The sequence below is a fragment of the Bacteroidota bacterium genome (genome assembly GCA_023957335.1).
In the GTDB taxonomy this organism is placed as follows: domain Bacteria; phylum Bacteroidota; class Bacteroidia; order NS11-12g; family UBA955; genus JALOAG01.
This window is the reverse complement of record JAMLHC010000004.1, coordinates 1-57,671: the sequence shown is the minus strand read 5'-3', so window position 1 is coordinate 57,671 and position 57,671 is coordinate 1. Positions and strand designations below refer to the sequence as shown.

The window sequence follows — 57,671 nt, the reverse complement described above, 5'->3', positions numbered from 1 at the left end:
GGAAGTAAGGATTTGGGCGATTTGGCGTTGGGTGGGTAGGTCGGGGGTGGTGATTTCCAATTGTTCCAAAGCTGACTTTTCAACTCTTTGCCGACCCGAAGTACCTGTCATCATCTGGACAGCATTATTCTTTACAAATTCAGACCTTGACAAGTAGTAAACAAAATCGTTATCAGACACATTTTCTTTGCCCCTGAAAACCAAAAATTCAGTTGACCCAAATCCTACATTATTTTCAAGTTTTTTTACTTGACAGATTTTCCCATTTTCCAAACAAGGTGTAATTCGTGCAAAAAGGGTATCTCCATTCTGAAATTTTGAACCGCCTTTGAGTTCTCTTTTTGCGGATGGCGAAACATATTTGAAAGTGGCATTCAAATCTTTCATTTCAATAAATGAATATTCATTACCCTGTTTCAAAGTAACTCGTGGGTTTATGTCTGTAAACTCCCCCAACCTATATGTTTTCCAATCAGTCATTTTCAATTCTTCCTTCTTTGTAATACACTAATTCACATTCGTCCAAAGTCCGTCCAAGGCGAATGAATAAACCTAATCCGTATTGATAGTTATTTCGTGTTGGGTGTGTAAAGCCAATTAGTTTTTCTTCATCTCTACCATTTGCTGTCCAATGGCCTTTAAACTCTAATGCTACAACATTCTTATTATTAAAGCTCCTACGGTGTAAAATTATATCAGGATAAACACCGTGACTTAAAGAAAAGCCTTTCATATCCTTTACGCCTTCGCCATTGCGGTTGTAATCAAAATCAATAGTCAGTTCTTCATCATCTCCAAAAGAAGTAAATGAAATGATTTCTGAAAAATAAAGTCCAAACCTGAAAGCGATTGACCTTTCGTGTGCTTCTCTTTGAATCAATGAAAAGTCCTGACTGTAAACTCGCTCTAATGAAGATGCGATTGCTCCTTTTATTTCAGCTGTTTGGTTATTGGTAAGTATCATATTACTTGCGTTGCTTTAAATTGCTGAGCGAAAAGCTCAGACAGAAAAAAGTAGGATGTTAAATCCTTGGGCTTCTCTGTTTTTGGTTTGGATATAAATCGAATCCTATCTTCTCCAACTGAGATTAAACCGATATTGTGTTCTTTAAGCAAGTCTAAATCTACTCGATGGATATTTTTTTCAGGATAGGCTAAATAGGATTGATGCGAAAAAAACTTGTACCGCAAGGCTTGATAAAATCCCGATTTCCAATCATTCAGTTTAGCTTCAACCGACAACAAATTACGGGTGTGAGCCTTATACTTTCTATTCCTTTTTATCACTTCACCATCATACTCAATAAAATCATTCACTTCAAGTTGGATAAGCAACTTCTTAAGCTTGTTTTTATCTAGGTTGCTTTTCTGTAATTTCTTTGTTGTTATATGCTTATTTTGTTGAAACAGGCTGACAAAAAGAGACATTAACGAATAGTCATTTAAAAATAAATCTTCATCATTCATTTCAGTTGTAAAAACCAAATCGGCAACACCATTTCCTGTGCTGAATTCAGTGGCAATGTATTCTGTTTTGAAAACCTTGGAAAGGTTGTCAATCAATACTGGTATCATTTCACTTTCGTATCTAAACATAGTACTATCTAATATTTTCAAAAACTTCTTTCCAAACTAAAAGGTGTTTGTAGTCATCACGCTTATAAACGGCTGTCAAGCGTTGATAATTTCTTATAGCTGCATCAATTCTATCTAAAAAATATTCTCGCTTGTCCGTAGTGTTTTTAATTGTCTCTACTTCTTGGGTTACCGAATGAATGTAATGCAGTTTATTGTTCTGTGCTTGTATTACATCTTCTGCTGCTTTACCAAGGCAGTATAAACACTGACAAGCACCCAAAACACTTGAAATTTGATTTAATCTGGTCGGTCTTTTCTTTTCAATGGAAACAGTACCCAACAACTCAGGGAAATAATACCTTTCGTAAAGATTAAATCCTTGAGTTCTATCTTTGTGTAATTCTTCGCTAAAACTTTCAAACCTTGCTGCACCTGCGGAAAAACCTGCCAAGCCTAATGAAATAAGCCCCAATCCCAAGCTATTCAAACGTCCTGCAATTACTGGTCTCCCTGTAAATCTTTGAAGTTTCAATAGTGCATCAATGTAATGATAAAGAGTAACTTGTGTAGTATTCTTATCAATACCATCAGCATACACAATATATCCATCACATTCGTGGGCAGAATAATAGTTTAGAAGGTCATTTTTGTATTGATTGTCGGTTAGACTACCGCTATTTATACATATACCTGCATAAAGTTTTTTGTCAGCATACTCAGGTATTGAATTTTTATAATCAATGGCTTCTTTGAGTAATTTAATATCTAAATCAAACCATTGTTCTACTGGATTTTGCTTGTAGGTAGGTAACACATTCGTGTTATGCGTATAATGATACGGTGAAACAAAAATGTCAGCACCTAATTTGGCTTCTTCATCAATGACGAGTTTTACGTATTCCTGCTGCTTTCGGTATGAATTCAAATAGGCAGGTGTAATCACTTCAAAATTTTCTGGACAGTATGGAAGTTTTTTCAGCCCAACTGTGTCCGTATATGTGTCGTAAGCGAAACGAACAGTTTCAGGGTCGATAATAGTGCAGAACTCAGGTCCTTGAATACGTTCTAATAATTTTTTCTGCTGAAATTGGTGGATTGCAGGAAAATCCACATTCAACGTTTCATTGTGGTCTTTTAAATAAACTTCTAAAGCTGAACCATCATTCCATAAACGCAAAACAAATCTCGGACTCAAATCATATTCACGCTTTGGAATTGCTTCATCTGATTCAAAGACAGAAATCAATTCGTCTATATTCAAATAACGTTGATAGGGATTCTTCTCAAGAAGTTTAAAAATTATGTTTTCATATTTGTTTTTGATATCAGCAAAGTATTTTCTTGGGGGTATAGGGTTTTCGTTCTTTATCTTATCAATTAACTCGGGAAGATTGTTAAATTCATAAGGAACTTTTGAAGTTAACATTTCATATAGAATTACTCCTAAGGTGTATAAATCGCTTCTCTTGTCAATATTTTTACTGTCTGTTATTTGTTCAGGTGATGAGTAAAGCGGAGAGCCTAAAAAATTACCTGTACTTGTCAGGGTTGTATAGTCAATTACTTTAGAAATTCCGTAATCTAGAATTTTAACTTTATCTCCATTCACAATTATATTTTCAGGCTTCAAATCCCTGTGAATAATTCCTTTGCCATCATCATTGCCCCTGATTTGGTGTAATGCTTTGATACCTTGTAGTATATTTTTAAAAATGGAAATGATTTGTCCTTCGCTTTGAAGGGCATTCCTTTTAATTAGCTTCTGTAGTGTCTCTCCTTCGGCAAATTCCATTACCAAAAAGTAAGATGGCACACTTAAATCACTGCCTTTGAAATCATCCACATATTTTATCAAGTAAGGATGATTAACGGTTTTCATTATATCAATTTCTCGCTGAATACGGTTGTTTTGCCCGCTTTGCTTGTATTCTTGAAGTATGTAATCTTCTCGGAAAACCTTAATCGCATATAGGCTGCCATCTTTTGTAGCCTTATATACTGAACCAAATCCACCTGCACCAATAAATTCGGTGAAGGTATATCCATTCAGTGTTTGATTTATTAGAGCCATATTTTCAAATTAAAAATCCAATTTTCTCTAAGTTAACTTTTATCGCTTCGTCCAATTCATTCGCTTTCTGCATTTGTTCTGAAAGGGTAGAAGTGAGCATTTGCATTTTCTCGTCAAATGCTTGTCCATCTTCTTCCACTTCCTTAAAGTCAATATATCGCCCCGGGGTCAGGATATAGTTGTTTTTGCGGATGTGCTGAATGTTGGCAGACTTACAAAAACCTGCAATGTCTTTGTATTCGGCAAATTGCTCTTTGCTTCGCCACTTGTGGTAAGTATCGGCAATGTTGACAATGTCGTTGTCTGTTAGTTCACGCTGTTTGCGGCTTATCATTGTGCCAAATTCCCGTGCATCAATAAAAAGCACTTCATTGGTTCGGTTTCTGAATTTGGTGGTTTCGGTTTTGTTGCGAGCCAAAAACCACAAGCAAGCGGGTATTTGAGTATTGTAAAACAACTGCGAAGGCAAAGAAACCATACAATCCACCAAGTCGGCTTCAATCATTGCTTTTCTGATTTCACCTTCGGTGGCTATTTCAGAACTCATACTGCCGTTTGCCAAAACAATTCCTGCTGTGCCAAAAGGGGCAAGTTTGCTCACAAAGTGTTGCAACCAAGCGTAGTTGGCATTGCCTGTTGGCGGTATGCCAAATTTCCATTTGTGGGTTTCGGCTTTGTTGATGTTATAGTCGCTGATGTTGAAAGGTGGATTGGCTATGATGTAATCCACTTTCAATTCAGGGAATTTGTCATTCATCAAGGTATCACCCAATTCAATTTTGGCATCAATCCCACGAATAGCCAAATTCATTTTTGCCAACTTGTAAGTGGTTGGGTTGCTTTCCTGTCCGAAAATGGAAATTTTACCTTTTCGGTGTTCGTGCATTTCAATAAATTTTTCACTTTGCACAAACATTCCACCGCTTCCGCAACAGCCGTCATACACTCGTTTTTCAGCTTCGGGGGCAAGCATTTCAACCAAGAGTTTTACAATGCTGGCAGGCGTATAAAACTGTCCGCCTTTTTTGCCTTCGGCATCTGCAAACTGTCCTAAGAAATATTCAAACACAAAGCCCAAAACGTCTTTGCCTTTTCCGTTTCCGCCTTTGCTCAAGGTGATTGACCCAATCAGGTCGATGAGTTCACCAAGTCTTTGTTTGTCGAGTGCAGGTCGGGCATAGTCTTTTGGCAAAACGCCTTTCAGAACAGCATTATCTCTTTCAATGCTGTCCATTGCTTCATCAATGTCTTTCCCGATTGTCGGCAATTTGGCCCTGCCTTGTAGCCATTTCCAACGTGCTTGCGGTGGCACATAAAAAACTCTCTCGGCTGTGTATTCGTCCTTGTCTTCGGGGTCGGCTCCTGTTTCGTGTTTGGTCGCTTCTAATTGGTTATAGAGTTCATCAAAAGCATCTGAAATATATTTTAAGAATATCAAACCCAAAACAACGTGTTTGTATTCAGCCGCATCCATATTGTTGCGAAGTTTGTCGGCTGCTTGCCAAAGGGTTTTTTCTAATTCTAAATTCTCGCTCATTTGTTGTCTGTTATTCTAAATTTTTAATCGTCAAAGTTAATTTTTAAATGCCCTGTTATTGTTGTGAAACCATGTCTAATGTCGGACGGTGCGTTGGGGCAAAAGCAAATGTGCTGCATTGCATTGGCTTTGAGCGTGGGGATGCAGCTCTTTTGATTTTGCTGAAGCGTTGGCATTCTCATCTTTCATTTTTCTGTTCGTTTATTGTCGGTCGTGTCGGTTTTTAGGGTGAGTGCTAACGGTTGGCAGATTTGCGATGGGCGGGATTTTTACCACTAATGCTTATTCGGAGCACAAAACTTTCGGCTACCACTAAACTGTCTGCGGAGCACGAAACCCCGCCTATTGCAAATGTGCTGTTATGGGTAGTGCTTTGTTTCATTTTCTGTTTGAGTCTAACCATTCTGCTCCATTCCACATTACAGGAGTCGCACCAACCTGGTCAATTTGATAATTTGGATTGTCAACCTGAGCTAAAACTATAAGCCGTTTGCCGAATAGCATTTGCAGTCTTGAATTGCGTGCAAAAATGTCAAGCAACGTATGAACGCTCTTGGTGTCCAAGTTGTCCAAGTGCCGGAATACTACAATTTGTCCAGCCTTAGTTATTTCTAAGTCCGATAAACAGTCATTGAGTGCGTCCCAATTTTCTCCGTAATAGTCAGGGAACATCAATTTATCCTTTAGCCGCTTATGCATTTCGTTCTCGCCTGTCCACGTTTTGCAGTCAAATTCTACGATTGAATAGTTTTCGCTTTTAAACCAAATCAAATCAGTTTCTAAAATTTCCTTTTTCCAATACAAACTTGTCCAGCCATTTTGCAAAATTGACCAGTCAAGTCGTTGCCATTCGTCAGGATTATTTTGAAATGTTGCCATTGTCTATTTGTCGTCTGTTAGTATTACCCATAACTCATAAATATCCGCAATACTAAATCAAACCTTCCATTCATGCAAGTGAATTTATTTTTTGACAGAAGTCTGCATTCTGCTTTATTGTTATTGATTATATTTGCAGATATTTTTAAAGCGAATAAAATTAGATATTTAGTAGAGGAAAGAATATGGATATTCAGAATTCGAAGTTTGGTTTGATAAACTCAAATAGAATTGGATCTGTTTTTTTAGGCTGAGAAAATCCTTCACAAAAATTGTTGGCTTAGATACTTCCTGCTGAAGCTGGAAACTCAGCCGTACAATTTTTTGCACCTGGTGACAACATCAACCATAGCTGAATTATATTGGACAGCAGTGAGGTTGGATACACTATTCTCAAGTTAATCGCTAAAAAACGGTTTAGACTTGTGCATACATTAATGCCATGTATATTCAACTCATCTAACTTGGAAACTGCTTAAAAAAGGTTTCTATGAAACAATCGTGGGTTCATCCAACACATCTATCGCAATAAATGCCATCAAACCCGCACCGGTTCTGATAGCTTGTTCATCAATGTCAAATTGAGGATTGTGTACGTTGTTCACAATTCCTTTCGCCTGATTGCGGATACCAAGTCTATAGAAACAAGCAGGAACTTGATGCGAATACCATGCAAAATCCTCAGCAGCCATCCAGATTCCTAATTCTTCGACCTTTTCTTCGCCCATATATTTGAGGGCAGAAGCTCTGCATTTGCGTGTGAGTTCAGGATTGTTTTTCAGAAAAGGATATCCATGTTCAATATTCAAGTCAAAACTCGCACCTCTGGCTTCTACCGTATTTTTAACAAAATCATGGATAAGATTATGCGCTTTGGCTCTCCATTCCTCATCGAGGGTTCTGAAAGTCCCTTCTAAATAAACTTCATCGGGGATAACATTAGTGGCTCCGTTGGCTTGTACTTTTCCAAACGTTAACACACAGGGTATATGCGGAGGACAAAATCTGCTTACTATCTGTTGCAATTCCACAATCAGTGTTGCGGCAATCGTAACAGGGTCTATGCCCAAATGAGGCATAGCACCATGCCCACCTTTGCCTTTGATGGTCAGGTATATTTCATCGGTACTCGCCATGTACAAACCTTCTCTAAAACCCACGCTTCCCACATCTATCAAAGGCATTACATGTTGTCCCACTATCATATCGACTTTGGGATTTCCTAAAACACCTTCCTTAATCAATAAACTTGCGCCTCCGGGTAGTTTTTCTTCTCCCGGCTGAAAAATCAATTTGATTTTGCCTTTGATTTTATCTTTGTTTTGGTTCAAAATGTAAGCAGCACCCAGCAGACAAGTTGTATGCACATCATGACCACAAGCGTGCATTACCCCTTCGTTTTGAGATTTATAAGGAACATCATTTTTTTCGATTATGGGCAACGCATCTAAATCTGCTCTGAGAGCAATGGTTTTGCCACTTTGAGCCCCTTCAATTAACCCAATAACACCTGTGCCTGCCATTCTTTGGTTGGGAATACCCCATTCATTTAGCATAGATTCAACATATTTTGCTGTATTGTGCTCTTCAAATGAGAGTTCAGGGTTGGAATGTATGTGTCGTCTGATGCTGACCAAACGCTCAAAAAGAGCATCTGATTGAGATTTAAAGAGTTCTGTAATCATAAAAAAGTGGTCAATATATTTGTCTTTATATTTGCAACAAAATAACGACTTTTGCCAAACCAAAACACGCATGAGTTTTTCAAAATTTTTTTTAATAGGTATTCTATTTGGTGTTATTATATCTGCGGGTTGCAAAGACAGCAAAGATGAACCTGCTTTATTAATCCAGCGTACCAATCAATATTTCAACTTTGCTGAAAACACACAATGGGTATATAATGTGATTTCGGATTCTTCTATTTCTCAAACCGCTACTTTTACATTGAAAAACAAAATCAGGAGTATTCGCAATGAAAACAATTCGGAGATTATATCCTATGACCTTGTGCGCGATGATCATTACAAAATCAATATCAGATGCGAAGTTGGTCCTACTGATTATGCAGATAGAATAGCTTTTCTGGTTGAGGATGGAGGTCAAAAAATCCTATCCGCTTTTGTTTGGTCTCAACCTCATCACTTTTACGCTGAAATTGGAGATGATTTGAAAGAAATTGGAGCGGATACACTCGGTGGTATATCCTATCAAGGTGTTTGGAAACTTAAGACCAAACGCAAGGGTGCATTCAAAGAAATCAAATTTGCACAAGGATATGGATTGATATACCTCTGTTTGCAAGATGGTACTATGTACGAATTGAAAGAATTGAAAAAATAGCGTAGAACCTGCTCAGGTTGAATGCTGAACACCTTACTTTTCCAAATCCTTATATTCCCCAAAATCTTCCAGTCTTACCCATTTACCTTTGCGTAAGGGCTTGTAGGCACTATAAGTACCATCCGGAATAAGAAATTCGTCAACACCCGAGACAAAACCGGCTGCGGGAACAAGTTTATCAAAAACAATCATCTTGTCTTTGTCATCATAACGCAAGGTCATTGTCGCCTGATCGGAATATGTAAATAATACCCTATAATCGGGATCTTGGTCGTCTTCATAACGTTTGAAGACAGGTAGTCCGAACGTGATTCCTTCTTTGTCAATGGTCATAACATCGATTGATTTGCGGTTTACCTTAGTGTCTAACCCATGAAAAGTCATTATCATGTAGCGTTTTTTGCGCTTGTATTTGAACTCATATATTTGATAAATCAACCCTCCGGGCCACTCGGCTTGTGTGAAATCGTTGTTTTCAAGTTCTTTTTTTTCTCTGCCTAATTTTTCATTAAGCCAAAAATTTTCAATGTTATGTTTTTGCTTGTACTGCACCACACCATAACTTTTGTAGTTGCCGTCATTATCTGCCATCAGCCATGTGATTGCCCGAACTTTTCGGTCTTCACTGCGTTTGAACATGACTGTATTGATTGAATCTGCATCTACATCAAAGGAGCCTTCGGTTTCTACAAACTTTCGAAGAATGGTTTTAAAGGAATCATTGTACACAAATCTTTTTTGTTGATTGTAAGAATTGCGTAAAGTGTCAGAATAGTGCTTCATCTGCCGGAGCATGGGGTTAAAAACCGTAGTATCATAGCCCGAAGCAAAAGACAGTACAGAGGAAAATAGTAGTAAAAGAAGAATAAAAAACTTTTGGAACATATTGTATCTAACGTTATTTATTGTCAGAGTATTCAAAAACAATTCCAAAAGTTTTTTAAATCAATTTTCCAATCATTATAATTTCTCGATTACCATTGCGCTAGCACCACCACCGCCATTGCAAATACCTGCAGCACCGTATTTGGCGTGATTTTGAGCTAAAATATTGATTAAAGTAACCAATATTCTGGCTCCTGAATCGCCTAAGGGGTGTCCAAGAGAAACCGCACCACCGTTTACGTTTACTTTTTCAGGGTCAAGGTTTAGTATCTTAGTGTTTACCAAACCTACGACAGAAAATGCTTCATTCAATTCATAATAGGAAATGTCAGAAGCTTGAAGTCCTGCGTTTTTAATAGCTTTGGGTAGAGCTTTGGCCGGTGCTGTGGTAAACCATTCCGGTTCTTGTTCTGCATCTGCAAAACCGGCAATTTTTGCCAAAGGTTTTAATCCTAACTCTTCCATTTTTTCTTTGCTCATCAGCACCAAAGCAGCAGCTCCGTCATTAATGGTGGATGCATTTGCAGCTGTAACGGTTCCGTCTTTTTGGAAAACAGGGTTGAGGGAAGGGATTTTGTCAAATTTGACGTTGGTATATTCTTCGTCTTTGTCAACGATTGTGATATTTCCTTTTCTGTCTTTGATTTCAACAGGAACAATTTCGTCTTTAAATCTGTTTTCGTCCCATGCTTTGGCAGAGCGCTTGTATGAATTAATTGCAAAATTATCTTGATCCTCTCTGGAGAAATGGTACTCTCTGGCGCAAAGCTCTGCCGCATTCCCCATGTGATAATGGTTGTACACATCTGTCAAACCGTCAAACACAAGACCGTCAATGAGTTTCATGTCGCCAAGTTTGGTTCCGGTTCTGCCGTTCTTGAGATAATGAGGAGCCTGTGACATGTTTTCCATACCTCCTGCAACTACACAGTCTTCCAATCCTAACATAATGGATTGTGCTGCTAACGCAACTGATTTCATGCCTGATGCACATACTTTGTTTACAGTTGTGCATTGAACACTGGGAGGCAATCCTGCAAAAATAGCAGCCTGTCTTGCGGGAGCTTGTCCCAAGCCTGCTTGTAATACACATCCCATATAAACCTCTTTGACATGTTTGGGGTCAAGGTTAATTTTTGACAAAGCGCCCTTAATGGCTGTGGCACCTAATTCTGTTGCGGATACTCCAGATAGAGAACCATTGAAACTGCCAATAGCTGTTCTGACAGCGGAAACAATAAATACTTCTTTCATTTTTCTCAAATTTTGACGCGAAAATAAACCTTTATGACTGTGTTTTTGCTATTTAATAAATAGAAATTCGTTGATTCCTTTTGTTATCAGACACTTTCATTCCGAATGAATTTATTTTCGTGTTGCGACAAAGGTGTCGTTTGCTTTTATCAAATTTATTTTAACGCTGATTGCTTAACTTTTAAATGCACATCAATAGTGTTAAATTTGCCGTTTCTATGAAGCCTATATACATTAGTATGCGTCATTATATTCTTCTACTTGGCACATTTCTTTTAATTTCAAAATCTGTTATTTCGCAAGACACCACAAGTAAATTACAAGCGTTTAACAAAGTAGATGTAGCTTCTAATCTAATCCAAGTAAAGAAAGCCGGTCTTGCCGGTATTTATCCTTTTGACCCTCAATATGTATCCATCAAGAGAGTGAACCCAAGCCCTGCTAAACAGCCTCCGGATTGGGAACATATTGCTCTAAAAGATAGTATTTCACAGGCTATTGCATCAAGAAACAGCAGACGCAGCAATTTTCTTACTGACAGTTTGAAGGTTGAGTTTGGATATGAATCCAACCCTTTCTCAGGACTCACTCCAATGGATAACCACATAGCAATATCCAATGATGGCATTATTGTAAGTGTGATTAACACAAATATTGTGATTTCAGACACTTTGGGCACAACTCTTCTATATCGAGTGATGAATAAAACTTTTTTTGGTGATAACACACTTACCGGAACCATATATGACCCACGTGTACTATATGACCCTGATAATGACAGATTTATTTTGGTTGTTTTGCACGGCTCAACTTCTGCCACTTCCAAAGTTTTAGTTTGTTTTTCTAAGAGTAATAGACCGGATGTTGACGGGTGGCATTATTATACATTCAATGGAAACCCTTTTGGCAATGGGCTGTGGTTTGATTATCCCAATATAGGCACTAACAAAAATGAATTGTTTATTACCGGTAATCTTTTTACGGATTCTCGTAGTTATGCCAATCAAGTCATATTTCAGATTGATAAAATGGGTGGCTATGCCGGAACGAACAACATAAGTTCAAGGACTTGGGGTGGGATTACATTGGGTGGAGGGAGGTTGCAAAACAGTGACGGAGACCTCCCATTTACAATGGTTCCTGCATATTATGGGTTTGCCGGAGACAATGCGAGTGATATGTGGTTTGTCAGTACCAACTCGGGTTCAGGTAACAAGATTTATGTTTATAGAATTACAGAAGGTCTTAATAACAACCCTTCTATGGAGATCAGTGCAGCCCAGATACCCTATTATACTCAAGAAAATTTATCTTCTCAGTTTTCCGGTGGTGTCGGTGCTTCTCCGGTAAGGTTGATTTCGGGTGATTCAAGGATGAAGAATGCATATATTCAGCATGGTGTTATCCATTGTGTGTGGAATGCTCGTCCTGCCGGATATAGTTTTTCAACTATTATATATGCCAGAATTGACGCAAAGACGAAAGAAGTAAAGACAAAGAGTTTTTCTGAAAATGGTACCGATTATGCTTTTTCGGCAATAGCACCTTTTTCGACCCAAAATGACGTATTAACGACCCTTATCGTTTATACATCTTCAAGTGCAGTCAAATATCCGGACATTGGAGTGCTTACCTGCGACAACGAAATGAATTTTAGTACACCTGTTACTGTCAAAGAAGGCGAGAGCTTTGTCAGTATTTACCCCCAAAATAACCAGACACGTTGGGGTGATTATTCAGGGATTGCCAAAAAATACAATGCTTCTCGACCCGAAGTATGGGTGATGGGCTCCTATGGTTTTTTTACATCAGGATCTGCAATACCCAGACATTGGAAAAACTGGAATGGAAAAATCGTGAGCCGGGATAATATTGAACAGAATGTCGGAACGCAAAGACTATATCCTAACCCGGTGGACGATCCTTCGCAAACAGTTACGTTTAATTTTATTGCAGCAAAATCGGGTGAGTATAAGGTTAAGATTTTTGATATGAATGGAAAATTAGTATCAGATTTGTTTTCAGATATATTGTTTCCGGGCGAATACAGGATGACTTTCTCCACGTCAGGATTTGCAATTGGCAGTTATATTGTCAGATATTTTTTGGACGGAAAACAACTTGGCTTCGAGAAGTTACTTGTGATATCTAAATAACCGATAATTTGCACTCGAATAAATGAACTATTGAAAAAGAGCCGATTTTATACTCTATTAGCCATTTTAACCTTTGTTGCATTTGAGGCACAGTCTCAACAAGTAACATGGGGAGAAGATCCGCGCAGTAATTCTGTTAATAGCTATTTTATGACAGTTGGTGAAAACCAAAGTGGAATCTATATGCTCAGCCATTCAAGCCGCAAAGAAGACATAGCTAGATTTGCGATTGAACGTTACAACCATGATTTATTTTTTCAAAACAGTAAATCTATCAAACAACGCGGGCAGAAATTGCTGAGAATTCAAATATTGAAAGAAAATGTATTTTTTGCCTTAGGTCCCATTTCCAAAAAGGCTGGTACGCAAACGGTTACAGGATATTTATTAGATGAAAAATTGGATGGTTTTGCGAGGCAGATACCTCTTATGACACTCAATGTGAAATCACGCTCTCAGGATTATTTTTTTAAGGTAAGAAATACTCCCGACTTCAACCAAATTGGTGTTTTTGGATTTATTGATAGTCCGCAAGAAACAGGTAAGGTGCTTTATTATAACCTTTTTAATGAAGATTTAGATACAGTCCTGACCCATACTTTTTTTATTAATTATAAATTTGAAGAGAGTGATGTGTCAGATGTATATATTGATAATAAGGGAAATTTTTATATGACTATCGAACATAGCAATAACAGCAAGAAGATAGGTGAAGGGAGATATGTAACAGATTTGGTTTATTGCAATCTGAGTCAGGATAAGTTTGTTCATATTCCTATTGCTGAAAACGGCTTTATGATTAAAGGCGTAGGCTTTACAAGTGACGATAGTATGAATGTTGTTTTTGCAAACGGTTTTTTTGGGGCTGAAATCAATGGCTATCAAAAAGGTGTCTTTCAGATTGGAGTTGACCAATTATCAGGCGAAATCAGAGTGAATACATTTACAGATATCCCAATTTCCTTTGTGGGGGAAGTGCTTGGAGAAAAGAACTTAAATCAAGGCTCTTTGTTGAGTCAGTATTACATAAAGAAAATAGTCAGAACAACTGAAAACAAAAGTATTCTGATTGCGGAGCGATATTATTCGGACATTTATTCAGATCAAGTTTGGATGAATGGGGCACCTATAACGGTATCACATAGGCTCTATCATTATGATGAAGTTATATTGATTTGTTTGGATACACTTGGAAAAATCACTTGGAATCAGGTAATCCAAAAACAGCAGACATCACAGGATGATTATGGATATTTCAGTTCAATTCTGGTGGCAGTTACCCCTGACTTAATTACCATCTTGTATAATGACCGGATGAATAAATCCAAAGATGTGCTTCAATATACCATAACAAAAGAAGGAGAAATCAAGTCTGAAATTCTGTTTCCGGCAGAACAAGTATATACTTACATTATCCCTGTAGAAGGCAGGCAGACCGGATATAACAGATTGGTTGTGCCCATATTAAGAGAACGTGATTATTCCATCATTAAACTAACCTATAACAAAAAATCAAACCCTTGATTAAGTTTTTCTCTGATATAAAGGCTGTAAACCCTCTGGCACTGTTGTTTTTTCTACTGTGCGTAAGGGTTTTCTTTGTGATTGGATATGCAGGTCAGTTTGATTGGAAACCCGAAAATCATAATTATACCGAGTATGTATTTTCAATACTCAACCAAAACCTATATATAGCATTCATACTGAGTACGGCTATTGTTTATGTGTCTGCATTGTTGTTCAATAACATGATAATTCAGCATGATATTCTATTCAAACGCAATTATCTGGGTGCCTATTTTTACTGTCTCATTGCCTCTATTTTACCCGAATATTACCTTTTAGGCTCCGCCATTTTTATCAATCTGTTGATGATCATAGCCATGCAAAGGATGTTTGATTTGTATAAAGTTCCCTATCCTTATGATAATATTTTTCTTATTGGTATTTTATCGGGAGTAAGTGTGTTGTTCAGCATATCTTATATTTTAATTTTCTTGTATATGATTGTCGGTATCATGTTTTTCAGGGCAATCAAAATTACCGAAATTGTTGCCTCACTTCTGGGTTTTGTGTTACCTGTTTTTATGGCATTTGCATTGAATTATCTCATCAATGGAGTTGCTGTGCCCGATTATCTTCAGTTTAATTCATTTGATACAAAAACAATCCAAGACCAAATCCTATTTACACCTCTTCTCATCATTGCATTGATTGCTATTCCTGCTTCTATTAGGATTGCCAACAATTATTGGCGTAACACCATAAAAATTCGCAGGATTATTATTTTGTTGTATATCTATCTGGGGCTCAGCATACTACTTACCTTTACAGGGAATGAAAATTCTGTACAAGAGAGTTTGCTCTGTGCAATCCCTTTCGGTTTGATTCTGGCTCATTACTATACAGTTGACAACAAACTCAAGTGGATTCGCAAAATTCTGCACATTATACTGCTCTTGGCAGTGGTGGTTTTTCAGTATAAATTCTTGTGGCTTCGGTACTTTTAATGACCGACCCAATGCTTTTCTCAATGATGGTCGTCAGTTCCCTTATTTTTCATGGACATCAATAATGTGTAAGCGCCATGGTGGACAATCGTTGCAGCTCTCAAATCTTCTGCATTAAGAATTTCCGTAAAACCATTTCCGACTGTTCCTACTTTTACCTCCACCATTTGAAAACTGTTTTGAGACAAGACTTTAAACACATAGTTTTTTCCTTCAAAAGACACTATACACTCATTAGGCATTGACCAAACTTTGTTGCCCAAAATCTCTATTTCCGCAGTCATATACATTCCCGGAATCAATGAGGGGTCATATTGTTCAAAATGTGCATGAACTTCTACCGCTCTGTCTTCCGATATATTTTTGCCTATTAACAAGAGTTTGCCTTTGTGCTTTTTGTTTGGATTACTGTTAGTGTACGCGGTCAGTGGATCGCCAATTCGAATTTTATCTATGTCTTTTTCAAATACCTTTAAGTCTAAGTGCAAATCTCGCGGGTCCACAAGTTCGAACAACACATCCGAAGGGGCAACATATTTGCCCACGTTAACCAAAACTTGGGTTACATAACCATCAAAGGGAGCAAAGATGGAAATGGTGGGACTGATATTGTTAATATTCAACTTGTTGTAATTGATATTGATTAAACTCAATTTTTGTTCTAACGCGGCTTTATTGATTTGTAGCATTTCGTATTCTGCTTTGGCTATTTGCAATGCCTTGTCGCTGCCAGCCTTGCTTTGGTTCAATTCAGTCTGACGCTTGTACTCTGCTTCTGCATTTTGCAGTTGTGCTTTTACAGACAGATAATCTTGTTGCAGTTGAATGTATTGATTGTCTTCCATAACCGCAATGGCTTCGCCCTTGTTGAAATGAGAACCCGGTAGCATTTTGGTGGATTTGAGATAGCCGCCTAACGCCACACTGACCGATACTAAGTTCTGTGGTGGAACATCAATCTTGCCATTGAGAATCAGTGTTTGAGAAATGACATCTTCCTTTATTTGAGTTGTTGAGATTGATATATTTTGCATCTGTGCATCAGTGAGATGCACTTCCATTTCATGTTCATGGTCTTGGGCATCGGATTGACTTTTTGGTTTGTTTGAACATCCCCAGAGAATGAGCAAACTATAAGTTAGGATGAATATTTTTTTCATTGATTTTTATTTTGTTGTTAAGTATTGAAGCTGAATAGCAGTCTGATTGAGTTGCATCATTGCTTCATAATAATTTAATTGAATTTGGAGTGCTTGATTGTTGATTAACACCATTTCCAGATAGTTAATTTCGCCTTTGTCATATTGTTGTCTTGCGGTTTGCAAAATCAAGTCTGCCTTTGGCAATTGTTTGTCTATATAGTTTTGAACTATCTGAAGTCGGGTTTGATACTGTTGAAGCGCGGATTTATATTCTGCAATCCATTGCTGTTTTTTGATTGCCAGTTGATTTTCTGCAAGTGATATCATTTTCTTTTGTGAGCGAATATTGCTTTTTTGGTAACCAAAGAATATCGGAATACCTACGCTGACTGCATAACTACCATATCTGTTATTGCCTATGTCATGGAAACTTTGGTTATAGTAACCCAGCGAAAAATTGGGTAATAACTTTGAATTTTCTACGCCCATACGAGTTTGAGCTATGTTTATTTCTTGCTGTGCCGCCAAAATAATAGGATGAGAATCCGGTGTAGAATCTTTTACTAATCCACTGATATCAAAGAATATGTCGGAGGATTCAGGCTCATATCGGATATCGGAATTCAGCAGTAACTGCATGTGGATTTGAGCTAATTCTATGTCGTTGTGAATTGATTTCAGTTTGTTGCTGATATTTTCTTTTTCTATTTCTGCCGAACTAAGTTCCAGAATGTTGTTTGCGCCTTTGTCAAATCTCAGTTTGGCTTTCTGAACATAAAGAGCATACTGACTATCCAACTGTAACAATTTAGTTTCTTGTTCTTTGAGTACAAGTATTTGATAAAAAACCAAACTGAGCTCTTTTCTGATTTCGGCTTTGCTGAGGTTTTGGATAAATAGTGATTGTTGCCATTCTTGTTGCATTATTTTCTTTTGCCCGCTGTAAACAGTAGGAAAATCAAATACCTGCGATACGCCCAGCTTGTTGTCACTGACATTAGAATTAATTTGACCGAATTCACCTGAAATATTGGTGTGCGATACATTAAAATAACCTGCTTTTCTTTTGGCATAATATTCTGACATGAGTTTGGAATTTTGTACTGTAAGATTGTTCTGTTCTGCCAATGAAATTGCATCTTGATAGGAGATACGCTGCGCAAAGACAGGCAGTTGAATCAGAAGTAACACACAGATAGTCAGTAATTTTTTTCCGATTTTCATTTTAGGTAATTTTATTTTTTCTATGATGATAAAAAGTGTAGGCAAGACAAAGAGCGTAAGGAAAGTAGCAAAAAGTAAACCTCCGATTACCACGGTAGCCAAAGGTCTTTGGACTTCTGCTCCCGAACCGTGACTCAGTGCCATAGGCAAGAAACCAAGAGATGCGACTAAGGCGGTCATTAATACAGGTCTCAGACGGGTGTGAGTGCCTTGTAACACTATTTGAACAAGGTCTGATTCACCTGCTTTTTTGAGGCGATTATATTCTGCTATCAACACAATTCCGTTGAGAACCGCCACTCCAAACAAAGCTATGAACCCAACTCCGGCACTGATACTGAAAGGCATTCCGCGCAATGCCAAAAGAAATACTCCGCCAATAGTTGAAAGGGGAATGGCGGTATAAATCAACAGACTTTCTTTGAGTGAATTGAATGCAAAAAAGAGTAAAATAAAAATTAAAATGAGTGCTACCGGAACAGCAATCATCAGCCTGTCTTTGGCTTTCTGAAGATTTTCAAAGGCACCTCCATAGGTTGTATAATATCCGGGGGCGAACCTAAGCTGCTTGCCCACTTTACTTTGCAACTCTTCCACAATACTTTGGACATCGCGTCCGTGTATATTAAACCCAACCACTACTCTTCTTTTTGCATCCTCGCGTTGAATCTGCGCAGGACCATTCTCAATGCTCACCTTTGCCAACTGCGACAAAGGAATTTGTGTTCCTTGCGGTGTGGATACAAGCAGATTTTGAATATCTTCAAGATGGGTACGCTGTTTTTCATCCAATCGCAATACTAAGTGAAAGCGTTTTTCTCCTTCATACACATATCCGGCACTCTGACCTGCAAAGGCTGTATTGACCACATTATTTACATCAAAAATGTCCAACCCATATTGTGCAATCTGAGCACGATCATATTGAATCAGAATCTGAGGCAAACCGGTAATGGGCTCTATATAAAGAGCTTCTGCCCCTTCGACTGTTTTAATTATTTCTCCCATTTGTTGAGCATAAACAGCGAGACTGTCGAGGTTTTCGCCAAAAATTTTGCAAACCACATCTTGCTTTGCTCCTGTCATCAATTCATTAAACCGCATTTGAACCGGATACATGACCCCAATGCTAACCCCGGGTATTGCTTCCAGAGCTTTGCTCATTTTCTCTGCAAGTTCCGGAAATGTTTTGGCAGATGTCCATTCTTTTTTGTTCTTGAGTAAGACTATCATATCTCCGGCTTCTATTGGCATTGGGTCTGTTGGAACTTCTCCACTCCCGATTTTGGTTACTGCTGTTATAACCTCCGGAAATTCTTTTTTCAGAATATGAGCTACTTTCTGTGCATTTTCAACGGTGGTATTCAAATTACTGCCGGTTAATACCCGCAACTCGATAGCAAAATCCCCCTCTTCCAAAGTGGGAATAAACTCTCCACCCATTCTCGCAAACACAATAATAGCAACGATGAACAATGATACAACTGTCCCAATCACTAATTTTGGGTATTGCAAAATTTTCTTCAAATATTTCGTATGCCAATTTCCAAAACGAGCCATCAATTTGTCAGACCAATTTTCAGCATGAATCTTTTGTTTGCTGATAACTAAAGCACTCATCATGGGTATATAGGTAAGTGAAAGGATAAATGCCCCCAACAATGCAAAAGTGACTGTCTGTGCCATCGGCTTAAACATTTTGCCTTCAATCCCTTGTAATGAGAATATGGGCAAATAGACAATAAGGATGATGATTTGACCAAAAACGGCACTGTTAACCATTTTGGTTGCCGAAGAACTTACTTCTGCATCCATTTCTTTTTGTGTAATTTTGTTAAATGCAGCAAATTTTTTTCCGCTGTGCAACTGGTGCATTACCGCTTCTACAATGATAACCGCTCCGTCCACAATAAGCCCAAAGTCGAGTGCGCCCAAACTCATCAGATTGCCGCTCACCCCAAAAATATTCATCATGATGATGGCAAAAAGCATGGATAAGGGAATCACGGAAGCTACAAGAAAGCCCGCTCTGAAATTGCCCAAAAACAAAACCAGCACAAAGACTACAATCAAAGCCCCTTCGCTTAGGTTTTTTGAAATTGTGTGAATGGCATTGTTGACCATTTTGGTTCTATCCAGAAAAGGCTCAATCGTAACTCCCTCCGGTAAGGTATTTTTAATAGACTCTATTCTTTTCTTAACATTTTTGACCACCTCACTACTATTCTCATCTTTTAGCATCATCACAATAGCACCGGCTGCCTCACCTTCATCGTTGTATGTCAAAGCACCATATCGGGTTGCAAAACCAATTTTGACCGTTGCAATGTCTTTTACAAAAACAGGAATACCTTCAGATGTAGATTTGACCGCAATTTTTTCAATATCGCTTATACTTTGAATCAAACCTTCACTACGTATATAAAGCACTGTGGGACCTTTTTCTATATAGGCTCCTCCGGTGTTTTGGTTATTTTTTTTCAAAGCTTCAAACAAGTCAGTTAATGACAAACCAAAAGATTGCAATTTGTGGGCATCCACCGCTATCTCGTACTGTTTGAGTTTGCCGCCAAAACTGCTGACTTCGGCTACACCGCTTACTCCCAACAACTGTCTGCGAACAATCCAGTCTTGAATGGTGCGTAGTTGGGTAATATCGTAACGGTCTTCATAGCCTTTTTTTGCCCTGACCACATATTGATAAATTTCTCCTAAACCGGTTGTGATAGGACCCAATTCCGGTGAACCGATTTCAGCAGGAATATCTTTTTGAATCAGTTGCAGTCGCTCAGCTATTTGCTGCCTTGCCCAATATATATCAATATTGTCTGCAAAGACGATAGTAACAACGGATAATCCAAATCGCGAAAAACTCCGGATTTCTTCTATCCCTTTGATATTGCTGTTTTCTAACTCAATCGGGAAAGTAACTAAACGCTCTATTTCTGTTGCACCGAGCGAGGGCGCAGAGGTTATTATCTGAACCTGATTGTTGGTAATATCAGGAACGGCATCTATGGGCAATCGGGTGGTTTCATACACACCAAAAAGCACAAGGGCAGCCGTTAACAACCCTATGATGAGTTTGTTCTTTATGGAAAACTCAATGATTTTATGAAGCATTTTTTTCTCTTTTAATTTAATTTCTTTTGGGTAAATAATTACAACAGGCAAGCCATGCAGGATTTGCCATTGTCATAAGTCTGAATTAAATAAAAAGAGTCCTGGGCGGTTGCCAGATTTGAGTGAGAAAATCGTTTGAATATTGTGACTGTTCAAAAACAAGACTTTCGGATTTTTCAAATGCACAAGGCAAATCTAACATAAGTGATGTGTCGTCAGGCGAAGTCGTAATAAGAGTGCTTGTAGAACTGTCAATAGACCTGAAAGGTAGTTTTTCGTGGTCGTGGTCGTCTGCATCGGTGTGATTAATATGAGCTGCATAGTGTTCGCTCATAAAATCTATAAAATCAATTTTGCCAATGGTTTTCAGGTGTTCAAAATAATGATGTACCAATACGGGCAACTTAAGCATTTCACCCAGACCTGCATTAGTGTTCAAAAAACACAGTAAAAATAAGATGGCAATCAGCCTCTTCATTGAGCTTGCAAATTTAAATGATTTTTAGGATTCATTGTTCCGTGCAATCTGTTTGGTTTTTTTGTGTAATTCTAAAATTTACTGAATACTCTGAGCAAATAAATACCTTGCATACCTTTGTGCGCCCATCACACAAATGAAAAAAGTATTGATTCTTTCGGATTCACACGGCTTGCTTGAGGCAGATGTTATCAAACACGTTGTGCAAGCAGATGAGATTTGGCATGCCGGTGATTGGGGCAATATGGAAGTGCTTGAGCAGTTAGAAAAGTTAGGAAAACGCATACAAGGTGTGTATGGAAATATTGACGGGGGTAAACTCAGGGTTGTACTACCCAATGAAAATATTTTTGAGTCAGAGGGGGTCAAAGTTTTTATGACACATATTGGCGGTTATCCCGGTAGATATTCAGCAGGTATTAAAGATAAACTTCGTATTCATCGCCCCACTCTTTTTGTATGTGGACATTCACATATTCTTAAAATCATGCAGGATAAGGAATTAAGCGTATTACACATCAATCCCGGTGCTTGTGGCAGGCATGGCTTTCACATTTTCAGAACGATGGTGAGGATTGAAATTAATGCCGGCAAAATAACCAAAGCGGATGTGATTGAATTGGGTCGCAGAACTACTGAGATTTAAATATATCAGCTTTGTCTGACACCTCTACTGCCATACCGTTTTTGAGGATATTGGACAATATTCCATAGGGACCTGAAACTATATTGTCTCCTTCCGAAATCCCTTCTGTTATTTGAATATAATTTCTATCTTGAATACCGCTCTTTACCCTATGTGCAGACACTTTTCCGGCTTTTTCTACAAAAACCACTTCCACTCTATTGCTCTGGTGGGTCAATGGGTCAGTATTTGCGCTGTCTTCACCTATTTGTTCCGAATTGCGCATGGTAACGGCAGAGACCGGAATTGCCAATATGCTTTTTTCTACTTTGGTAACAATGTCAACCGAAGCAGTCATGCCGGGCAAAAAAGGCAGTGTGTTGCCTTTGTTTATCAGATCTTGATACGATGAAGGAATAATGCGTACCCTGACTTCATAATTTACCGCCTGCTGATTGTCGGTAGTACTAAGTGCTGATTTAACGGAGCGTGCTACTTGACTTACCACCCCTTTGAATTTTTGACCTTTATAGGCATCTACCTCAACATTGGCTGTATCTCCTTTATGAATTCTGATAATGTCATTTTCGTTTACATCTACCCTGACTTCCACAAAAGCAAATTGAGAGATGCGCATCATTTCTGTACCGGCCATTTGGCTTGTACCCACAACGCGTTCACCCTTTTCGACAGACAGTGAGGTTACAATACCGCTGATGGGTGAATAAATACTTGTTCTGCCATAGTTTCGCTGGGATTCTTCAAGTCTGGCGGCAGTACTTTCTACTGTAAATTTTGCAGCAAGCACATTCTTTTCCGCAGTTTCACTATCAGCTTTTGCCATATTGTAGGCTGCTTCTGCGGATTCAAATTCTGACAAAGAAATAACTTTGTCTGCAAACAACTTTTGTTGTCTTTTATAATTTGCTTCTTGTTGTTTGAGGTTGGCTTTGGCTCTGGAAACCTGAGCTTCATAGGTGGCTAATCCTGCTTTTGCATTGTTTAGTGTAGCTTTCATTTCTGTCATTGCAGATTCATATAATTCCGGGTTGATTCTGCACAATAATTGTCCTTGTTTTACGGTGTCGCCCTCAGATACGAGCAATTCAATGATTTCGCCCGAAACATCCGAACTTATTTTTACTTCAACTTCGGGATATATTCTACCGGAAGCGGCAACACTTTCGACAATGTCGCGCTTGGCTGCTTTTTCGGTCATCACTTTGACTGCAGTGCTCTTGCGATTGCCGGCTACCAGCCACAATACAACAATAATTACAATAGCAACAGCAATAATGAGTTTGGTTTTCATGTAAGTTTGAATGGCAGGATTGACAAGGGCAAAAGTAGAAAACTATTGTTAATTACGCACTTCCATTTATGATTTAGCTTTGTCCTAACTATCGACTTATTTCAATAACACTGCCGTTATAAAACTCAACTATCATCCGGTTAAACAATAATTCGTATCGTGCTTGCAAGGCCGATATTTCGGCTTTGAGCAACTGATTTTTGGCATTGTTATAATCAAAGATGTCGAGCAAACCGTTTTCAAAGCGTTTTTGGGCAAAATCCATTTGTAATTGTGCGGCTTCTAAGGCTTTTTCACTTGCTATTTGTTTGGATACAGAAGCATTATAGTCTGTGATTGCTTTGGCAATATTGGCTTTGAGAGTGTTTTGAGTTTGTTGAAGATTGTTGCGTTGAATTTCTTTGTTAAGTGTACTCTTACGGATGTTATTGTGTACATACATTCCATTGAAAATGTTCCAACTAAGGCTCACCCCAACGGTTTGTCCAAAGTTGTTGTTCAGTTGTTCATTCATTGGAACCACTTTGGTTTCTGTTCTGAATGTAGGTTGATAAACGATTTCGTTTGACCCGTCAACATAACCTATAGGTTGTGTTCCAATCTGTGTCATACCGGTGATTTGCACCGCATTTTGAGAAAAAACCGTACTCATGTTGGCATACATTGACAACACGGGGGCTTGTAATCCTCTGTTTATCTTTTCGTTTATTTCGGAACTTTGAACTTTGAGTGTACTGCTTTCAATTTCCGGAAGATGTTTGAGGGCGTTGTTATAAACCTGCTCAGTTTCATAGATAGGGGTACTTTGTTGCAATATCAATTTAGGCTCTTCTATATCCCAGTTGGTATCAGGCGGAATCAGAATCAGGTTGAGCAGGTTTACCTTTGCGAGCTCTCTCTGATTTTGTGCTTCTACCAAAGAAAGATTTTCATTGGCAAGTTGTGCTTCCAGACTGAGCTCCGCACTTTTGTCTGTTGAACCGGATTGAACTAATTTACGGGTTCGTTCTAACTGTTGTTTGGTTATATTCACTTGGCTTTCCATACTTTTTACAAGTTCTTTTGCCATTAATAGTGATAGATATGCTGTTGCAACATTGAGGGCAATTTGATTTTTAAAGGCTTCCAAATCTTTGAGGCTTGCTTGATAGTTAAATTTTTGTAGTCGGATTGTGTTTTGTTTCTGTAAGCCATTATAAATCACCCAGTCAGCATTCAAAGAAAAATAATCAGTGAGTATTCTTTTGGTTGCAAATTGATTGCTGAAACGGTCAATAGAACGTCCAAAATTATATCCGTGATTCATGCCAAAAGATACAGAAGGCAGCATTGCATATTGCGACCCCGTCATATCTAATTTGGCAATTTTTGCTTGCCATTCTGCGGACTTGATTTGAGGGTTATATTGATAAGCAAGAGCAATACAATCCTTTAGGGTAAGAATAGTTTGTCCATAAGATTGGTTTGTTGTGGCAACAAGCAATATACTTACAATTGCCAAGGACTTAATTTTCATGAAAGCAAAAGTAAGAAACTATACTTTGTGTTTTTGGGTTGCGCAAAAATAACGCTCACCAAATGTGTCTTATGTCTAAATATTTTACTGTAGAGTATTTTCAATCATCAAGCCAAGACACAATCAGTTCTCAGAATGAATTACGAAAATTTGTCTTTAAAACGATTTCTGATTTCGTTGACAATGAGTTTGACCTCTTGTTCGCGGTTGAGGTTACATATCAGTAGCGCATCTTCGGTATTTATTACCATCATGTCATTGAGTCCATTTACTACCACCACTTTTTCTTTTTCTTGGTTGAGCACCAATGAATTTCTGGTGTCTAAAACCATTATTTTATCACCGTGAATAACGTTGTTTTCCGATGTTTTTTCTCTCACTTCAAACAATGATTTCCAAGTTCCAAGGTCGCTCCAGCCAAGGTCTGCAGGGATGACACAGACATTATCTGCCTTTACCATAATGGCATAATCAACAGAAATATTTTTGGTCTGAGGATAAATTTTTTTGATGTATTCTTCTTCTTCGGGAGTGTTGTAAAATTTGTTGCCGTCTTTGAACAATTTATACATATCAGGTTGCATTCTTTCAAAGGCATCCAATATAGTTTTGGAAGTCCAGATAAAAATTCCTGCATTCCAAAGGAAGTCGCCACTGTCAATAAAAGTTTGGGCAATTTCAAGGTCTGGTTTTTCGGTAAAGGTCTTGACTTTGTGTGCTAACTTATCTTTGGGATTATCAATAAACTGAATATAACCATATCCTGTATCCGGACGATTTGGGGTAATGCCGAGTGTAACCAAAGAGTTCTCTTTGCTTGCAAAATTAAGCCCTTCAAATACGATGTCTATGAAGGTCTTTTCTTTGAGAATCAGGTGGTCGCTGGGTGCAAATACACAAACAGCATTTTTGTTCAAAGCATGAATTTTGGAAGTAGCATACGCAACACAAGGTGCCGTGTTCATTGCTTGAGGCTCTTTAATAATGTTGTCAGAGCTTATTTCGGTTATCTGCTCTTTAATGAGTGGAGTATAAATATCGTTTGAGATGATATAAATATTTTCTGGGGGAACAATGTTTTTAAACCTGCTGTATGTGAGTTGCAACAAAGTTTGACCTGTTCCCATAATATCCAAAAATTGTTTTGGGTAAGCCTTTTTACTCCATGGCCAAAAACGGCTTCCTATTCCTCCGGCCATAATAATGGCGTAGTGATTTTTATTCAATTTCTGCATAGCTTAGACTAATCCTTCCTTATATAAATCGTGAATGTGTATCATCCCTGCGTATTTTCCTTTTTCGTCAGTAATTATTAACTGCGAAATTTTAAATTGTTTTAAAAGCTCAAGTGCTTCTGCAGCAAGGTTCATAGAAGAAAATGTTTTTGGTTTTAAGCTCATAATGTCTTTTGCTGTAAGGTCTTGCAAATTAACATCCTTTTCGAGCATTCGTCTAATATCGCCATCAGTAATTATTCCCACAAGTTTATTTTTTTCCAAAACTGCTGTTGCACCCAATCTTCTTTCGGAAATTTCGACAATTACTTTTGGGATAGTGTCTGTGGTTTGCACAGCCGGTTTGTCGTTTTGTGCTGCAATTTCACCACAGGTCAGATAGATTTTTTTGCCCAGACTACCGCCCGGATGGTATTTGGAAAAATCATTGGCGGTAAATTTTCGGCTGCTCAACAGTGCGATTGCTAACGCATCGCCCAGAGCCAGTTGCAAGGTAGTGCTGGTGGTAGGGGCTAAGTTCAATGGACAAGCTTCTTTAGTTATGTGATAAGCCAACACCCATTTAGATGTCTTAGCCAAAGCAGAGTTGCTGTTTCCGCAGATACAGGCAAGCGGATTTCCCATTTTGCTAATTAACCCGGCTAAGTACTTGATTTCGGGTGTATTACCGCTGTGTGAGAGTGCAATGATAAGGTCGTTTTTTTGCACCATCCCCAAATCACCGTGTATAGCTTCAGCAGCATGCATAAAAATAGAGGGTGTGCCCGTTGAGTTTAGGGTGGCTGTTATCTTATTTGCAATGATGGCGCTTTTGCCGATTCCGGTGAGGATGATTCTGCCTTTGGTATTTAGAATAGCATTCACAAGCGGTGCAAAATCCAAGGGGAATGATTTTTCTAATTCTTGCAAACCTGCAATTTCATCAGACAATGCTTTTTTTCCGAGTTTAATTATTTCTTTTTCAGGTGTCAAAACTTCCGCAAATTAAAATTAAAGGCAAATATCTTTTTTTAAATTCTTTTTATGTTAATTTAGTGCACCCAAAGAAAAAAAATAGTTATTAAAGTATATAAGTGAATATGAGCGTATTAGATAAAAGATTGACTCCCAAAGAAGCCCTGAAACAATTCTTCGGTTTCGATTCTTTCAAAGGCGAACAAGAAAAAGTGATACAGTGCTTGTTGGATGGTAACGATTGTTTTGTGATTATGCCAACAGGTGCAGGCAAGAGTTTGTGTTATCAGCTTCCGGCTTTGATGCAGGATGGGACTGCCATTATCATTTCTCCGCTGATTGCACTGATGAAAAATCAGGTTGATTCCATTCGGGGATTTTCAAGTACCGAAAAAATTGCACACTTCCTCAATTCTTCTCTCTCCAAGACAGATATTTCAATTGTCAAAGAAGATATTTCCGCAACCAATACAAAACTTCTTTATGTAGCGCCAGAAACGCTCAAAAAAGAAGAAACACTTGAGTTCCTTAGAACCATCAAGGTATCCTTTGTGGCAGTTGATGAAGCCCATTGTATTTCAGAGTGGGGACACGATTTCAGACCTGAGTACAGAAGAATTAAGGCTATGGTACACCAGCTGGATTCGTCTGTCCCGATTATGGCTTTGACTGCCACCGCCACACCAAAAGTTCAATATGATATTCAGAAAAACCTTGACATGCTTGATGCAGAGGTTTTCAAATCTTCGTTTAACCGAGAAAATCTGTATTATGATATCAGACCAAAACGCAGTAAGGAGAAGGTGTATAAAAACATGGTGAGCTATATCAAGCAACACCACGGACAATCGGGTATAATCTATTGTTTGAGTAGAAAAAAAGTAGAGGAAATTGCCGAGATGCTTGCCATCAATGGCATTAAAGCGCTGCCGTACCATGCCGGACTGGATGCTAAAACAAGGGTAAGAAACCAAGATGCCTTTTTGATGGAAGATGCGGATGTGATTGTGGCTACCATTGCTTTTGGAATGGGGATAGACAAGCCAGATGTGCGTTTTGTGATGCACTATGATGTGCCCAAAAGTTTGGAAGGATATTACCAAGAGACGGGTCGTTCGGGGCGAGATGGTATTGTAAGTGATTGTATCATGTATTACAACCCCAATGACATTGAAAAACTCGAAAAGTTTTTAAAGGATAAACCTGTTGCAGAGCAAGAGATTGGGACTTTATTGATTGATGAAACTTCCGCTTTTTCGGAGTCCAGCCAGTGCAGACGCAAATTCTTGTTACACTATTTTGGTGAAGAGTTTGACGAAACCAACTGCAATGAAATGTGTGATAACTGCCGCCATCCTAAGCCAAAACATGAAGTACAGGACGAAATGGAGGCATTTTTGAAAGTGATGGATGGAACGCTCAAAGGCGAATACAATGTGCACCACCTTGTCAATTTTGCTGTGGGCAAAAAATCCGATTCCATTAAAGATTACGGACATAACAAAGCAAAAGATTTCGGATATGGAAAAGACAAAGACAATTTGTTTTGGAAAAGTATCAGTCGTCTGGCTTATCTGAATGATTTTCTTATAAAAAACATTGAAAAATATGGGCTTTACAGTTTGTCTGAAAAGGGTAGAGAGTTTATTAAGAAGCCCTATTCATTGAAAATGGCAATTGATGTTGAATATGAAAGTGTTGATGAAGAAGACTTTGAATCAGCAAAGGTGGAAGGCTCTACCGATACCGTTCTTTTTAACATGCTCAAAGACCTGCGTAAAACCGTAGCCAAAAAATATAAACTTCCTCCGTATGTTATTTTCCAAGACCCATCTTTGGAAGATATGGCAATGAAATACCCCATTACGATTGAAGACCTTGGGAGTGTGCATGGAGTAGGTAAAAATAAAGCTGAAAAATACGGTGAAGAATTTGTCAAGCTGATTGCCACGTATGTGGAAGAGAATGATATAGACCGTCCGGATGATTTTGTGGTTAAAACTTCAGGCGAAAAATCGCGCAAGAAAATTGCCATTATTCAAAATATTGACAAGAAAGTGGATATCGAAGATATTGCCAAGTCATTGGGGGTAGGGATTAGTGAGTTTATTGAAGAACTTGAGCAAATGGTTTCTGCCGGAACCAAGCTCGACCTGATGTATTACCTTACAGAATTGATGGATGAGGAGTATCTGGATGAAATATTTGATTTCTTAAAGCAACAGGAAGAGGACAATATAGAAGCTGCTCTCAAAGCCTTTGACGGTGATTTTTCTTTAGAAGAATTGAGACTTTGCAGATTGCAATTTATTTCTGATATGTCTTTGTAGGTTTGCTTTTAAACACTCATTGAAGTTTGGGAGTGTTGTTTGGTATATTTCTGCATTATTGATAATGAGTATAACAAAACGCTTCTTGACTATTTTTGCAGAATATCTGATGAAACCTAAGAAGGCATTTCTATATCTGTTTGTATTGTTGATTCCTGCATTGTTCGGCAGTTTTGTCTTGTCCCCTCAAATAAAATTAGCAAAACTCAAGTACAGAGGAGGTGGAGATTGGTATGCAGACAGAACCGCTTTGCCCAATCTGGCTAAGTTTTGCAATAAAAATATTGGTACTTCTTTCGCTGAGACGGATGATATTGTGGATGTTGCAAGCCAAGATTTATTTAACTATCCATATATCTATATGACCGGGCACGGTAATTTTGTTTTCAATAGTGATGAAGCAGAGAATTTAAGAAAGTATCTTATTTCCGGTGGTTTTTTACATATTGATGACAATTACGGATTAGACCCTTTTGTGCGTCCGCAAATGAAAAAAGTATTTCCTGAGTTGGAAATGGTTGAACTACCTTTTTCACACCCTATTTTTAATCAAAAGTATAGTTTCCCCAAGGGTTTGCCCAAAGTGCATGAACATGATGGCAAACCACCACAAGCTTTTGGATTAATTTATAAAGGTAGGTTGGTGTGTCTATACACGTATGAATGTGATTTGGGTAATGGTTGGGAAGATCAAAGTGTTTATAATGATCCTGAAGAGAAACGCCAGCAGGCACTCAAGATGGGTGCTAATATTATTCAGTTTGTTTTTACAGATAACCGGTGAAACAAAAGGTCATCATCATATACAACCCTATTTCAGGAGCCAAACGTGGCATTGATTTACCGTCATTAGTGAATAGTTTTTTGGATAAAGATAAGTTCGACTATGCATTATGGTCTTCTGTATCGGCAGAACACATGAAGGTATTGAGTAAACAAGCAAGTCAATCAGATGCGGATATTGTGGTGGCAGCCGGTGGTGACGGGTCTGCCAATACGGTTTCCAAAGAATTAGTTGACACAGACAAAAGATTCTATATTTTTCCTTTGGGTTCGGGCAATGGTTTTGCAAGACATTTCAATATCCCGATGAATACGGTTAAAGCCATTCAATCTTTGGCTGAAAAAACATCTGAAACCATTGTCAGTACTTGTTTGATGAATGATTCTCATTTTATCAATGTGGCGGGAGCAGGTTTTGACGCGCATATCAGTCACGTATTTGCCCTAAAAAATGAACGCGGATTTTGGGGATATTTAAAAGCCGTAATACGTGAATTGGGCTACAAATCACAAAGCTATACCATCAGCAATGGAGCAGACACATGGCATGGCAAGGCATTTCTCATTTCGGTAGCCAATGCAAGCCAATGGGGTAACAATGTCCGAATAGCTCCTCACGCCAATCCACAGGATGAGATTTTGGACGTAGTGGCAATAAAAAAATTCAATTTGATTGAGGCACCGGTAGTAATGTGCAGAATATTCATGGGTAAAATCCATAATGGGAGGTATTTCTATCTAATTTCAGGTTTGAAAATTTCTATTAAAAGAGAACATTCCGATATAGCCCATATTGACGGAGAACCTGTCACGGCAGCTCAAGACCTTGTATTTGAGTGCAAAGGCAAACTCAAAGTTTTATCCTAATTCTTGAAGCAAATAATCTTTTTGTCCAATATGAACTGGTCAAAAACGTAATCAACACAATAGTCAAGGTGCTTGCGGGCATGAGAATGGCGCATACCAATGGTGAGAGCAGCCCTTGAACAGCAAAATAAATTCCTATTAGGTTGTAGCTGACCGAAAAAGCGAAACATGAACGAATGATAAATCTGTTTTTTTGTGCGAGTACAATCAGTTTGTCAAGGTTAGCAAGTTCTTTTCCTGCCAAGATTGCGTCTGCCGAGGGGCTGAAATTATTGATATCTTCTGCCAGACAAATCCCCACATTGCTTTGTTTGAGAGCAACCGCATCATTGAGCCCGTCTCCAATCATGGCAACCATATTGCCTTTGCGTTGAACTTCTTTTATAAACTCCAGTTTATCATCAGGGTTTTGTTCAAAACGCACGTCTGTATTGGAGCCCAAAATGTTTTGAAAATATGATTGTTGGGTAGGTTTGTCTCCCGAAATGAGTGCAAACCTGATTTTTTGACCAAGATTTTTGAGCATATCTGCAATACCTGTTCTCAGTCCTTGTCGCAACAGAAAGTAGCCTCTGTACTGATGGTCAATAAACAAATACAACACTGTGCCATTATCATCTTTGGGTAATGATTCTTCAAAATAAGGTGCTGTACCTATTTTAACACTATGACCTTCTATGTTGCCCTCTGCACCCAGTCCGGATTCTTCGCTGAAATTGTGCACTTCAAAAAGTTTTGTATTGCCTAATAGCTTGATGATGGGGTGTTTGATGGATTGAATGCTTGGTTTAGTGAGGCTTGTAATAAGACTTTTTTCAAATTCGGACAATTCATTCCCGACAAAATTTGCCGTCATGTTTTCAGCCGAAGTTAAAGTACCTGTTTTGTCAAAAACCAAATAATTTAGCTTGGAGATATTCTCAATTACAAAAGAATTGCGCAGATACAATCCATGTCGTCCGAGATCCCTTATCAGAAAACCATTGGTGAATGTATAAGTAAGTAAAAGACCGCAAGGGCATGCGATAATCAATACTGCTGTAACAGAAGTCCAGATGAGGGAAGAGTCGTGTATCCACCAATAAATTGCTGAAACCAGAGCTATAACAAGCACAACCCATGTAAAATTACGTCCCAGTTTATGTACAAAACTATTGCGATTGTCATCAAACTCTTCGAGAGGGTCTTTAGCATTTTTGTTCCATAGATTTGTCAGATAACTTTGTGCAACCGGTTTGGATGTGATGACTTCAATAGCCCCACCTAATTGTCTGCCTCCTGCATATACTTGCTCGCCAATTGCTTTGGAAACAGGTGCGGATTCACCCGTAACAAAACTATAGTCTATCTCTGCTTTACCTTTGGAAACAATGCCGTCTGCGGGCAACAGTTCTTGACTATGCACCAGCAAAATGTCTCCGGTTTGGATGTCAGGAAGCGGGGTGGGTTTTTCTTGCCCGTCTTGTAAAACGCTTGCAGAAATAGGAAAATAGTCTGTGTAATCTCGATCAAAAGACAGTTGTCCGTATGTTTTGTTTTGAATAGCCCTGCCTATCAACATAAAAAATACGATACCCGCCATAGAGTCAAAATATCCGGCAGTGTCAAACACAAACACATCAACTACACTTCGCACAAATGTTACCAAAATTGCCAAGGCAACGGGAATATCAATATTCAAATGCCTGTGTCGAATTCCTTTCCAAGCTGATTTAAAATAAACTTGTGCGCTATAGAAGAAAACAGGTAATGCAAGCGCAAAGCTTATATAACGGAAAATTAATCCCAAGTAGGCTTCTTGCTGCAAATCGTTAGAAAAATATTCAGGAACACTCAGCAGCATGATATTTCCAAATGCAAATCCTGCTACTCCTAATCTATAAATGAGCGATTTGTCAACTTTGTTCTTTTGGTGATTGAGATTTTTAAGACTGATATAAGGCTCATATCCAATATCTTCAAGGGTTTCAACCACTTCCCTCAAAGTGGTTTGTTTTTCATCAAAAACAATGGAAACTTCTTTTTTGAGAAACTGTACATCAGCCCTTAGGATGCCTTTGTGCAACACGTGCAGGTTTTCAAGTAGATATAGGCAAGAACTACAATGGATGACAGGGATATAGAAAGTTACGTGCGATTGTTCCGCCTCTCTGAACGAAAGCAAAGATTGTTGTACTTTTTCATCTTCCAGAAATGCAAATTTTTCTTTTCGTGCTTTGGTTCTTCGGTTGATGCCTGATTTTTGGTTCAGTTCATAATAATTACAGAGTCCGGCATTGTTCAGCAGACTGTAAACCGTCATACAACCATGACAGCAGAAGTGTTTTTCATCAATATGCAAGGATTTGTCGGGACATTCTTCACCGCAATGATAACACGAGATAGAAGTTGGAGATGTATGTATTTCCTTGTCAGCGGTGACTCTATGCAAACTCATTATCGGACAATTTGTTCCTAATCGATTTGACGATTTTTTCGCGTACAATATTCGTCCAATCTGACATTAAAATTTCCAAGTGGCTCAAATCATTGATAATAATCTGTTCGACCGGTAAAAGGTGCTGGTTTATTTTGAAATCATTGACATGATGCTTTAACCTATAGAGCAATGTCAATACAGTATGTTGGTAGTTGAAGATTTTGTCAACCGCAGATTCGGGAAGTGTATAATCATCCAATATGATTTTCTTTCTCAAAAAAGGCAGAAATACAAAGGATTCTAAGCGAATGAGTTGTTCGCATTCGTCTTTCAGTTGTACAAATAAAATACTCAATACTTGTTCTTTGTCGGTTTCCAAAAAAAGACCATCATTTTCGAATAGGCTCTTGGTGAGAGCATTCATGTTTCGGCTTATATCTTGATGGATTCTGTCGGAAACAAAATCGCATGATTCAATAATAGAAAATGAAGAAAAATCTATGTTTGGGTAACTTTTCAAAACCGTGAAAATTTCGCAGCAAACATAGTCAGCGCCTCAGGTATTAAAAATGACAAAAGTCAGTTTGAATAAAATATTATAAACTTAAAATCAATAAGGAACATTGGCAGTTTTTACCAATTTGTCTTTGTCAAGCACTTTGATTTTTTTGCCCACTATGTCAATGATACCATCCTTTTTGAATTCAGACAGCAAACGTATTGTGGATTCAGTTGCAGTTCCCACGATATTGGCGATTTCTTCTCTGGACAGTTGTACATCTAATGTTGCGCCATCTGCTTCCATTCCATAGGTTTCTCTAAGAAAAAGAAGGGCTTCTGCAAGTCGTTCTCTAACCGGTTTCTGCGCAAGTTGTACAATCTTGTTTTCAGCATTATGAAGCTCAGAACTCAATAAACTTAGAAGTGAGAAGGATAAATTAGGGTCTTTTTTTAGGACTGTAAAAAAGGTCTCTTTGGGTATGAAACAAATAGTGCTGTCTTCGAGTGCAATAGCAGAAGCAGTGTATCTGTTTCCTCCTAACAAAGCTTTGTACCCAATAATATCTCCGCTTTTGGCAAGGCGTACAATGGTTTCTTTGCCTTCATCACCCATTTGGGATAACTTTACTTTGCCGTTGTTGATACAAAATAGTCCGTGTGGGTGTGCGCCCTCATAAAATAAAAACTGTCCTTTCTTGTATTCCGAAGTAACCTTGCCATCATTGATTTCATTGATGTTGTCACCACTTGAATTGCAAAAGATTGAGTGGCTGCGATGACCGCAGAATGCACAATTTTTTGAATTAAGTTTATCTTCCATAAGCGCTTAGAATTACCAACAATCGGATTTATGCACGCAAATATAGCTTTTCAAATTGTAAACAGAGAAAACTCAAATAGAATATTTGATAAATAGACGATATTGCAGTTATTTCATTGTCCTCAAAACAATCTTAACGTGGGCTATCATGGTTTTTAAAAGCCCAAAATGTTTTTTCATAATGTTGAATCTTTCTTTCCAACTGGCTTTCACTTTCTGAGATGACAGCCCTCCCAATTCAAATCCTGAATGAATAAGCCAACTGTTCTTTACTCTAAGGTTCTGTTTGAGTACATTGCAAAGCCAATCGTAGTCGGCTGCTATTTTCCATTGAATATCAAATTCGGGACAAAATTCTTTTTTGACAATAACAGATTGATGGTTGACAATCATACCTCCCAACAAGGATTGAAGTGTGAGTGTTTGGGGTAGTTTTCGGGTAGTCTGTTCACTGCGGGTACCCAAATTCTTGCCCCCCATGTCGGTTAACATGGTTTCACCGTATATTACATCAGCATTTGCAAAGAACGGGTTGAGCAGTTGCACTATGTTTTCAGCAAACAAAGTATCACCGGCATTAAGAAACCACAAAAATTCGCCTTGTGCTGACCGTATTCCTTTGTTCATGGCATCATAAAGCCCCTTGTCCTGTTCGGACACAAGATAATCACCTTCCTTTTGTTGTTGTTGGACAAACGCAACAGAACCATCCGAAGATTTGCCGTCTATCACAACCCATTGGATTTGATTGCGCACGGTTTGAGCGTTAATAGAAGTAGCCGTTTTTTTCAGCCCCGAAAGATTATTACGGGTTACGGTAATAATACTGATTAAAAATGATGGAGTTTCGGGCACAGACCTATGATTTTGGTGATGCAAACTTATACTCCTTGATAATGCTCCGGAGCACCCAAGCTAATGCCAACAATATTACCAAGAGTGAGGTATAGCGCGTTTCTGCATAAAATACTTTGGCAGGATTGTAAGTGTAAACCATCTGAATATCGCCTTTGCCGGGTGGAAGTACTGCTCCGCGAAGGGTATAATTTACCTTATAGAGGGGAGTTTCTTGACCGTTAACAAACAATTTCCAATGGTCATAATATACTTCTGAAAAAACAACAAAGCGTTGAAAAGTGCTATTGTATGTGTAACGCAATGTGTCGGGGTGGTATGAATACAAACTGATAGATTCATTTTCATCTTCCATAGCAATATCTTCCGTAACCTGTAATTTTTGGTTGCTGATATTGATTACTGCCTGTGTTGCCGGATTGATTTTCTTAAGACTGTCCATCTCTTCCCTGTCAGACATTGTAGTTATAATGTCGTTGATAAACCAAGCATTTCCCAACGCTGTTTCGCGCTTTTGATAGACACGTTGATTGTCTTGTTGATTATAGCCAAGTATATATTTGCAGTTAAGCATATCCAAAGATCTTTCACGTGAAGAATCCGGTGCAATATATTCATCAATCAAATCCTGATACCTGCTGAGTTTAGCTGCATGATACCCGCCCACTAATTTATGAAAAGCAGCAGCATCATTGGAGTTGAAGGGGTTAGAAATGTCAATTACCCTATAATATGGGTCTGCATCTTTCATTATTTCCAAATCCACTTGGTCGGGTTGGGGTTTCTCAAAAGTGGTAATAGGAAATTTAAAATCAGCCCAAGTTAAATATCTCATGTCAACTCCCACAAGGTCAATGACCATGAGTGAGCCTATTATCAAAACCGCCCACTGCTTTTTGATTCTTTCTTTGAAAAAAAGCCATATAATAAGTAATGCGGCTCCTATATACAACAGACTGCGTAAGCTGTCAGTCCATACATAATAGGAACGGGTCTCTTGCACTAATTTTATCACTTCGCTATTATCGCCCAAATATTTTGCATCATTTACGCTGGATGTGCCAACCAACGAAGCTCCAAATAACATCAAAAACACCAATAACCCACCTACGATATAGAAAGATGGAAGCACATTCTTTTTCAAAAACTCTTTGGTGATTTTTGTATTAAACAGTTCTGATAGCGTCATAATTGCCAATGCTATGACTGATACCTGCGCAATGGACATCGCCATCATGGGTGTTCTGAATTTGTTATAGAAAGGCAGGTAGTCAAACAAGAAATAGTTGAGGGCAGGAAAATTTTTACCCCATGATAGCATCAACGCGAGAGCTGTAATTGCATATAAAACCCATTTGATATCAGCCTTTACCAATTTGAAAGACAATACAAATAAAAAGATAATGATAGCCCCAAAATAAACGGGTCCTGAAGTGCTTGGCATAGAGCCGTGATAAAGCGGCAATTTTTGTTCAAGTAATTGAGGATTGTTGTATTGTTTGTAAATAGGTGTGTTCTTGGTAATTCCTTCTGCACTGCTCCCCCCATAAAGTCTTGGCACAAGCAATGTAAATGTTTCGCCAATGCCGTAACTCCAACTGAAAGCATAATCTCTTTCAAGTCCATCGTGAGGTGCATTAGCATTGTGTTCGCTCAGTGCAGAACCTCCGCGCATAGTGCTTTTGGCATATTCTTGTGTTGTAACCAATCTTTGCAAATTAGATACAACTCCCAAGCCTCCACCCAGCACAGACAAACCCACCAGAAGCAAAGCCGCTTTGAAATTCTTGTTCAACAGGTGTTTTACAAAATAATATGCTCCTAATACAAAAAGAATAATGAGCGTATAGTACGTTATTTGATAGTGGAAATAAAGTGTTTGAATAGCAAGATTATAAGTGAATACAACAAATCCACTCAGGTATTTTTCTTTGGCAATTAGATAAAAACCACCAATCACCGCAGGCATCAATGCCATTACAAAAACTTTGTTGATATGGGCAGCTTCTAAACTCGAAAAAGTAAATGTCATAAAGCCATAAGCTAAGGAGCCGAAGAATGCTAACAAAGGATCTATTCTTAAACAAAGTAGAAAAATATAGAACCCTATGAAGCATAAAAACAGGTTTTGGAAAGGATAAGAGGCTTTTTGAGCAAAAAACAGATAGGAAGTTTGTTCATAAAAATTAGCGGCAGGACCTAAATAAACCAAATCTGCCGGCATCCCACTGAAAATCTGATTTGTCCAACCTACAGCATTGCCTTCCTTTTCATAATATTCTATGCCTTCGGTCATACTTAATTTAGACTGACGTACGTCTTCCATTTTATAGGTTTTTCCGTTGAAAGTGGGAAGAAAATAAATATATGATACCAACAGAAAAGACGCAATAGCTATAAAATGCAGCTTATTTTTCTGAAAAAAATTATTCATATTAGGGTGGGGTTTATTTGGGGTTCAAATATACAGAGAAAGAGTATTGAGCAACTTGTTTAGTTACAGCCCTCTTATCATTAGTTTGTAAACATCTTTGTATTGTTGCGCAATCAAAGCATAGGAGAAATTTTGTTCGGCAAATTCTCTTGCAGATTGTGACAATGTTACACGGTTTTCAAGTACATATCGAATGCCTTCTGCCAGTTCCTTAAAATCCTTTACCGGCACTAAATACCCGTTCTTTTTATGCATTATCATATCCTTGATTCCGCCCGTATCAAATCCTACCACCGGCACACCGCAAGCCATTGCTTCCACTACCGTATTCGGCAGGTTGTCTTCAACAGATGTAATCACAAAAACGCTTGCAGTTCGGTATCTGTGAATCATTTCGGTTTTTGATCTGACAAAACCCAACTGTTGTACAAAAGAGGGGCAATTTTTGTCGGGATTGCCTATGACCACATAATGAAACGTGTCTTTGCCCAATAGTGATATTGCACTATATAGATAACCCACTCCTTTGCGTTTGTCACTCGATTTTTCGGCAACAAATAATACGTTTGGTTCAGGTTCATTGTTTTCAGAAGGGGTGTATTTATATAGGTTGATAGGGTTTTTGATATTGACAAAGAGAGTGTCCCCGGGGAATGTTCCTGATTTTTTGGCTTCGTCCATTAACCAAACAGAAGGACTGACTAAGGCTATCTTTGTGTGTAAATAAGACTTGGCTTTGATTTGACGAAACTTGTTTTCCAATTTCTGATAGTCTTGTTCCGGAAAATCAGTTGTGTAGTGCAACCCACCGGAAAAAGGATTCATGTCGTGCATAGTCCAAACAACGGGTTTGTTTATTTTATTAAAGAAACTCGGAATGTCCACAAATTTAACTACCCAATGAAGTTGAATGATGTCAAACCCTTGTACAAATTTGAGTTTGTGTAACCTAAACAAAGAGCGTGGAGAATTGAAAAAACACTTTTGTCTGCCAAGTTGGAAACGATAATTTAATATTCTATTGAGTTTGTCCAAGAAAGAAACAAACAGAGACGGCATGAAGTCTTGCAATGTATGGGCATTTGGCAAGTGCTTGGGTGGTTTGCCTTTCAAAAACAAAATATGGCTGTCAACCCCCGATTCGTACAAAGCTTTGTGAATCCTAATAGCGGCTGCTCCGGCTCCTCCGCCCATGTTGGTGTTGATATGCAAGACTTTCATTATACCTTGGATGCAAAGATATTTACCTGTAAATAACAGCCATTAATGATTCTCTTATTAGTCATGGGATGTTTGACTTTTACCGGAACTTCAATATGATAATGGAACCCCTGTTCTTCTAAAATCTTTAAAATGTCGGAAAGAAATGCACCGTTTACTTCTCTTTGATGGTATTCAATAAAGATATTTTGAACTTTATGCAGTTCATCCTTTATATGGGGAATTAATTGTTCCTCTGCACCTTCAATATCTATTTTCAACATATCAATACAATCAAAGGAATTAAGGAATTTTTTAAAGTCAATGGCTTTGACTTTAACCGTTTGCTCGTGAGAACTATCCTCTTTGAGCATGCCTCCGTCCCTACCGTCTGCAATAAAATTAAGCGTATCGTCTTTGATATAAACTGCTTCATTGTAAAGTGTGAGCTGTGAATTGGAAAAAGAAGCAAGGTTGTGTCTTAATTTGTCAAATACTTGTGAATCCGGTTCAAAACAATGAACCTGAGCGTTTGGAAAGTTTTTTACAAACCAAAATGCACTTAAACCAATGTTGGCGCCACAATCCAAAATCACTTGGGGCAATTGCTTACCTTCATTAAAAAGGTAATGTTCTCTATAGAAAATTTCATAAAATTGCCAAAAGAACCCCAATTTATCATTGATGATGAATTGGTTTCCATCAACCCTGAATTTATTTCCGGGAATTAACAAGAGTTTGAGTCCCAAAAAGAACAGTTTTCTATATTGCGTATCTATCAATGCTTTCGGAAGCCCACCAAAGAAAAACACAATAAAACCTCGTAGCATTATTTTGTTGTAAATAATTTTGAATCAGCAAAGAAAAGGAAAAATACAAGGAATCGTGTAGAAATAAGAAATTATTAAAATAAGCGCAAAGAAATACCTTTGCGTCTTCTTGTTATGGGGGTTGTAATCAGGCAGACATTTAAAGCATCAATCACAAACTATATCGGTGTAGCATTTGGTTTTCTGAATCTTGTCATCCTCATGCCCTTGATTTTTACAGGAGAGCAGATTGGTCTAATCAAAATGCTGACAGAAAACACGGATATGCTTGTGGGTTTTTCGTCACTCGGCATTTATAGTTCTATGTATCGGTATTTCCATCATTTTAAAGATGACCCCAAAGGAAGAATGCATGGATTTGATTTCTGGGCTGCACTTGTGCCCTTAGTAGGTTTCCTAGTGGTTTGTCTGATCACGGTCGTAACCAAAGGCTGGATTATTGCGTATTTTAGTGCCAAAGCAGCTGAATTTTTAGAGTATTATCTCTTGTTGTTGCCTCTTGTTTTTTCGCAGGTATTCTCTACTGTTTTTGAGGTTACTGCTTCGATTGAGGGGAGGATTGTAGTCCCCAAATTTATCAAAGAAGTTTTGATGCGAATATTGAATGCGGTTGCCTTTCTCACCTATTACTTCGGTTGGCTTAGTTTTAATCAGTCTGTGTGGTTATTGGTAATCTCCTATTTTGTGCCTTTGGTGTTGATATTTATATATTCTTCAAGTTTACGCAAGATTCACCTGAGGCCTGACTTTGATTTTATTAGACAAAACAAACCGATGGTCAAGGATTTTTTCAAATATACTGCGCTTATTACCATCGGTAGTATCAGCGGAGTCCTATTGACCAAGATTGATATGATTATGATTAGTGCCAAGATGGGGCTTGGGTTTACGGGTGTTTATGTGATTGCATTTTATATGTCAACCGTCATCGAAATTCCACGCAGGTCTTTGGCTCAAATCCTCTCCGGTAGAATTTCTGAACAGTTAAAAGATAGCAACTATGCAGCCGTAGAGCTTATATACAAAAAGACATCAACCGTGTTGTATATAGCCGCAGTTTTTTTATTGCTTTGTATCTTAATCAATATAAATAATCTTTATAAAATCATGCCTAATGGCGATCAGTTTAATACAGGGAGTACGGTTATTATCATATTGGCAATTTCCAAAGCAGTAGAATTGTTGACCAGCATGGGGCAAATCATTCTGTTGTATTCACGCTATTATTATGTAATGTTTTTGATGACAATAGGTACTATGATTATAGGGATATTTCTCAATCTGTGGCTTATTCCACTCTATGGCATAAACGGGGCTGCTGTTGCTACTGCTACTACCATTATCATTCAACAGATTATCATTGGAGTTACACTATACACTCGATTGGGCATACATTCTTTTACCTTAACACAACTCAAAACCAGCCTGCTAGTGATCGCTGTTTTGGGACTAAACTACGTATTGCCAACCATTGACAATGCTTGGCTTGACGCAAGTTTGAGAACTTTCATTGCGGGGGGGATGTTTGTCTGGGTGCTCTACAAAACCAAGTGGTCAGAAGAGATGAACAGAGTGATTAACAATTTGATTCAACGTGTCAAAGACAGAAATTTTAAACATTATTGAGCTGAGTCCGAACCAACTCAAACCCGTTAATTTATTTTAAGAATCTGAATTTCTTGCCCGGAAAATAAGCTTGTGTGCCTAATTCTTGTTCAATACGGAGTAGTTGGTTGTATTTAGCCATTCTGTCACTTCGGGAAGCCGAGCCGGTTTTTATCTGTCCGGAATTCATGGCAACGGCAAGGTCAGCAATAAAAGAATCTTCGGTTTCTCCGCTTCGATGGCTAATGATGTTGGTATAACTGTGTCTTGTGGCAAGGCTAATGGCATCAATTGTTTCGGTCAAAGAGCCAATCTGGTTGACTTTGACCAGAATTGAATTGGCAATATTGCGGTCAATGCCTTCCTGTAATCTTTTTACATTGGTAACAAACAAATCATCACCCACAAGTTGAACTCTTTTGCCAATAGCCTGTGTGAGTTTACTCCAACCCGTCCAATCATCTTCCCACAACCCGTCTTCTATGGATATAATAGGATATTTGTTTATCCAATCGCTCCAAAACCCAACCATCTCATCGCTGGAGAGTTTGTGTCCGGTAGATTTTTTGAAATGATACACACCTTCTTCCTCAATATAAAATTCAGAAGATGCAGCATCCATCGCAATGAATATATCTTCTCCGGGGGTATAACCTGCTTTCTCTATAGCTTTCAAAACGGTTTCTATTGCCTCCTCGTTTGATTTAATATTAGGTGCAAAACCGCCCTCATCGCCTACATTGGTTGAGTAGCCATTTTCTTTAAGCACGGATTTCAGATTGTGAAACACTTCTACTCCCATTCTGAGTGCATCGCTAAAGGTATCTGCTCCAAAGGGCATAATCATAAACTCCTGAAAATCTATGGAATTGTCTGCGTGCGAACCTCCATTGAGAATGTTCATCATAGGCACGGGCAGGGTGCAGGCATTCACACCTCCTAAATATCGGTATAAGGGTAAGTTCACTTCCTGAGCTGCAGCTTTGGCTGAAGCAAGAGAAACTGCCAAGATTGCATTGGCTCCTAGTATTGATTTATTCTCAGAACCGTCCAAGTCAATCATCACCTGATCCAGCTCTCTTTGTTCTTGTACTTCCATGCCCACAAGTGCTCCCGCAATTTTGTCTTCCACATTTTTAACAGCATGCAACACACCTTTGCCCATATATTGGGATGGGTCTTTGTCGCGGAGTTCCATTGCTTCGTGCATCCCTGTTGAAGCACCTGAGGGAACGGCTGCGCGTCCCATACAACCATCTTCGGTTATTACATCGGCTTCAATCGTAGGGTTACCACGAGAGTCAAGGATTTGTCTGGCAATAATGTCAACTATTTGGCTCATATTTATTTTTTGTTAGCGTTCATTAATGAAATAAAATCATCGAAAAGGTAGTGAGAATCATGAGGACCCGGTGCTGATTCAGGGTGATATTGTACTGAAAATGCAGGTTTGCCCTTGATTTTGATTCCTTCTATTGTGTTATCATTAAGGTTGATATGTGTAACTTCAATCATATCATTAGGCTCATTTTTTAATGCAAAACCGTGATTTTGAACTGTGATTTCACAAATACCATTTTGGGTGTTTTTGACAGGATGGTTTAAGCCTCTGTGTCCATTGTTCATTTTGTATGTTTTTAGCCCATAAGCCTGCCCTAAAAGCTGATTCCCCATACAGATTCCAAAGGTTGGGATATTAGCATCCATAATTTGCTTGACAGTTTTGATGGCATAATCCATGGTGCCGGGGTCACCAGGTCCGTTGGGTAGCATCACTCCGTCAGGTTTGAATTTTAAAATTTCCTCAAATGATGTTTTTGCAGGAAATACACCGCAAAACACACCTCTATTCACTATGTTTCTCAGAATATTCTTCTTAACCCCGTAATCAAGTACAGCCACTCTCAAAGGAGCAGATTCATTTCCGAGCGTATAACTCTTTTGTGTAGTTACTTTTGAAGAAAGTTCGAGTCCTGCCATCGAAGGAACTTGCGCCAATTTTGCTTTCAACTCATTGATATCCAAAATTTCCGAAGAAATGATTGCATTCATAGCGCCTTTTTGTCTGATGTGTTGTACAATAGCACGAGTATCAACCCCTTCAATTCCTGTAATACCGTGTTCTATAAAATAATCCTGTAAGCTTTTGTCTGCCATTCTGCGGGAATAATGACTTGCAAAACTTTTGCAAACTAATCCCGCTATCTGAATATTGTCAGATTCCACTTCGTCATTCTTCACGCCATAATTTCCAATATGAACGAAGGTTTGCACCAATATTTGACCAAAAAAAGACGGGTCGGTATAGAGTTCTTGATAACCTGTTAATCCTGTACTAAAGCATATTTCACCTGTTGTTGTACCAATTTTCCCTACTGCATAACCTTTGAAAAAAGTTCCATCCTCGAGAAGTAAGATAGCTTTGTTTTTAGATATTGTCATTTGAGCCGCAAAAATAGGTTTATCACTATTTGGGTTGTGCACTATTTTTCTACTTTATTGCTGATTATGAAAAAAGTATTTTGTCTAATGATTGAGATTATACTTGAATATGCTTAGATATAAGTCATTTTGGCACTCAATAGTTTAGGAATCCGCACCTAAAATGTCAGATTTACTGACAACAATCTCTTTGGCATAGCTTTGGGAAAAGAGCGGACAAAGAAAGTAATTAATTATCTAAGAATTATGGCAGTTAATATTAAACCACTTGCAGACAGAGTTCTCGTAGAACCTGCAGCAGCAGAAGAAAAAACAACAAGCGGAATTTATATTCCCGACACAGCAAAAGAAAAACCACAACGTGGTATTGTGGTTGCTGTTGGAAATGGCAAAAAAGATGAGCCCCTTACTGTAAAATCAGGTGATACAGTGCTTTATGGAAAATATTCAGGAACAGACATTTCACTTGAAGGAAAGGATTATCTTATTATGAGAGAGTCTGATATTCTTGCCATTATCTAAATCATATAAAATTTTAAAAATTAAAACATAGTAAAATCATGGCAAAAGAAATTAAATTTAACATAGATGCAAGAGACAGCCTCAAAAAAGGGGTGGACGAACTTGCAAACGCTGTCAAAGTAACCCTTGGACCCAAAGGTCGCAATGTAGTGATTGATAAAAAATTTGGTTCTCCTCAGATCACCAAAGACGGAGTAACTGTTGCAAAAGAAATAGAACTCAAAGACCCTGCTCAAAATATGGGCGCTCAAATGCTCAAGGAAGTAGCAAGTAAAACCGCTGATTTAGCGGGTGATGGTACTACAACAGCAACTGTTTTAGCCCAAGCTATTGTTACAACAGGTTTGAAAAATGTGGCTGCAGGTGCCAATCCGATTGATGTAAAAAGAGGAATCGACCAAGCCGTTGCTGCCGTTGTGGCTGAACTTAAAAGAATGTCCAAAGAAGTGGGTGATGACAATAACAAAATCAAACAAGTCGCAACAATTTCTGCTAACAACGACCACGAAATCGGGACTTTGATTGCAGAAGCAATGCAAAAAGTAGGTAAAGATGGTGTTATCACTGTTGAAGAAGCAAAAGGAACTGATACAACCGTTGATATTGTTGAAGGAATGCAATTTGACAGAGGTTATTTGTCTCCATACTTTGTTACCAATACAGACAAAATGGAAGCAGAACTTGAAGACGCCCTCATATTGATTTATGACAAGAAAATCTCCAGCATGAAAGACCTACTGCCCGTATTGGAAAAGGTTGTTCAAACAGGTAAACCTCTTGTAATTATCTCCGAAGAAGTAGAAGGTGAAGCCCTTGCTACATTGGTGGTAAACAAAATCAGAGGTTCTTTGAAAATTGCTGCTGTAAAAGCACCCGGTTTTGGTGACCGTAGAAAAGAAATGCTACAAGATATTGCTATACTTACCGGAGGTACTGTTATCAGCGAAGAACAAGGTAGAAAACTTGAAGATGCCTCTCTTGCCGACCTTGGTAAAGCAGAAAAAATCACAATTGACAAAGAACATACAACTATCGTAAACGGTGGTGGTACTAAAGAAAATATCGTAGGCAGAGTAAAACAAATTAAAGCCCAGATAGAAGCAACTACCAGTGATTATGACCGCGAGAAATTGCAGGAAAGACTTGCAAAACTTGCCGGTGGTGTGGCTGTTCTTTATATTGGCGCTGCTTCTGAAGTTGAAATGAAAGAGAAAAAAGACCGTGTAGATGATGCCCTTCATGCAACACGTGCTGCTGTGGAAGAAGGTATTGTGCCCGGTGGAGGAACTTCTTTTATACGCGCTATTGCTGCCCTTGAGAAATTAGTAGGCACAAACGATGACGAGACTACCGGTATTCAAATCATCAAAAGAGCTTTGGAAGAACCGCTAAGGCAGATTGTTGCCAATGCCGGACTAGAAAGTTCAATCATCGTACAAAAAGTGAAAGAAGGAAAAGATGATTTTGGTTTTAACGCTCGTACAGAAGAGTATGAAAACCTTATCAAGTCAGGTGTTATTGACCCCACTAAAGTTAGTCGTGTAGCACTAGAAAATGCTGCTTCTGTAGCCAGTATGATTTTGACTACTGAGTGCGCTTTGGTAGAAGCCGTTGACGAAAATGCAGCTGCAGCCGCTCCAATGGGTGGCGGAATGCCGGGCATGGGTGGAATGGGTTACTAAAATTAAAATTGTCGTTATGCAAAAGCCCTGCTCAACCGAGTGGGGCTTTTTTTTGAGTTACTATGTTGTACCCGAACTCATGAGTTTATAAATCTTTTCCTGCGACCGTACCTTAGGTTCAAACGGAATTCTGTATTCATTGTGGTTGTAGGCGTCAATGATGCGTGCTTTCACATTGTCTTGCCACTGAATTTCAAAAAAGGTGTTGAGTTCTATCTTGATGTCTTCGTCAAGAATAGGGGTAACCACTTCAATTCTATTGTCTAAGTTGCGTTGCATCAGGTCTGCACTTCCAAAATAGTATTCGGGACTGTTGTTGTTGCAGAATATATACAGCCGAGAATGTTCCAAAAACCTGTCCACTATGCTGATAACCTGAATATTGTCACTCAAACCTTTGACTTGTGGAACCAAACTGCAAATTCCCCTCACAATCATGTCTATTTTTACACCTTTTTGCGAAGCTTCGTACAGTTTTTCAATTAGAATCGGATCGGTTAGGTTGTTGAGTTTAAATCTAATCCATGCAGTTTTGCCTGCTTGTATATGCTGTATTTCCCTGTCAATTTTTGCCATAATAGACGAACGTGTGTTGTAAGGTGAAACCAGCAAATGTTGGAATTCGGGTTTGTATTCTTCGAATCTTTCAATGGCATTAAAAACGCTGTCCACCTCCGAAGTGATTCGTGTATCTTGCGTAAACAAAGAATGGTCAACATAGTATTTTGAAGTTACAGCGTTGTAATTGCCGGTTCCGATATGAACATAATGTTTACTGCTTCGACCTTCTTCTTGTCTGTAAACTATACAGATTTTTGAGTGTACTTTGAGCTTGTCATAACCATAAAAAACCGTTGCACCTGCTTCTATCAACTTTTTGCTCCAATAAATGTTGGACTCTTCGTCAAATCTTGCTTTGAGTTCCATCATCACAAACACTCTTTTTCCATTGTTGGCAGCATTGATCAGCGCATTGACCACATTGGAATATTCCGCCACACGATAAAGCGCAATCTTAATTTCACTCACATTGGGGTCAAGGGCAGATTCCTTAAGAAAACGGATGACATAATCAAAAGATTGGTAAGGATGTGTGAGTAGATAATCTTTCTTAGAAATTTTGTCAAAAAGATTACCGGCAGTCTCAAAGTCACGCACAGGAATTTGCTCGAATGGCTGATACAACATTGTCTCCATCCCGGAAGGAATAGGGAATTTCATCAAGTCTTTGAAGTTGTGATAGCGTTGTCCTGGAATTGTACTCTCCTTGGTTAGCCCTAATTTATTCAAAAAGAATTTGAGCATATCTCTGGGCATCTCCTTGTCATATATAAATCGAACCAATTCGCCCTGATTACGCAATTTTAAAGCTCTTTTGATTTTGTCGTATAAGCTTGCCGACACTGCCATTTCTATATCTAATTCCGCATCTCTGGTTATTTTGATAGTGTAGGCTTCGTATGTATCATAATCAAAAATGCTAAATATAGTTCTCAGGTTTGCCCTGATTACATCATCCAGAAAGAGGATATAGTGTTTGCTATCTTGGGAATGAAGCCAGTAAAAGCGTTCTTTGCTTCGGGTAGGGATCTCTACAATAGCGTACTGAACTTGTGCTGTATTGTGCTTGGTCATTTTAACACCGAGATAAATGGCAGAATCTTTCAGTGGTGGCGGTTCTTTGTTCTCATCCAACAAAACCGGAAACAAATGAGATAATATTTCATCTTTAAAATAACGCTTAACCTCATGTTCTTGTAGTGAATTAAGCCTTTTTTCGTCTATCCATATTATATTCTGGCGTTTGAATTCTTCAATTAAATCAAAGAAAATTTTGTCATAACGTTTTTGCAGACTCACAACCTCGCGCTGCACTGCTTGCAATGTCTTTTTGATCTCGTTCTTGTTACTTTCTGTATCAAAATCACCCTTTTTGACCAACAACATCCTACGGTTTGTTGCTACTCGCACTCTGAAAAATTCGTCCTGATTATTGGAAAAAATCCCCAAGAATCTAAGTCTTTCGAACAGTGGAACACTGAGATCTGCGGCTTCTTGCAATACCCTGGCATTAAAAGAGAGCCAACTGAGTTCTCTGTTAATTAACCTCTTTTCTCTTCTTTGCATAAATGAGTGTAAAAGAAATAGGGAAATGATTGCTGTATCCACCTATCCATTTGTCTTGGAAAAAATTATCATAGGGATGTCCCGTGTTTATCTTCTCTGGATGAAGCATCCAGTCAGGTGAGAATATGGAGTAAGAGCCTTTGAGGTATTGCCAACCGGCTATATTTCTATAAAGTGCTTTGCACAAAAGAACTTGGTCAAATTGATAGGGTATTCTGTCTTTGAAAAATGTGCCGGAAAGTGAATCACAAAATAAAGCCAAAGGAACCATTTTTTGGTATCTGAAAACGGCAGAATCGGGATGAGAAGTTTGTAATTGTAATGTCAGCATAGGGTTTTGCGGTGTCATACTCAAGGTTCCCAAAATCATCGTGTGCAACCCATCGGTCAGGGATTGTTTTTTAAGATACACAGACAATAGATTGAGTGCGTTCAACCGAAGCGCATAATAATTATCGGTGATGTGTTCAAAAGGGTTAGGAAAATCAATCAACACGATATCAAAGATATCCTTTTTGACTTTGAACTTAGCGTGCATTCCATCCACTATGGGTTTCTCCCATGGTTGTTTGGTTCCGGTCACAGAAAAAGAACTATCCCAAATATATTGGACCTTTTTGGTCTTATAGAGTATTGCGGTTCCCAACCCATCGCGCTTCTCACCTTTTGAGAAAATAAAACCGTATTTCATGTGCAATAAAGACGGAGCCATAATCAAATCTTTCACCACCTGCTCGTTTTCAACTCCCGAAATACCAATCAAGTCTGCACCCATGCTGTCGTGTAACGAACTGATTGCTTGTGCGGAATTATTGATTTTGGAGAAGTATTTTTCGGTATTCCACAGGTATTTCCCTGTGGGAATGTAGCTTGTGTCATCAACGTGAGAGTTTGCAAGTGTATCATAGAGATTATTGAGATTGTAGTATGAGATTCTCAACACATTTTTTTCTTTGATTTTTTGTGCGAACAAGTTCAAGGGTAATACAAAAACCATAAGAACGGATAACTTTACAATGCGCAAATACATGTGAGCAAAAGTATGAAACCTTTTCATATCAATGGCACAGAGGTGTCCTAATTTGAGGAGAAATATGTTTAGAAGAATTGGACTTTGTAATGGGTGCATATTCAAATACTAAACGGATACTTGGAGTAGTTTCAGTCCTTTTGTATTCATCAGCAATGGACTATTTCTACAGTTGATTATTAGTGATTTTACATTTAAGAATACTTCAATGCTGCTTGTTTGGAAACTACTTTATAATATCCCCATTTTGTGCTTATTACTCTATTTAGCTTTTACTGTTTGTTTGAGGACATCAATGAATAGTTTATTGTGCGGGTTCAAACGTGTGATTTTTGGAGTAGAAGTTTTGAGTTTCCATGCTTTTGTATTTTGAATAGCTAAAAAAATATCCGCAACATCTTTCATAGGATAGATATACAAATCCCGAAAACTTAAACAAGGTATATCCTATTGATTTTCAGGTGCAAGAGAAAATAGGGCGGTTTTGTTAGTGTATTTATTATTGATTGTATAATTTCGCATATTTAAGAGTTGTGTGCAAGCGTAAAAGACAACGACCCGACAGAAAATTGCGGACAGAAAAATAAAAAAAAGTAAACCATTTTGACAGGTGACCAAAGACAGAGAATCGATATTACAAACGGACAGCAATTAACCCGACACGCTGACCAACCCAATGTTTTTTATTTTTTTCCCACCGCACATTTTTTAAAAACAATTTTAGCCAGCCGTACGGTCAAGCACATTTAGTTTTTTCCAACGCAAAAGCCAATGCTAAAAAACCAAAAGAGCTTGCCTCTACCCACCCACGACAATATTGTGGACATTTACACTATTGGACAGTGTAATTTTACTATCTTTGACCTGTTAAAAATTAATAAGGCTTCAATGAACCGAATTAAAGAAGTACTTAAAGAAAAAGGCATTTCCCAAACTTGGCTTGCTAAGAAGTTGGACAAAAGTTACAACACAATTAACGAGTATTCTCGCAATGTGAGACAACCGAGCCTTGAAGATTTGTACAGAATTGCAAAAATTTTGGACGTTAACGCCAAAGATTTATTGAAAGAAGAATGAGCAAAGAAAATCAAATAGAACTAAACCTCATAGAACAACTAAAAGGGTTGAAATATAGCTACCGCCCTGACATAGTTGACAGGAAAACGCTTGAACAAAACTTCAAAGCAAAATTTGAAGAACTCAACCGTGTTCACTTATCAGATAATGAGTTTTTGAAACTTAGAGAGGAAATCATCAATTCAGATGTTTTCCTTGCGTCAAAAAAATTACGTGAAAGACAATACTTTCAACGTGAGGACGGAACGCCTTTGCATTATACTTTAGTAAATATCAAAGATTGGTGCAAAAATGACTTTGAAGTTATTAGTCAATTACGCATCAACACAGAAAACAGTCATCAACGCTACGACATCATTTTATTAATAAATGGATTGCCAGTGGTGCAAATCGAGTTGAAGAAACTTGATATTTCGCCAAGAAAAGCAATGCAACAAATTGTGGATTACAAAAACGAACCTGGCAACGGTTACGGAAATTCATTGCTTTGCTTTATGCAGTTGTTTATTGTGAGCAACAGAACAAACACATATTATTTTGCCAACAACAAAATACAACATTTTCAATTTAATGCAGACGAACAGTTTTTGCCGATTTACCAATTAGCAGACGAAACAAATAAGAAAATTACGCACCTAGATTTATTCGCTGAAAAGTTTCTGAGCAAGTGTACACTTGGTGAAATGATTAGCAAGTATATGGTTTTGGTTGAAAGCGAACAAAAATTGCTCGTAATGCGACCGTATCAGATTTATGCAGTAAAAGCGATTGAAGAATGTGTGAAACAAAACAGAGGAAACGGTTATATCTGGCATACAACAGGAAGCGGTAAAACTTTGACCTCTTTTAAAGCTTCTACCCTTTTAAAGGACAATCACGAAATTGAAAAATGTTTGTTTGTGGTTGACCGTAAAGACCTTGACCGACAAACCCGAGAGGAATTTAATAAATTTCAGGAAGGAAGTGTGGAAGAAAACACCAATACAGAAACTTTAGTAAGACGTTTGCTTTCCTCAGATTATGCCGACAAGGTGATTGTTACTACCATTCAAAAATTGGGCTTGGCATTAGATGGAACTTATAAAAAGAACTATAAAGAAAGATTAGAGCCACTAAGCAAAAAACGTGTGGTTTTCATCTTTGACGAGTGCCACCGTTCGCAATTTGGTGAGAATCACAAAGCGATTAAAGAGTTTTTCCCTAATGCTCAATTATTTGGTTTTACGGGTACACCTATTTTTGATGAAAACGCAACATACAGCATTAGAGAAGGAGAATATGCTTCGTACAAAACTACGGAGGACATTTTTCAACAAAGGCTACACTCTTATACTATTACCCACGCAATAGATGATAAAAACGTTTTACGTTTTCATATTGACTATTTCAAAGGAAATAAAAACCAAAAACCCGGAGAAGCAATTTCAAGACAGGCAGTAGTAGAAGCCATTTTGAACAAACACAATGCTGCGACAAATTCAAGAAAGTTCAATGCTGTTTTGGCAACGGCTTCAATCAATAATGCCATTGAGTACTATGAACTTTTCAAAGAATTACAAAAGAAAAAACAAAATGAAAATCCTGAATATGTTCCGCTAAACATTGCTTGTGTGTTTTCGCCACCCTCTCAACTCATTGCAAAACAAGGAGACCAACAAAGTCAAAAAAATGCAGCTGACATCAAGCAATTGCAGGAAGATTTAACACAAGAGCGTGAAGACAACAAGCAAAACCCAGAAGAAAAGAAAAAAGCACTTACTGGAATTATTGACGATTACAACAAGCAATTCAATACGAATCACAGCATCAACGAATTTGATTTGTACTATCAGGATGTTCAAAGAAGAATAAAAGACCAACAATACAGCAACAAAGATTATCCGCACGAAAACAAAATTGACATTACCATAGTGGTAGATATGTTGCTTACAGGTTTTGATAGCAAATACTTGAATACTTTGTATGTGGACAAAAATCTGAAATACCACGGATTGATTCAGGCATTTTCACGCACCAATCGTGTATTGAATGACACCAAGCCTTACGGTAACATTTTAGATTTTCGTTCTCAACAAGAAAGCGTAAATCAGGCGATTGCACTTTTCTCAGGAGAAGACAACGGCAAGGCAAGAGAAATTTGGTTGGTTGACCCTGCCCCTGTAATGATTGACAAATACAAAGAAGCCGTTGAGAAATTAGGGGTGTTTATGCAGGAGCATAATTTGGTGAACGAGCCACAAGAAGTTTATAATTTGAAAGGTGATGCAGCAAGAATAGCTTTTGTACAAAACTTTAAGGAAGTACAACGCCTCAAAACACAGCTTGACCAATACACAGATATAGACGAAGAGCAAAAAGCGAAAATTAAAGCCATTTTGCCTGATGATACCTTGCAAGAGTTCCGCAGTTCATATATTGAAACAGCAAAACAATTACGAGAGATACAGCAAAAGGAAGGTGAAAATGCTCCGCCCGAAATTCAACAACTCGATTTTGAATTTGTATTGTTTGCTTCTGCCGTGATTGATTATGACTACATAATGAATCTAATTGCAGACAGCACACAGAAGAAACCTGCCAAGCAAAAAATGACCAAATCACAAGTGATTAGCTTGTTGAAATCAAATTCTAATTTAATGGATGAGGAAGAAGATTTAACCGAGTACATCAATAGTTTGGATTGGGAGAGCGGACAAGATGTTGAAACGCTTCGCAAGGGTTATGACACTTTCAAAGACAATAAATACAATAAGGAAATAGCTTCTATTGCAAACAAACACGGCATTCAAACGGCAGACTTGAAAAAATTCATAGATAAGATAATGAGCCGAATGATTTTTGATGGTGAAAAACTCACTGACGTTTTAGCTCCATTGGATTTGAATTGGAAAGAACGCAGAGTAAGAGAATTGGCATTAATGGAAGATTTGGTGCCACAATTAAAAAAACTTGCCCAAGGGCGTAAAATTTCAGGACTAGCGGCTTATGAGTAAGAAGAAAAAACTAATACCCGAATTGCGTTTTCCTGAGTTCTCAGAAAATTGGGATATTATTTCTGTGTCGGATATGTGTGATGTGTACAGGGGTGGTACATTCTCCAAAGCTGATATGGATGAAAATGGCTCTGTTCCTTGTATTCATTATGGTGAGTTGTTCACAAGGTATAATGAAGTAATTTCTACTATTTATTCAAAAACAAATAAAAGGGACGGATTCAAAAGTAAAGTTGGAGATATTTTAATGCCGAGTTCTGATGTAACACCAGATGGATTAGCAAAAGCTTCAGCAATAATGCTTGATAATGTTGTTTTGGGTGGAGATATGAATATTCTCAGACCAAAAAAAAGTTTTAATTCAATTTTTCTAAGCTATTTACTAAATCATTCTAAAAAGGAAATTATTAAACTAGTTTCAGGAACAACTGTAAAGCACATTTATCCTAGTCAAATCATTACTTGTCAATTACCAATAGTCAATAACAAGTCTGAACAACAAAGAATCGCTTCCTGTCTTTTATCATTAGACGAGTTGATTGAAGGCAACAACCAAAAATTGGATTTACTCAAAGACCAAAAAAAAGGCTTGATGCAAAACCTTTTTCCGCAAGAAGGCGAGAAAGTGCCGAAGGTTCGATTTAAGGAGTTTGAAAAAGATGGAATTTGGGCAAAAAAGAGATTAGGTGACTTAGGGCATTTTTTAGGAGGTGGAACACCAAGCAGGTCGAATGATGATTACTGGACTGGAAATATCCCGTGGATTTCAAGTTCGGATATTAAGGAAGATGATATTCACAATATTTCTATATCTCAATACATAAATGAGAATGCAATTATTGAATCAGCAACTAAGATAATTCCTAAAGGAAGTATTCTATTTGTGTCAAGGGTTGGTGTAGGAAAATTGGCAATCAATAATGAAGAGCTTTGCACAAGCCAAGATTTTACAAGTTTCATTCCAGCAGGAGTTTTAAATTTATTTATTGCGTATTATTATTCAGCTAATAAAAATGCGTTGGAATCTTTAAGTCAAGGTACATCTATTAAAGGCTTTTCAAAAAGTGATTTGGAAGATTCTAAAATACTATATCCAAAGAATCCCAAAGAACAACAAAAAATCGCTTGGTGTCTTTCTTCTTTAGATGAACTTATCAAAGAACAGACTGAGAAAATAGAACAATTAAAACAACATAAAAAAGGATTGATGCAAGGTTTATTTCCGAAAATGAATGAATAAAATGAGTACTGTAATTGAAATAGCAAATGAGTTAAAGGACACGAAGGAAAACATCATCCTTATATATGCTTTTAACGCAACTGGAAAAACTCGGCTGTCGGTTGAGTACAAAAACATAACTAAAAATCCTAAAAACGGAGACCATATAGGTGTTTACTACAATGCATTCAGTGAAGACCTATTTGTTTGGGATAATGACAATGTGAAACTTGAAATTGAACCAAGTAATTTAAGTAAACTTCATTCTTCGATGACAGAAGAGGATGTGGAAAAAAAACTCATTCCCTATAAAAGGAAATACAACTTCTTTTTTAATCCAAGTAAAGACTTTGAAAAAGAGGGGTTTGCCTCTGTTACTTTTTACAAATTAGAAGACACCGAAAATAGAACCCCAATAAAAATTTCAAGAGGCGAAGAACGAATTTTTGTCTGGTGTTTCTTCTTGGCTCTTTTGGAGGTTGAAGGTTGGGCTGATACACAAAATGCTCATTTCTTCATTGACGACCCTGTTTCAAGTTTGGATGACCACAACATTTATGTTACAGCTTATACGGTGTTTGACGTGATTCTAAAAGAGTTTGAAAAACGTAAAATCATTATTACGTCACACCATTTTGGCTTTCTAACCATTTTGTCAGATATGTTGGGTAAAGGTGAGTATGCTGACAAATTTAGAAACAGAGACAAATCTAAAAAGTATCAGGAATTCATTCTTGAGGGCAACGGAGACGATTTGTCTCTTGTTAAAACAAAAAATGGAGTATTTCTATATCATTTAAGATTACTGCAAATTTTAAATCAAGCTGCCAAGTCCAAAAAAGTATATACATATCACTTTGCCCTTTTAAGGCAAGTGTTAGAAAATATAGCGTCTTTCCTTGGTGTTGGACAATTTGGTTATGTATTGGAGCAAATCGGCATTAAAGATAAAGAACGTGTAGCCTTTATAGTCAATGCACTATCGCATTTGAATGTATATTACCAACAAAACGACAAACCAGTACCTGACAACCTAGAGTTATTCAATGATATATTGGGTAGGTTAATGGATAAAGAAAAATTTGGTTTTAAAATTCCTAAATAAAAAGAATGACACAAAAAAATCAACATAAAAAATTAGGTGACACCCTTTGGGATATTGCCAATGATTTGAGAGGCGTTATGAATGCGGATGATTTCCGTGATTATATGCTTTCATTCCTCTTCCTCAGGTACTTGTCCTTCAACTATGAAGAAGCTGCAAAAAAGGAATTAGGTAAAGATTATCCGCCAAGTCCTTCTAAAGATTTAAGAGCAGATTTTTTAGTGCCACCGCCTTTGGAAATTTGGTACAAAAAAAATAAAGGCGACATTGATGAGTTTGAGGAACAGATGCGAAAAAAAGTGCATTATGTTATCAAGCCAAAATTCTTGTGGAGCAACATCACCGAATTAGCACGAACTCAAAACGGAGAATTATTAGAAACACTCCAAAAAGGATTTCGATATATAGAAGATGATTCGTTTGAAAGTTCTTTTAAAGGTTTGTTTTCTGAAATCAATTTGAATTCTGAAAAACTCGGTAAAACACCTAAAGAAAGAAATGATAAACTTTGTAAGATAATAACCAAAATAGCGGAAGGTATTGCTGATTTTTCTACTGATAACGATACGCTTGGTGATGCTTACGAATATTTGATTGGGAAATTTGCAGCAGGTTCAGGGAAAAAAGCAGGTGAATTTTATACGCCCCAACAAATTTCAACGATTCTGTCAAGAATTGTTCTGTTAGATTCTCAAGACCCAACAACTGGTTATAAGACCAAATTAAACAAGGTTTTGGATTTCACTTGTGGTTCGGGTTCTTTGCTCTTAAATGTAAGAACGCAACTAAAGAAAGCTAAAGGAAACATCGGCAAAATTTTTGGACAAGAAAAAAATATTACGACTTATAACCTTGCCCGAATGAATATGCTTTTACACGGTATGAAAGACACCGAGTTTGAGATATTCCACGGAGATACTTTGCTCAATCAATGGGATTTACTCAATGAAATGAATCCGAGCAAAAAAATCGAGTTTGATGCAATTGTAGCCAATCCACCATTTAGTTTACGTTGGGAGCCAACCGACACTTTAGCAGAAGATTTCCGATTCAAAGGTTACGGATTAGCACCAAAATCAGCAGCAGACTTTGCTTTTCTCTTACACGGCTTTCACTTTTTATCTAAAGAAGGAACTATGGCTATTATTCTGCCTCACGGAGTTCTCTTCCGAAGCGGTGTAGAAGCAAGAATCAGAGAAAAACTATTGAAAGAAAATTATATTGACACTGTAATTGGGTTGCCGTCAAATTTATTTTACTCGACAGGTATTCCCGTTTGCATTTTGGTATTGAAAAGATGCAAAAAACAAGATGACGTTTTATTCATCAACGCTAGTGAGCATTACGAAAAAGGTAAGCGACAGAATACACTACGAGAAGGGAAAAATGGCGGTCCTGATGATATTCAAAAAATCATAGAAACGTATCAATTTAGACCAAAACACATTGAAAGATATGCTCGCAGAGTTTCAATGGACGAAATCAAAAAGAACGACTTCAATTTGAACATTTCAAGATATGTGAGTACTTCAGAAGATGAAGTTCAAATTGACTTGGAAGATGTAAATACTAAATTGACAGAAATAAATAAAAGCATAAAAGTAAACAAAGAAAAACACAACGAATATTTGAAAGAGTTAGGATTGAAACCGATTTAATTTAATGCCAACGCTATTTGCAAGCACATTGCCAAAGCCCCACAAGCCAACCCGCAAGGCAAAGCTTTGTCAAAGAGCTTGCAAAGCCAACGCAAGAAAAATTGTTTTTAAAAAATTTCCAACGCTTCAAAAAAAATAAAAAACACAACGCACAGCCGACACAGACAATGACACGAAAACCCAATAATGACAATGGTTTACAAGGACGGTGGACAAGAACACCAGCACCTAACAGCACCTATAAGAAATTGGCGGTTCAGTGGGTAAATGAAGTTCAGTTTTTCAATCAAACTTTCGTGCAGATGGACAGTTTTGCGCTTCGAAATCGCCAACTTCTTATAGCTGCAAAA

General features: G+C 38.0%; 46 protein-coding genes (1 of these 46 running past the window's edge). 17 read left to right on the top strand and 29 right to left on the bottom strand.

Annotated features, from left to right (window positions below):
* The 8 genes from M9892_08465 to M9892_08430 form a co-directional block, all read right to left on the bottom strand.
* Nucleotides 1-480, bottom strand: partial view of a restriction endonuclease subunit S gene (locus tag M9892_08465; GenBank protein MCO5254380.1) — the 5' end (the start) only. The gene continues 711 nt to the left of window position 1, outside the view; the window shows 480 of its 1,191 coding nt (coding positions 1-480); it begins with the start codon at nt 478-480; the stop codon falls past the left edge of the window.
* Nucleotides 473-964 carry a hypothetical protein gene (locus tag M9892_08460; GenBank protein MCO5254379.1) on the bottom strand — a complete coding sequence of 164 codons (492 nt, stop codon included), beginning with the start codon at nt 962-964 and terminating at the stop codon, nt 473-475. Before M9892_08460 ends, M9892_08465 begins: the two co-directional genes overlap by 8 nt.
* Nucleotides 961-1,596 carry a hypothetical protein gene (locus tag M9892_08455; GenBank protein ID MCO5254378.1) on the bottom strand — a complete coding sequence of 212 codons (636 nt, stop codon included), beginning with the start codon at nt 1,594-1,596 and terminating at the stop codon, nt 961-963. The genes M9892_08460 and M9892_08455 overlap by 4 nt, the downstream gene beginning before the upstream one ends.
* A gap of 4 nt (nt 1,597-1,600) precedes the next feature.
* Nucleotides 1,601-3,649, bottom strand: coding sequence for a serine/threonine protein kinase (locus tag M9892_08450; GenBank protein MCO5254377.1), 2,049 nt, complete (start codon nt 3,647-3,649; stop codon nt 1,601-1,603).
* A 4-nt stretch (nt 3,650-3,653) separates the two neighbouring features.
* Nucleotides 3,654-5,186 (bottom strand): type I restriction-modification system subunit M, encoded by a 1,533-nt coding sequence (locus tag M9892_08445; GenBank protein ID MCO5254376.1) that lies wholly within the window; start codon nt 5,184-5,186, stop codon nt 3,654-3,656.
* A gap of 235 nt (nt 5,187-5,421) precedes the next feature.
* On the bottom strand, nt 5,422-5,568 hold the full coding sequence (locus M9892_08440; GenBank protein ID MCO5254375.1) for a hypothetical protein: 147 nt from the start codon (nt 5,566-5,568) through the stop codon (nt 5,422-5,424).
* Nucleotides 5,565-6,065: a barstar family protein gene (locus M9892_08435; GenBank protein ID MCO5254374.1), complete on the bottom strand. Its 501-nt coding sequence runs from the start codon at nt 6,063-6,065 to the stop codon at nt 5,565-5,567. Before M9892_08435 ends, M9892_08440 begins: the two co-directional genes overlap by 4 nt.
* 488 nt (nt 6,066-6,553) lie before the next feature.
* Nucleotides 6,554-7,750: a M20 family metallopeptidase gene (locus tag M9892_08430; GenBank protein MCO5254373.1), complete on the bottom strand. Its 1,197-nt coding sequence runs from the start codon at nt 7,748-7,750 to the stop codon at nt 6,554-6,556.
* 70 nt (nt 7,751-7,820) lie between these two features.
* Here M9892_08430 and M9892_08425 point away from each other — a divergent pair, with 70 nt between their 5' ends.
* Nucleotides 7,821-8,408, top strand: coding sequence for a hypothetical protein (locus tag M9892_08425; GenBank protein MCO5254372.1), 588 nt, complete (start codon nt 7,821-7,823; stop codon nt 8,406-8,408).
* 33 nt (nt 8,409-8,441) lie between these two features.
* Here M9892_08425 and M9892_08420 read toward each other — a convergent pair whose 3' ends face one another.
* A complete protein-coding gene (locus tag M9892_08420; GenBank protein ID MCO5254371.1) occupies nt 8,442-9,293 on the bottom strand; it encodes a hypothetical protein in 852 nt (283 codons plus the stop codon).
* 75 nt (nt 9,294-9,368) lie between these two features.
* A complete protein-coding gene (locus M9892_08415; GenBank protein MCO5254370.1) occupies nt 9,369-10,547 on the bottom strand; it encodes an acetyl-CoA C-acyltransferase in 1,179 nt (392 codons plus the stop codon).
* A 218-nt stretch (nt 10,548-10,765) separates the two neighbouring features.
* Here M9892_08415 and M9892_08410 point away from each other — a divergent pair, with 218 nt between their 5' ends.
* From M9892_08410 to M9892_08400, 3 genes are read left to right on the top strand one after another with little or no spacing between them, the layout of a single operon-like run.
* Complete coding sequence (locus tag M9892_08410; GenBank protein MCO5254369.1) at nt 10,766-12,703, top strand: T9SS type A sorting domain-containing protein; 1,938 nt, start codon at nt 10,766-10,768, stop codon at nt 12,701-12,703.
* Nucleotides 12,704-12,733: 30 nt separating this feature from the next.
* Entirely contained in the window at nt 12,734-14,227 is a 1,494-nt protein-coding gene (locus tag M9892_08405; GenBank protein ID MCO5254368.1) for a hypothetical protein, read from the top strand.
* Nucleotides 14,224-15,213 (top strand): DUF6427 family protein, encoded by a 990-nt coding sequence (locus tag M9892_08400; GenBank protein ID MCO5254367.1) that lies wholly within the window; start codon nt 14,224-14,226, stop codon nt 15,211-15,213. Before M9892_08405 ends, M9892_08400 begins: the two co-directional genes overlap by 4 nt.
* 20 nt (nt 15,214-15,233) lie before the next feature.
* Here the strand turns inward: M9892_08400 and M9892_08395 are convergent, their stop codons facing one another.
* The 3 genes from M9892_08395 to M9892_08385 all read right to left on the bottom strand — a co-directional run bounded on the left by M9892_08395 (nt 15,234) and on the right by M9892_08385 (nt 21,180).
* A complete protein-coding gene (locus tag M9892_08395; GenBank protein ID MCO5254366.1) occupies nt 15,234-16,373 on the bottom strand; it encodes an efflux RND transporter periplasmic adaptor subunit in 1,140 nt (379 codons plus the stop codon).
* A 6-nt stretch (nt 16,374-16,379) separates the two neighbouring features.
* Entirely contained in the window at nt 16,380-20,702 is a 4,323-nt protein-coding gene (locus M9892_08390) for a CusA/CzcA family heavy metal efflux RND transporter (protein ID MCO5254365.1), read from the bottom strand.
* Nucleotides 20,703-20,787: 85 nt separating this feature from the next.
* Entirely contained in the window at nt 20,788-21,180 is a 393-nt protein-coding gene (locus M9892_08385; GenBank protein MCO5254364.1) for a hypothetical protein, read from the bottom strand.
* 136 nt (nt 21,181-21,316) lie between these two features.
* Here M9892_08385 and M9892_08380 point away from each other — a divergent pair, with 136 nt between their 5' ends.
* A complete protein-coding gene (locus M9892_08380) occupies nt 21,317-21,826 on the top strand; it encodes a metallophosphatase family protein (GenBank protein ID MCO5254363.1) in 510 nt (169 codons plus the stop codon).
* Here the strand turns inward: M9892_08380 and M9892_08375 are convergent.
* From M9892_08375 to M9892_08360, 4 genes are all read right to left on the bottom strand, one after another.
* Nucleotides 21,813-23,117: an efflux RND transporter periplasmic adaptor subunit gene (locus M9892_08375; protein ID MCO5254362.1), complete on the bottom strand. Its 1,305-nt coding sequence runs from the start codon at nt 23,115-23,117 to the stop codon at nt 21,813-21,815. The genes M9892_08380 and M9892_08375 overlap by 14 nt on opposite strands.
* Nucleotides 23,118-23,205: 88 nt before the next feature.
* Complete coding sequence (locus M9892_08370; protein MCO5254361.1) at nt 23,206-24,633, bottom strand: TolC family protein; 1,428 nt, start codon at nt 24,631-24,633, stop codon at nt 23,206-23,208.
* Nucleotides 24,634-24,773: 140 nt separating this feature from the next.
* Nucleotides 24,774-25,859 carry a sugar phosphate nucleotidyltransferase gene (locus M9892_08365; protein MCO5254360.1) on the bottom strand — a complete coding sequence of 362 codons (1,086 nt, stop codon included), beginning with the start codon at nt 25,857-25,859 and terminating at the stop codon, nt 24,774-24,776.
* Between the two features lie 12 nt (nt 25,860-25,871).
* Nucleotides 25,872-26,840, bottom strand: coding sequence for a KpsF/GutQ family sugar-phosphate isomerase (locus M9892_08360; protein ID MCO5254359.1), 969 nt, complete (start codon nt 26,838-26,840; stop codon nt 25,872-25,874).
* A 107-nt stretch (nt 26,841-26,947) separates the two neighbouring features.
* Here M9892_08360 and recQ point away from each other — a divergent pair, with 107 nt between their 5' ends.
* From recQ to M9892_08345, 3 genes are all read left to right on the top strand, one after another.
* On the top strand, nt 26,948-29,152 hold the full coding sequence (recQ, locus tag M9892_08355; protein ID MCO5254358.1) for a DNA helicase RecQ: 2,205 nt from the start codon (nt 26,948-26,950) through the stop codon (nt 29,150-29,152).
* A gap of 64 nt (nt 29,153-29,216) precedes the next feature.
* Nucleotides 29,217-29,936 (top strand): DUF4159 domain-containing protein, encoded by a 720-nt coding sequence (locus M9892_08350; GenBank protein ID MCO5254357.1) that lies wholly within the window; start codon nt 29,217-29,219, stop codon nt 29,934-29,936.
* Nucleotides 29,933-30,802: a diacylglycerol kinase family lipid kinase gene (locus M9892_08345; protein ID MCO5254356.1), complete on the top strand. Its 870-nt coding sequence runs from the start codon at nt 29,933-29,935 to the stop codon at nt 30,800-30,802. Before M9892_08350 ends, M9892_08345 begins: the two co-directional genes overlap by 4 nt.
* On the opposite strand, the gene M9892_08340 is transcribed toward M9892_08345, so the two are convergent.
* From M9892_08340 to M9892_08310, 7 genes are all read right to left on the bottom strand, one after another.
* Nucleotides 30,786-33,239: a heavy metal translocating P-type ATPase metal-binding domain-containing protein gene (locus M9892_08340; GenBank protein ID MCO5254355.1), complete on the bottom strand. Its 2,454-nt coding sequence runs from the start codon at nt 33,237-33,239 to the stop codon at nt 30,786-30,788. The genes M9892_08345 and M9892_08340 overlap by 17 nt on opposite strands.
* On the bottom strand, nt 33,226-33,741 hold the full coding sequence (locus M9892_08335) for a hypothetical protein (protein MCO5254354.1): 516 nt from the start codon (nt 33,739-33,741) through the stop codon (nt 33,226-33,228). Before M9892_08335 ends, M9892_08340 begins: the two co-directional genes overlap by 14 nt.
* Before the next feature lie 90 nt (nt 33,742-33,831).
* Nucleotides 33,832-34,542, bottom strand: coding sequence for a Crp/Fnr family transcriptional regulator (locus tag M9892_08330; GenBank protein ID MCO5254353.1), 711 nt, complete (start codon nt 34,540-34,542; stop codon nt 33,832-33,834).
* 108 nt (nt 34,543-34,650) lie between these two features.
* Nucleotides 34,651-35,397 carry a glycosyltransferase gene (locus M9892_08325; GenBank protein MCO5254352.1) on the bottom strand — a complete coding sequence of 249 codons (747 nt, stop codon included), beginning with the start codon at nt 35,395-35,397 and terminating at the stop codon, nt 34,651-34,653.
* 4 nt (nt 35,398-35,401) lie between these two features.
* Nucleotides 35,402-37,831 (bottom strand): YfhO family protein, encoded by a 2,430-nt coding sequence (locus tag M9892_08320; protein ID MCO5254351.1) that lies wholly within the window; start codon nt 37,829-37,831, stop codon nt 35,402-35,404.
* A gap of 63 nt (nt 37,832-37,894) precedes the next feature.
* Nucleotides 37,895-39,052: a glycosyltransferase gene (locus tag M9892_08315; GenBank protein ID MCO5254350.1), complete on the bottom strand. Its 1,158-nt coding sequence runs from the start codon at nt 39,050-39,052 to the stop codon at nt 37,895-37,897.
* Nucleotides 39,052-39,861, bottom strand: coding sequence for an FkbM family methyltransferase (locus M9892_08310; GenBank protein MCO5254349.1), 810 nt, complete (start codon nt 39,859-39,861; stop codon nt 39,052-39,054). Before M9892_08310 ends, M9892_08315 begins: the two co-directional genes overlap by 1 nt.
* 114 nt (nt 39,862-39,975) lie before the next feature.
* Between M9892_08310 and M9892_08305 the strand changes: the two genes are divergently transcribed.
* Nucleotides 39,976-41,487 (top strand): oligosaccharide flippase family protein, encoded by a 1,512-nt coding sequence (locus M9892_08305; GenBank protein ID MCO5254348.1) that lies wholly within the window; start codon nt 39,976-39,978, stop codon nt 41,485-41,487.
* A gap of 31 nt (nt 41,488-41,518) precedes the next feature.
* Here M9892_08305 and eno read toward each other — a convergent pair whose 3' ends face one another.
* Together eno and carA are read right to left on the bottom strand one after the other, a co-directional pair.
* Nucleotides 41,519-42,808 carry a phosphopyruvate hydratase gene (gene eno, locus M9892_08300; GenBank protein ID MCO5254347.1) on the bottom strand — a complete coding sequence of 430 codons (1,290 nt, stop codon included), beginning with the start codon at nt 42,806-42,808 and terminating at the stop codon, nt 41,519-41,521.
* Between the two features lie 2 nt (nt 42,809-42,810).
* Entirely contained in the window at nt 42,811-43,908 is a 1,098-nt protein-coding gene (gene carA, locus M9892_08295; protein MCO5254346.1) for a glutamine-hydrolyzing carbamoyl-phosphate synthase small subunit, read from the bottom strand.
* Nucleotides 43,909-44,154: 246 nt separating this feature from the next.
* Between carA and M9892_08290 the strand changes: the two genes are divergently transcribed.
* Together M9892_08290 and groL are read left to right on the top strand one after the other, a co-directional pair.
* A complete protein-coding gene (locus tag M9892_08290; GenBank protein MCO5254345.1) occupies nt 44,155-44,430 on the top strand; it encodes a co-chaperone GroES in 276 nt (91 codons plus the stop codon).
* Nucleotides 44,431-44,468: 38 nt separating this feature from the next.
* A complete protein-coding gene (gene groL / locus M9892_08285) occupies nt 44,469-46,112 on the top strand; it encodes a chaperonin GroEL (GenBank protein MCO5254344.1) in 1,644 nt (547 codons plus the stop codon).
* A 60-nt stretch (nt 46,113-46,172) separates the two neighbouring features.
* On the opposite strand, the gene ppk1 is transcribed toward groL, so the two are convergent.
* The 3 genes from ppk1 to M9892_08270 form a co-directional block, all read right to left on the bottom strand.
* Nucleotides 46,173-48,239: a polyphosphate kinase 1 gene (gene ppk1 / locus M9892_08280; GenBank protein ID MCO5254343.1), complete on the bottom strand. Its 2,067-nt coding sequence runs from the start codon at nt 48,237-48,239 to the stop codon at nt 46,173-46,175.
* A complete protein-coding gene (locus M9892_08275) occupies nt 48,211-49,296 on the bottom strand; it encodes a hypothetical protein (GenBank protein MCO5254342.1) in 1,086 nt (361 codons plus the stop codon). Before M9892_08275 ends, ppk1 begins: the two co-directional genes overlap by 29 nt.
* Nucleotides 49,297-49,530: 234 nt before the next feature.
* Nucleotides 49,531-49,674 (bottom strand): hypothetical protein, encoded by a 144-nt coding sequence (locus M9892_08270; protein ID MCO5254341.1) that lies wholly within the window; start codon nt 49,672-49,674, stop codon nt 49,531-49,533.
* Nucleotides 49,675-50,157: 483 nt separating this feature from the next.
* On the opposite strand from M9892_08270, the gene M9892_08265 reads away from it, so the two are divergent.
* The 6 genes from M9892_08265 to M9892_08240 form a co-directional block, all read left to right on the top strand.
* Nucleotides 50,158-50,346, top strand: coding sequence for a helix-turn-helix transcriptional regulator (locus M9892_08265; GenBank protein MCO5254340.1), 189 nt, complete (start codon nt 50,158-50,160; stop codon nt 50,344-50,346).
* Nucleotides 50,343-53,339, top strand: coding sequence for a type I restriction endonuclease subunit R (locus tag M9892_08260; GenBank protein ID MCO5254339.1), 2,997 nt, complete (start codon nt 50,343-50,345; stop codon nt 53,337-53,339). The genes M9892_08265 and M9892_08260 overlap by 4 nt, the downstream gene beginning before the upstream one ends.
* Nucleotides 53,332-54,579 carry a restriction endonuclease subunit S gene (locus M9892_08255; GenBank protein MCO5254338.1) on the top strand — a complete coding sequence of 416 codons (1,248 nt, stop codon included), beginning with the start codon at nt 53,332-53,334 and terminating at the stop codon, nt 54,577-54,579. Before M9892_08260 ends, M9892_08255 begins: the two co-directional genes overlap by 8 nt.
* Nucleotides 54,572-55,663, top strand: coding sequence for an AAA family ATPase (locus tag M9892_08250; protein MCO5254337.1), 1,092 nt, complete (start codon nt 54,572-54,574; stop codon nt 55,661-55,663). The genes M9892_08255 and M9892_08250 overlap by 8 nt, the downstream gene beginning before the upstream one ends.
* Nucleotides 55,664-55,668: 5 nt before the next feature.
* Entirely contained in the window at nt 55,669-57,321 is a 1,653-nt protein-coding gene (locus M9892_08245) for a type I restriction-modification system subunit M (GenBank protein ID MCO5254336.1), read from the top strand.
* Nucleotides 57,322-57,488: 167 nt separating this feature from the next.
* Nucleotides 57,489-57,671, top strand: a 183-nt coding sequence (locus M9892_08240) for a hypothetical protein (GenBank protein ID MCO5254335.1), incomplete at its 3' end; no start/stop codon positions are given.

Coding starts and splice junctions, on each gene's coding strand:
- M9892_08255 (MCO5254338.1), top strand. CDS start 53,332: ATGAGTAAGAAGAAAAAACTAATACCCGAATTGCGTTTTCCTGAGTTC.
- M9892_08420 (MCO5254371.1), bottom strand. CDS start 9,293: ATGTTCCAAAAGTTTTTTATTCTTCTTTTACTACTATTTTCCTCTGTA.
- M9892_08370 (MCO5254361.1), bottom strand. CDS start 24,633: ATGAAAATTAAGTCCTTGGCAATTGTAAGTATATTGCTTGTTGCCACA.
- M9892_08455 (MCO5254378.1), bottom strand. CDS start 1,596: ATGTTTAGATACGAAAGTGAAATGATACCAGTATTGATTGACAACCTT.
- M9892_08315 (MCO5254350.1), bottom strand. CDS start 39,052: ATGAAAGTCTTGCATATCAACACCAACATGGGCGGAGGAGCCGGAGCA.
- M9892_08390 (MCO5254365.1), bottom strand. CDS start 20,702: ATGCTTCATAAAATCATTGAGTTTTCCATAAAGAACAAACTCATCATA.
- M9892_08385 (MCO5254364.1), bottom strand. CDS start 21,180: ATGAAGAGGCTGATTGCCATCTTATTTTTACTGTGTTTTTTGAACACT.
- M9892_08415 (MCO5254370.1), bottom strand. CDS start 10,547: ATGAAAGAAGTATTTATTGTTTCCGCTGTCAGAACAGCTATTGGCAGT.
- M9892_08265 (MCO5254340.1), top strand. CDS start 50,158: ATGAACCGAATTAAAGAAGTACTTAAAGAAAAAGGCATTTCCCAAACT.
- M9892_08350 (MCO5254357.1), top strand. CDS start 29,217: ATGAGTATAACAAAACGCTTCTTGACTATTTTTGCAGAATATCTGATG.
- M9892_08260 (MCO5254339.1), top strand. CDS start 50,343: ATGAGCAAAGAAAATCAAATAGAACTAAACCTCATAGAACAACTAAAA.
- M9892_08410 (MCO5254369.1), top strand. CDS start 10,766: ATGAAGCCTATATACATTAGTATGCGTCATTATATTCTTCTACTTGGC.
- groL (MCO5254344.1), top strand. CDS start 44,469: ATGGCAAAAGAAATTAAATTTAACATAGATGCAAGAGACAGCCTCAAA.
- M9892_08290 (MCO5254345.1), top strand. CDS start 44,155: ATGGCAGTTAATATTAAACCACTTGCAGACAGAGTTCTCGTAGAACCT.
- M9892_08450 (MCO5254377.1), bottom strand. CDS start 3,649: ATGGCTCTAATAAATCAAACACTGAATGGATATACCTTCACCGAATTT.
- eno (MCO5254347.1), bottom strand. CDS start 42,808: ATGAGCCAAATAGTTGACATTATTGCCAGACAAATCCTTGACTCTCGT.
- M9892_08245 (MCO5254336.1), top strand. CDS start 55,669: ATGACACAAAAAAATCAACATAAAAAATTAGGTGACACCCTTTGGGAT.
- M9892_08430 (MCO5254373.1), bottom strand. CDS start 7,750: ATGATTACAGAACTCTTTAAATCTCAATCAGATGCTCTTTTTGAGCGT.
- M9892_08435 (MCO5254374.1), bottom strand. CDS start 6,065: ATGGCAACATTTCAAAATAATCCTGACGAATGGCAACGACTTGACTGG.
- M9892_08395 (MCO5254366.1), bottom strand. CDS start 16,373: ATGAAAAAAATATTCATCCTAACTTATAGTTTGCTCATTCTCTGGGGA.
- M9892_08305 (MCO5254348.1), top strand. CDS start 39,976: ATGGGGGTTGTAATCAGGCAGACATTTAAAGCATCAATCACAAACTAT.
- M9892_08275 (MCO5254342.1), bottom strand. CDS start 49,296: ATGAAAAGGTTTCATACTTTTGCTCACATGTATTTGCGCATTGTAAAG.
- M9892_08380 (MCO5254363.1), top strand. CDS start 21,317: ATGAAAAAAGTATTGATTCTTTCGGATTCACACGGCTTGCTTGAGGCA.
- M9892_08340 (MCO5254355.1), bottom strand. CDS start 33,239: ATGAGTTTGCATAGAGTCACCGCTGACAAGGAAATACATACATCTCCA.
- carA (MCO5254346.1), bottom strand. CDS start 43,908: ATGACAATATCTAAAAACAAAGCTATCTTACTTCTCGAGGATGGAACT.
- M9892_08425 (MCO5254372.1), top strand. CDS start 7,821: ATGAGTTTTTCAAAATTTTTTTTAATAGGTATTCTATTTGGTGTTATT.
- M9892_08440 (MCO5254375.1), bottom strand. CDS start 5,568: ATGAAACAAAGCACTACCCATAACAGCACATTTGCAATAGGCGGGGTT.
- M9892_08375 (MCO5254362.1), bottom strand. CDS start 23,117: ATGAAAACCAAACTCATTATTGCTGTTGCTATTGTAATTATTGTTGTA.
- M9892_08250 (MCO5254337.1), top strand. CDS start 54,572: ATGAATAAAATGAGTACTGTAATTGAAATAGCAAATGAGTTAAAGGAC.
- M9892_08460 (MCO5254379.1), bottom strand. CDS start 964: ATGATACTTACCAATAACCAAACAGCTGAAATAAAAGGAGCAATCGCA.
- M9892_08445 (MCO5254376.1), bottom strand. CDS start 5,186: ATGAGCGAGAATTTAGAATTAGAAAAAACCCTTTGGCAAGCAGCCGAC.
- recQ (MCO5254358.1), top strand. CDS start 26,948: ATGAGCGTATTAGATAAAAGATTGACTCCCAAAGAAGCCCTGAAACAA.
- M9892_08320 (MCO5254351.1), bottom strand. CDS start 37,831: ATGAATAATTTTTTTCAGAAAAATAAGCTGCATTTTATAGCTATTGCG.
- M9892_08310 (MCO5254349.1), bottom strand. CDS start 39,861: ATGCTACGAGGTTTTATTGTGTTTTTCTTTGGTGGGCTTCCGAAAGCA.
- ppk1 (MCO5254343.1), bottom strand. CDS start 48,239: ATGCAAAGAAGAGAAAAGAGGTTAATTAACAGAGAACTCAGTTGGCTC.
- M9892_08330 (MCO5254353.1), bottom strand. CDS start 34,542: ATGGAAGATAAACTTAATTCAAAAAATTGTGCATTCTGCGGTCATCGC.
- M9892_08270 (MCO5254341.1), bottom strand. CDS start 49,674: ATGAAAGATGTTGCGGATATTTTTTTAGCTATTCAAAATACAAAAGCA.